This window comes from Streptomyces sp. NPDC033221 (assembly GCF_055577005.1).
This window is the reverse complement of record NZ_JBVIQN010000018.1, coordinates 57672-115342: the sequence shown is the minus strand read 5'-3', so window position 1 is coordinate 115342 and position 57671 is coordinate 57672. Positions and strand designations below refer to the sequence as shown.

The following is a 57671-nucleotide window of genomic DNA, read 5'->3' as shown; positions in this document are numbered from 1 at the left end:
GATGCCGCGCCCCGGCCTGTCATTCCCTCGGGTGAGACACGGCCCGCTCGCCCGGCAGCCGTGCCGGCCTCGGATGCACCGGCGGCAACGCCTCCTGTTCAGCGATCACTTCGCGGGCCCCGATCGCTCCCGGTCGCCGAGGGTCACGCCGTACCCACTGCGCCTCCAGCCACGGCGCCTTCCCTCTCCGGGCACGCCTCCTCCACGCCCCACCGGACGGTTCAGCGCAGCGCCACCCGCCAGGCCACGGGACCCAGCACCGGCCTCGGCGCCCCGATCTCGGCGACACCCGCACCGCCGACCGCCGCGTCCCGAGCCTCCGTGCCCCAGCCCGCCTCGCCCAGCCTCCGGCCCGGCCCTACTTCGTCGGTCTCCACCCCAGCAGACCCCACCCCACCGGCCCACGGGCTCGGCCCCGTCTCGCGCTCCGCGCTGCCAACGTCCAAGGGCCAGATCGCTCCGGCGGCCCACACACCGCGCCGTTCCCCACTGGGCGCCCCGGTCACCAGCGCCCCCACGGACGCCACCCCCCTGGCCGCATTCTCCCTCCAGGCTGACACCACTCCCCTGCCCACGCCCGCGCCCCAGGCTGACACCCCCCTGCCCGCCAAGCCCCCGGCCCGCGCCGCGGCCACGTCCCCAGCACCCACGCCCCCAGCAGCCCCACTCCCCACGCCCCCAGCCACCATAAAACTTCCAGCCATCCAACGGTCTCCGGCGGTCTCCACCACCACCCCTCACCCCCTCCCCGTCGCCTCTTTCTCAGCCCCTTCGGTACCGCCCCCGGTACGCCCCCCAGCCCCACCCGCCGCACCACCCCTCCCGCTCCCGCACACCCCCCGCCCCGTCAGCGCCATCGGCGCCCCGGCCCCCCTCCCCATCACTGTCCAGCGTGCGGGGCGATCGCGTACCGGACGGAACTCGGCCATCGGTACGCTGGCCGCCTTCTCCGCGGCCACGGTGGCGGACACGCTGCCCCGAGTCCGGCCTCCGCGCCGACCGGCCGCCCCCGTTGAGCCCCCTCCTTCGTACAGCCCACCCCAGTCCGCCCCACCTGCGTACGCCCCACCCCAGTTCGCCCCACCCGCGTACACCCCACCTGGCTACGCCCCGCCCACCGGCCCCCCTCCCGCGTACTCCGCATCTCCCGGAGCCCCGCCCTCGTACACCCCGCTGCCACCGGCGCAGCAGTCAGGGCAATGGCCCAGGCCCGCCGGTGCGGCGGAGCCGTCCGCCGTCGCGTTCGACCCGCGCGCCCTCTCCGACTTCCAGCTCGACGAACTGGTGCACCGGATCATCGGCCGCGTCACCCGGCTGATCCGTACCGAACTGCGCATGGACCGCGAGCGGATCGGCAGACTCCGCGACCCCCGCCAGTGACCGCTCCCCGCCAGTGACCGGCCGCCGGCCGACAAGCGCCCGCCGACCGACGCCGTACCTCTGACCGACCTGACAGAAAGGCCCTCCGCGATGTCCCGCCAGGACCCGGGCTCGTCCCTCTGGTTCACCCTCTCCATCGACGGCGAGAGCCTCGGTTACTTCAACGGGTGCGACGGGCTGTCGTCGCAGGTGGAGACGGAGCAGCGGCAGGAGGGCGGCAACAACGGCTTCGTCTGGCAGCTCCCGACCCGCGTCACCTTCTCCACCATCCGGCTGACCCGTCCGCTCACCCCGGACACCACCAAGGTCGCCAAGTGGATCTCCTCCGTCCAGACGGGCATCCGGCGGCCCACCGCCCAGATCACGGCGCTCCGCGCGGACGGCTCGGAGGTCGCGCGCTGGGGGCTGATCGACGTACTGCCCGTCAGCTGGCAGGGCCCGGCCCTCAATCCGGCCCATCCGGCCGTCGCCACGGAGGTCCTGGAGATCGCCCACCACGGGTTCACCGACTGAAGCCCCCGACCCAGGAACGAAGAGACGAACCCCATGCCCAGTAGCAGCAAAGGCGCCGGCAAGAGCCTGGTCCGGGCCACCCTCGCGATCCACGAGCCCCCGCTCGGCAAGGGCACCAGCCCGGGCGCCCTCAGGAAAACGTTCGACTTCGACTTCAACCCGGCGCAGCTGTCCGTCAGCCGTTCCGCCCAGTGGAAGGTGACGCCGACGATCGCCGTACGCAACGGCGCGCGGCCGGAGTTCATGGGGTCGGAGCCGCGGACGATGTCCCTGGAGATCTTTCTCGACTCCTCCGACCGGCCGACCGGCAACACGGTGCTGAAGAAGGTGGCGGCGCTGATGAAGTGCTGTGTGGTGACCGCCAGGAGCCTGGCGGCCGACCAGCCGTCGCCGCCGTGGGTGATCTTCCAGTGGGGGTCCTTCTCCACGGCCCGGTTCACCGCGTACGTCAGCTCCGTCGACGCGTCCTACACGCTGTTCGGGACCACCGGTGTGCCCATCCGTGCCACCTGCCGGATGCAGTTGCACGAGATCCCCGGCAAGACCCGGCGGCAGAACCCGACCTCGGGCGCGCTCACCGCGCAGCGGGTGCACCAGGTCGTGGCCGGTGACTCGCTCCAGTCGCTGGCCTGGCGGGAGTACGGGGACGCGGCGTCGTGGCGGGCGATCGCCGAGGCCAACAACATCGACGATCCGTCCCGGCTGCCCACGGGCATCGAACTCGTCCTGCCCGCCGCCGAGGAGGTGCGTCGCTGATGACGGGTCCCGCGACGTCCGCCGTCCTTCAGGTCTCCATCGGCGGCGAACTGCCCGACGACGCCACGGAGGCCCTGGTCGCCGGCTGGGTCGACCAGGGCGCCGGGGTTCCCGCCGCCTTCGAGCTGACCTTCCGGGACCCCTACCGGATCATGATCAGCCGGCTGGGCGCCACGTTCGGCACCCCGGTCACCATCGCGACCGTGACCGACGGCCAGGGCGCCGGTGACACGCTGCTGACCGGTGAGATCACCGGTTTCGAGGCCGATTACGACGGCACCGGCACCTTCACCGTCATCCGGGGCTACGACTTCGGGCACCGGCTCATGCGCCAGCGCCGGGTGGCGGCGTACCGGAACCAGTCCGCCTCCGACATCGCCAGGAAGCTGGCCGCGCGGGCCGGGGTGCCGATCGGCACGATCCAGTCGACGAAGACGGTGTACGAGTTCATCAGCCAGTCCAACGTCAGCGACTGGGACTTCCTGGCGCGGCTGGCCGACGAGAACGAGTCCGTCATGTCCATCGACGCGAAGGGCAGGTTCTGCTTCGTCCGGCCGAAACCGGCGTCGGGAGCGCCGTCGAAGAGCCTGGACGGCGAGGACCCCCTGGAGCTGAAGGCCGGTGTCGACATCCTGCGCCTGCGGGCCGCGGTCACCGCGGCGGATCAGGTCGGCAAGGTGGAGACGCGCGGCTGGGACGTCACGCAGAAGAAGGCACTCAGCTCCGTCTCGCCCGCCAAGGACAACCCGGGCTTCGCCATCGGCGAGACGCCCGGCGGGGCCGCGGGCCGTTTCAAGGCGGGCAAGCTGGTCGACGCCTCGGTCCCGTACGACAAGTCGGCCGAGGTGAGGTTCGCCTCCGACGCCCTCGCCGAGGACGTGACCGGGGCCTTCGCCGAGGTGGAGATCGTGGTGCTGGGCAATACGCGGCTGCGGCCCGGGGTACCGGTGATGCTCTCGGACACCGGCATGCCCTTCGAGGGCAAGTACACGGCGACCTCCGTACGGCACGTCTTCGGGGACGGGAAGCACTACGAGTCGTGGGTGACCGTCAGCGGCCGGCAGTGGCGTTCGCTGTTCGGGCTGGCCTCCGGCGGGGGCGGGACGGGCACCGGTCTCACACTGCCGAGTGTGGCCAACGCCCTGGTCACCGATGTGAACGATCCGCTCAAGCAGGGCCGTGTGCGGCTGCGGTTCCCGTGGCTGGACGACACGTACGTCAGTGACTGGACGCGGACGGTGCAGATGGGCGGCCTCGGTGGTGGCGGGGTGTTCCCGATGGACGTCAACGACGAGGTGCTGGTCGGGTTCGACCGGGGTGCCCTCGACCATCCGTTCGTGATCGGCGGGCTCTACAACGGCAAGGACAAGCCGACGGCGGTCGGTGACGTGCCGCTGCACGACACCGTACGGAAGAGGGCGAGCCGGCACACCGTCTCCGACCGGGACGGCAACCGCTTGGACCTGCTCAGCCAGCAGACCGGCCGCCGCAAGCAGGGCGTCCGGCTGGCCTCCGGCGACAAGCAGCTGACCGTCAGCCTGGACCGGACGAACACCGAGATCGTCGTGGACAGCAAGGGGTCGGTCACCATCAAGGGCAGCAGGTCGGTGTCCGTGGAGGCCGGCACCGACCTCACGCTGAGCGCCCGGCGCCGGCTGAGCCTGCAGAGCGGTGGTCTGCTCAGCATCAGGAGCGTCGGCCCGCTCAATGTCGACTCCACGGGCCTGATCAACCTCAAGTCCGCGGGACAGCTCGGGCTCACCACGGGAGGGGCCCTGAACATGACGGCCGGCGGCGTGGCGACCCTCACCGCGGGGGCCAGCGCCACGATCACCTCGGCCGCGAACCTGATCAACGGCGCCAAGACCACCGTCACCTCACCGCTCTTCTTCTCCGTCACACCACCCGTGCCGCCGATGGGGTGAGCACCGCCGTCCGGTCCCGGTCTCCGTTTCTCTGTCCAGTTCCCTGTCCGTGGAAAGCGGGTGTGTTCTGTTGGCCGAACAGTTCGTCGGCTCCGGGTGGTCGTTCCCGCTGCGTATCGGGCCGACCGGCGGTATCGCGCTGGTCAGCGGCGAGCGGGAGATCGAGGAGGCGATCCGGCTGGTCCTGGCGACCGCGCCGGGAGAGCGGCCGATGCGGCCCGAGTTCGGCTGCGCCATCCACGACCTGGTGTTCGCTCCGGTCAACGAGCAGACCGCGGGCCGCATCCAGCACGAGGTGTACCTCTCCCTGGACCGCTGGGAGCCGCGTATCGAGGTCACCGACGTAGAGGTGACCACCGGCACCGACCGCAGCGTCCTGTACATCGACATCCGCTACCAGATCCGCGGCACCAACAACCCGCGCAGCCTCGTCTTCCCCTTCTATGTCATTCCCTCCCACGAGGACGGCTCCGGCGGCGACCGCTCCGACGACGGTTCCGGCACCTCCCCCGAAAGCGACCGCTGATGTCCCTGCCTTCGCCCAACCTCGACGACCGCCGCTTCCAGCAGTTCGTCGACGACGCCAAGCGCTACATCCAGCAGCGCGCGCCGGAATGGACCGACCACAACGTCTCCGATCCGGGCGTCACCCTCGTCGAGACCGTCGCCCACATGGCCGACCAGATCGTCTACCGCCTCAACCGGGTCCCCGAGAAAAACCATCTGGCCTTCCTGGACCTCATAGGGGTCACCCTCTTCCCGCCGTCGGCGGCCCGTACGGATGTCACCTTCTGGCTGTCCGCACCCCAGGAGGAGGTCATCCCCGTGCCGGTCGGCACCGAAGTGGCCACCCTGCGCACGGAGCAGGAGGAGGCGGTGGTCTTCAGCACCGAGCGCGAACTGGCCATCGTGCCCTGCGCGATGAGCCGGCTGGTGGTGCAGCACCGGGGTGAGCCGGTGACCGACCGCACCGCCGCGCTGGCCGAAGGCGCCGACATCCGGTGCTTCGCCGAAGCCCCCGTACCCGGCGACTGCATGCTGATCGGCCTGACGGCGGCCGTACCGCACTGTGCCGTCGCCCTGGAACTCGACAGCCGGGTGGACGGTGTCGGCGTCGACCCGAGGCAGCCGCCACTGGTGTGGGAGGCGTGGACCGAGGACGGCTGGCAGGCCTGCGACATCGACCGCGACGGCACCGGCGGCCTCAACCGCGCGGGCGACGTCGTCCTGCACATCCCCGGCGGCCACGTACTGTCCCGCAACGCCGGTCACGAAGCCGGCTGGCTGCGCTGCCGGGTCACCGATCCGCTGCCCGGCCAGCCCTTCTACACCACGTCACCGACCGTACGGTCCGCCGACGCCTGCACCATCGGCGGCACCACCCGCGTCGTGCACGCCGCCACCGTGTACGACGAGGCACTCGGCGAATCCAGCGGCCTGCCCGGTCAGCGACGGCGGCTCGCCCAGGCGCCCGTCGTCGGCGACGACCCGCCGCTGCTGCTCCAGACCGCCGAACACGACGGATGGCAGGACTGGCAGGTCGTCCCGCACTTCGCCGCGTCCCGGGCGGACGACCGCCACATCACCCTCGACGCCACCACCGGCGGCATCGCCTTCGGTCCCGCCGTCCGGGAAGCCGACGGCTCGCTGCGTCAGTACGGCATGGTCGCCCCGAAGGGCGCGGTCATCCGCGCCCGCCGCTACCGCACCGGCGGCGGCCGGACCGGCAACGTCACCCGGGGTGCCGTACGGGTCCTGCGCACCTCCATCCCGTACGTCTCCGAAGTCGTCAACGGCGAGGCCGCACGCGGCGGCGTCGACGGCGAGACCGTCGAGGAGGCCAAGGTCCGGGCCCCGATCACGCTGCGCGCCCAGGAGCGCGCCGTCACCCTGCGCGACTACGAGGAACTCGCCCGCCGGGCCGCGCCCGAGACCGCCCGCATCACCTGTCTGGAAGGCCACCGGGACGAGTACGGGTCCTACGCGGTACGGGTGCTCGTCGTGCCGCAGGCCGTCCCCGACCCCGGCGGCCGGCTCCGCTTCGAGCAACTCGTCCCCGGCGACCGCCTGCTGGACCGCATCACCCGTCATCTCGACGAACGCCGCCTCATCGGCACCAGACTCGCGGTCGGCCCGCCCTACTACCAGGGGGTCACGGTCGTCGCGACCGTCCACGCCTTCCGCGGTACCGACACCGACCGGGTGCGCCGCCGGGCCCACGACGCCCTCTACCGTCATCTGGACCCGCTCACGGGTGGCGCGGACGGCCGCGGCTGGCCCTTCGGCCGCCCGGTGCAGGCCGGTGAGGTCTTCGCCATCCTGCAGCGCGTCCCCGGCGTGGAGCTGGTCGACGAGGTCGTACTGCACCCCGCCGACCCGCTGACCGGTCAGCGCGGTGACCCGACCGACCGCATCGATCTCGAACCGCCCGCCCTGGTCTTCTCCTTCGACCACCGCGTACGGGTGATCGGGGACAGCGCATGACACGATCGACGTACTCCGGAGGCCGCTCATGAGAGGCTCCGTCGACGGCCTGGGCTCCTCCGCCCCCATCGGCATGATGCTCCCGGCCGTCTTCGCCGACGACGATCTCGCGCAGCGCTTCGTCGGCGGACTCGACGACGTCCTCGCGCCGATCCTGAACGTGCTCGACTGCCTGGACACCTACTTCGACCCCGCGCTCACCCCGGTCGACTTCGCCCGGTGGCTGGGCGCCTGGGTGGGCGCCGAGACCGACGGCACCGAACCCGAGCCACGGCTGCGCGCCGCCGTGGCCGCCGCGGTCGCCCTGCACCGCGTACGGGGCACCCGGCGCGGCCTCTCGGAAGCCGTACGCCTCGCGTTCGGTGCCGAACCGGAGATCACGGAGAGCGGCGGCGCCGCCTGGAGCGCGCGTCCCCGCGGACCGTTCCCCGGCAGTGCCCGCCCCCACCTGCACGTCGTCCTCCAGCTGCCCGACCCCGCACCGGCCGACACCTACCGCCTCGACACGCTCGTGGCCGCGGCCCGTCCCGCGCACATGCCCTACACCGTCACGGTGACCACCACCGAAAGGACCTCGGACAGATGAGCACGCCGTACTGCGGTGAGTGCGGGACCCGCGCGGAGCCGGGACAGTCGTTCTGCGACGCCTGCGGAGCCGTCCTCCGCTGGGACGCTGCCGGGGGCCGTACCGGCTCCCCGGCGGCTTCCGACGCCGGTTCCGGCCGGGGCGCCGCCCGGGCGGATGTCCGCGGGTCCGGCGCGGCCCCGAGCCGCATCGATACCGCCCCACCTGTGGACGCTTCCGCCCTGAGCGGGCACCGCTCTTCGGGAACGGCCCCGGCCCCGGAGCACACCGGGGACCGCGACGGTGCCGGAACCGCCGGCGCGTCCCGGTCCGCGACCGGTGACCCGAACCTGGAGGACACCGACCCCCGCCTCCCGCTGAGCACGCCGCAGGACGGGCCCCCTCCCGGCAATTCCACGGCCGAACGCGCCCGTTCCCTCCTCGTGCCCGTCCCGGAGCACGAAGCCGCCCCCGCCGCGCCGGTCCCCTCCGTGGCCCCGGTGCTGCCCGGCCGCCCCGACACCGACCGGCCCCACGTACGCGTCCCCGGCCCCCAGGGGACGGAACACGGTCCGCCGTGCGCCTGGTGCGCCACGCCGAACCACCCGGACCGGCACTTCTGCAACCGTTGCGCGATGCCCCTCGCCGAGAGCCCCGCGGCCCCCGCGCCTGGACGTCGCCCCTGGTGGCGGCGCCTTTTCGGGCCCGGCGGCCAGGAAGCCCCCTGGGCGGGCGACCGCCCCCGCCTCCGCCGTGCCTTCGACCGCGTCGGCACCTGGGTCACCCTCGCCATCGCCGTGATGCTGGTCATCCTCGGCGTGCTGTACCTGCCCGACGGCATCGACGCCACGCGCGACCACTTCGCCAAGCGCGCACCGGTCGAGCCGGACGGGATCCGGGCCTCCCGCTCCTACCCCGGCCACGAACCGAAGCTGGCCTTCGACAAGCTCAGCAACACCTGGTGGGGTCCGGGTGTGGCGCAATCGGGCCAGGGCGAATGGGTCGAGGTGCGGTTCGCGCGCCCGGCGCGGCTCCTCGACGTCATCATCACGCCAGGTGTGTCCACCCGCGCCGACCAGCTGGAGAAGTCCGCCCTGCCGCACCGGGTCACGGCGACGATCACGGGGACGGACGGCCGGACCACGACCCGCGAACTGACCTTGGACCCGGGCGCGGGCGGGCAGCGCCGCGCCTTCCGTGTCGGCGAGGCCACCAAGGTCCGCTTCACCATCGAGTCGGCGCACGCCGCGTCCGCCGAGAAGCAGGTGGCCATCGCCGAGATCGAGCTGTTCGGCCGGTCCGGCGGGGACCAGTACTGAACCGGCCGTGGTACGTCGACGCGCCCGCCGGAGCAGGCGCGTCGACGTACCGCGCAGCCGGGAGGCCGAGGCAGTGACACACCACCGAGTCGGGAGGCCCAGGCCGTGACATACCGCGGAGCCGGCTGGTCACAGCGGCATCTCACGGAGCTGGCGGCGCGACGAGATGCCCAATTTGCGGTACACGTTGCGCAAATGTGTGTCGATGGTGCGGGGGCTGAGGAACAACATCACGCCCACCTCCCTGGACGTCGCCCCGGCAGCGACCTTCCCGGCGATGAGCCGTTCCTGCGCGGTGAGCCGGCCCAGCGGGTCCTCACCGCGCAGGCGCGGCTGTTCACCGGTGGCGCGCAGTTCCCTGGCCGCGCGCTCGGCGAAAGCGCGGGCACCGATACGCGACAGCATGTCGTGCGCCGCCCGCAGCTCATCACGGGCCTCGGCCCGCCGGTTCTCGCGGCGCAGCCACTCCCCGTACGTCAGCCGGGCGCGCGCGTGGAGCACCCGGACCCGGGTCCGGGCGAACTGCTCGATGGCCTGCCGGTACAGCGCTTCGCAGTCCTCGCCCCTCTCCAGGAGGGCCTGCGCCTGCAGCCATTCGGCGACGGCCCACGGGACGGGATGCAGACGGGCCAGCGTCCCCAGATGTTTCATGGCCGCGGCCGCCTCCTCGCCGCGCCCGGCGCGCGCGGCGGCTTCGACCAGCTCCGTATAGACGGCCCAGATCGAGTACGAGCCGGCCTGGTGCCGGCGCTGGGCGGTCAACGCGGCCTCCAGAGCCGCTTCGTAGTCGCCCAGCCCGTTGTGCAGGACCGCCCTGGCATAGTGCTCGCCGGCCGCTTCGAACGGGCGCCCGTCCCGTCCCACCAGCTCCCGCAGTTCGGCGAACCGGTCCGCGTCGCCGCGGAAGCCGGTGAGGACCAGCTCGGGCCCCAGCAGGGGCACCGTGCCTGCCGCCTCGTCGACGGCCCGGGCCTCACTGAGGCTGACGTCCGCCTCGTCGAACCGACCGACCGATACTCGGGCCACCGCCTGATACCGCAGGGCCTGCGGCAGCGAGGCGAGGGAGCCCTGCCGACGCGCCACGTCCACCTGGCGGTCCGCGATCTCCTCCATCGCCTCGTCGTCCCGCAGGTCGATGACGACCTGGCAGACCAGATTCATCCGCCACGGGCCCGACGAGCGGACGGCCGTACGGCACGCCGTCACCGCGTCGCGCATCGCGGGCACGGCCCGCTCGACGGGCAGTGTGGCCTGGTCCAGCAGAGCGTCGAGCAGCAGATCGGCCGGCCGGGCCGGCTCCCGGTGCGGCGCCCGCTCGCGGATCCGGGCGCCGAGCTCCTTGAGAAGGCCCGGATGATTGTCGTTGTACATGAACGACGCGAACGCCTCCAGGCAGGTCTCTCTCGCCTGTTCAGGGACCAACTCCGAGACGACGTCGACGAGTCTGGCGGTGGCCTGCGGGTTGTGGGAGAGCTGGTAGTCGATCCGTGCCCGCAGCAGGCGCGCCCTGGCACGGCCCTTGTCGTCCATCGGGCGCCGCTCTGCCCGGGTGACGAGGCCACGGGCCACGTCGGGCGCCCCGGCCTGCAGCCGCAGCTGTGCCGCGTCGATCAGCCGTCCGGCCTGGCGGTCGCGAGCGGGGGTCAGCTGGCCCGCTCGCTCCATGAACGCGGCGGCCGCGGCGAATCCGCCGCGCAGGCTCGCCCGGCCGGCGGACCGTTCCAGTTCCGCGGCGATCTCCTCGTCGGCGTCGATGACCGCGTGGGCCCGGTGCCACGCCTGGCGGTCGAGGTCGGTCTCCGGATCGGCCGCCTCCGCGAGAGCACCGTGCATGCTCCGGCGCTTCTCCGGAGTGGCCGACGCGTAGACCGCGGAGCGCACCAGCGGATGCCGGAAGCGCAGCAGCGGCCCCAGGACCAGAAGTCCGGCGTCCTCCGCGAGGGTCAGCTCCGCCGCGTCCAGCCCGAGGAGCCGCGCCGCGCGACGCAGCAGGTCGAGGTCGCCGACCGGCTCAGCAGCGGCGAGCACCACCAGCGCCCGTGTCGCGTCCGGCAACCGCTCGAAGCGCTGGACGAACTGCCGCTCCAACGTGTCCACCACGCTGGCCCGCAGACGCCGTGGCCCGGGGACCGCGAACGGTTCCGCGTGGTGGGCGAACTCCACCAGCGCCAACGGGTTCCCGTGGGCCTCGGCGAGTATCCGGTCGACGACATCGGCGTCCGGCCCGATATGCGTCGCCGCTCCCAGCAAGGCCCGGGCGTCCTCGTCGCCCAGACCCGCGAGGGACATCCGCGGAAGCTCGGCCAGCCCGGACGGCGGACCGACGTCACGCGCGGCGAACACCACCGCGATCCGCTCGACGGACACCCGCCGGGCGACGAACACCAGCACCCGACGCGAAGCGTCGTCGATCCACTGGGCATCGTCCACCACGCAGCAGACCGGTACGTCCTGCGCCACCTCGTGCAAAAGCCCCAGAACGGCGAGACCGACCGTCAGCGGATCGGGCGAGGCCGGTGCGCCGAGCCCGAACACCCCCTCCAGCGCCCTCCGCTGCACCGCGGGAAGCCGCCGCCGGTGTTCGAGAACCGGGGCGCACAACTGGTGCAGCGTCGAGTAGAGAAGATCGCGCTCGAACTCCGTACCGGCGGCCCGCAACACCTGAAAGCCGTCCAGGCCCCCCACCACGGCGTCGATCAGCGCCGACTTGCCGACCCCCGCCTCCCCGGCAACCACAACGGCCCCACCACGCCCGGCTGCTGCCGACGTCACCAACCGATCGATCTCACGCCGCTCCGCATGTCGGGCCACGAGCTGCACCGGAATCGTCCTCCGAGTCAACATTGCTAGAGGTTTCTCTCGATCTCATTCATAGGGAGTCAGTCCCGGGCCTCGGTCAAGCCCGGGCCCTCTGGGGGGAGGGACCGGCGGGCGCCCCGCTCACGGGGCGCACCCCACCTCTGTCCGCGGCGCGGTGCGCCGGTACAGCTCCTCAACCGGTGTCCTCCTGACTGATCTCACGTCTAGGAGACGGCAGTCACGGCCGCCAGGTTCTTGATCGGGCGCGGCATTTGGCGGCTACGCGGTCTTCCGGGTGCCCCCGGCCCCCACCCCTGTCTCCGTATCCGCCCCCGTAAGCAGGCATTACGTAATGCGTTACGTAGACCGCCTCCGAACCCCGCGAGAGGGCCCAACCCGCACGTAGCGTCGACGGGGCAAACCAAGAGCATCTCTGAGCAAGCCCAGCTCAGAGATGCTCAGAACGTGCTCGGAACATGAACGACAAGCAAGGAGACAACCATGAAGGCGTGGCGTACTCGTATCGGTGTCGGTCTCGCCGTCGGCGTTGCAGCGATCGCCGTTCCGCTGACCGCCACCACCGCTTCCGCCGCCGCACCCCCCGGCTCCGGCTGGATCCCCGCCGGCGCCGAGCGGTACCCCTCAAAGGCGGCGTGCGAGGCGAAGGAGCTCGCGGGGGCCCAGGCGAACGGGTACCACGAGGTGTGGTGTGACGACAGTGAGTCCATCATGCCGATCTACTACCGCTGACCGGTCCCCGTCCGGCGAGAACTCATCCCGCTGACGTCGCACCGAGAAAGCCCGCTGCCCCCGGTGTACAACACCGGGGGCAGCGGTATTCAGGCAATTTCAGGCGGGGCAGGCCAGGAACGACTGCGTACTGCCGCGCCGCATCGACGACTGACGCCCGCAGCCCTCCCCCGCCCCCGGCTAATTCACCCCGGCGAGGAATTCACCGAAGAGCCTGCCGGCCGCGGGAGACGTGAACTGCCGTTCCAGTTCCGCCCGGGCGACCCGGTTGCGGAACTCCCCTTCGTACGAAGCGTCACCGGCATCGTGTACGAGATCGGTTATCCACGCCGCGAATGCCTGGTAGTTCCAGACATGGCGCAGGCAGGTGTCCGAGTAGCTGTCGAGCAGACTCGCGTCACCTTCCCGCAGCTGCCGGATGACCGCACGAGCCAGAACCTCGGCATCATAGAGGGCGAGGTTGAGCCCCTTCGCACTCATCGGAGGGACGATATGTGCCGCGTCCCCGAGCAGATACAGCCTGCCGAAGCTCATGGGGCTGTACACCACACTCCGGAGAGGCACGATCCGCTTGTCGACGATCCGGCCGGACGGCACGGGAGTACAGAAACGAGCTTCCATTTCCCTCCAGATACGATCGTCAGGCCACTGCGAAGGGGTGTCGTCGACCGGACACTGGAGGTAGAGACGGCTGGCGTTCGCGCCGCGAGGGAGCATTCCGGCGAGGCCACGGGAGTGTATGGCGATGCCCAGGGGCTTCGCCGGCACTTCGGCCAGGACACTGAGCCAGGAATAACCGTACTCGCGGGAGTGGCGCGTGAGGGCATCGGCGGGGACGGACCCTCTGCTCACGCCGTGATAGCCATCGCAACCGGCGATGAAGTCGCAGGTCACGACATGCGTCAAGCCGGCGGCGCCCCGATGCCGCACACGGGGACGCTCCCCGTCGACGTCTTCCAGGGAGACATCGGCGGCCTCGAAGCGAAGGTCGCCGCCGGCCCGCAGGAAAGCATCCGTGAGGTTGCGGACGAGAATCTGCTGAGGACAGAAGATGCTGCTGTCCCGGTCGTCACCGTCCTCGTCGAACCGCATCGGAAACTCTTTCCCGTCGACCCAGAAACCGTTCCCGATCTCCGGGACCGGGTCGCCCTCCAGCACCTCCGCAAACCCCCACTCGCGGAACATACGCACCCCGCGACTGTCGATGGCCCCGGCTCGTTGCCGCTGCTCGACGTATTCCCGGCTGTGCTTCTCCAGAATGACGCACCCGATGCCGTTGCGCAGCAGGAAATTGCCGAGCGTGAGTCCGGCGACCCCGGCCCCCACCACAACGACGGCGGCGTCCTCACTCTTCTTCACCATGGTGTACCGAACTCCCTCGAAGACAGCGGTGACTGAGCACGCCGGAGTACGAACGACCGTGCCGCCCGAACGGTGCGGCGTGCCCACCACCACTGTGGAATCCGGCAGTGTCCGTCACCAACCGGCGAACGGACACCACATCCCGAAAACCCGCCAACTCGACTCTGGTCAGCACTCGGACGAACCCAGCCCCCTACGCAGACCCACTTGATAGCGGCCCGGAGTCTGGCCGACGACCTCGCTGAACGCGTCGATGAAACTCGACGGGTTGGACCACCCGCAATCCATCGCGGTCTCGGTGACGGAACGGCCGTTGGTGAGATGGATCAGGGCGTGGTGGATGCGCAGAATGGTGCGCCAGCGGTGAAAGCTCATACCCAGCTCGGCGTGGAACAGACGGCTCAGGGTGCGCTCACTCGCTCCCGCGTCGTGCCCCAACTCGGCCAGGGTCGCGCTCCGGCCGGGGTCGGCGTGCAGCAGATCGGTGACGGCACGCAGCCGGTCGTCACGAGGTTCGGGCAGATGCAGGGACTGCTCGGGGGCCTCGGCGAGCTCATCGATCATCACCGCGACCAGCCGGTCATAGGCACCGGGGCGGAACTCCCGCCGGTCAGTCAGCGCCAGAAGAGCCTCCCGCAGCAGCGGACTTACCGCGAACACGCTGGGATGCGCCACGAGCACACCGCACAAGTCGACCGGGACGGGGACCACGCGGGCATCGGTCCTGCCGTAGAACCGATGCGAGTGGGCGAAGCCGGGCGGCGTCCACGTCACCCGGTTGGCCGGGGCGACCCAGGTCCCGCGTTCGGTCGTGGTGGCCAGTGCGCCGGTGGCCGCGTACACCAGCTGGCCCTGGGGGTGCGCATGAGGGGCGATGTGGTGGCCGTGCGGAATCCAGCCCCCGCCACCAGCAGGCATCGGCTGGAGCGTTGAGGGCGATGGGGACGGTTGGCGGGTTGCCTGCATCGGGTGCCAGACTACTGCCGCGGGGCCACACCCACCATGCCCCAACCGGCACGGCAGCCGGCGGAAAGCTCCGCCCTGTCACCCAGGACGGAGCTCACCGTTGCGGACTCCCGTCACTTCCACGGGTCGGTGAACGACCGGCCCGGCACCGGCTTGGCGATGAGCGCCACGGCGATGAAGAAGTTGACCTGGCCGATCGCGAACATCAACGTGGCAAGCGCCTTGGCTTCAAAGTGCTCCGCCGCCTGCGCATACAGCTCGTCGGAGACCCTTTCCCCGTCTGCGGACGGCTGCAGCACGGCTTCCACCAGCGCCAGCGCGGCACGCTCGGCACCGGTGAAGTACGGCGAGTCCTGCCAGGACGCCACCGACGCGATCCGCTCCTCCGACTCCCCCGCCTTGCGCAAGAAGCCCGTGTGCAGAACGGTCAGGTAGGTGCTGCCCACAATCTGTCCGGCCCGCAGCTGCACCAGACTGATCGTGGCACGCGGCACCGAACCGTTGCCGGTGACCTTGAACAGCGCCGCCGACACCTCCGCCAGCTCGGGCACCAGCTGCGCGGGGTCCTCGGCCATCCGCGGACCCATCGGAACCTGTGCCGTGATCGAACGTGCTTCCATCGCCGTCTCCTTCGGGCTTTCCTGTGCTGTCACTGCCCTGACGGATCACGTCCGGGAAATGTGACCGAGGGAGGAGGATCGTTCCGCTTCGGCTTGGGCATCCATCGCCCCGCCCCACCAGGAGCGCCGTTTCGCCAGTACATCCGTACGCGACCGACACGAAGCGTCGCCCCCAGCCCCTTCGACCGCGCCGACCGCCGCAGGGGCACGGGCGGCGTGCCGGCCATGGGCATGCCCCTGCGGACCGTCTCTAGTCCATGCGAGCGGGTCGATGCGGTCGGGTCGATGCGGTCGGGAATGGGACCAGGAATGGGACCGGGAAGATGGCGCGAGCCGGAGCGCCGAGCCGGCTCTGTCTGCTCGCGTCAGCTAAAGCTGACCGACCGCAGCTTGAGGCGCTCCGAGGCGCCCCCGGTGCGTGGCCGCAGGCGGAAGGAGTCGCCCTGGCAGTCGGTGCCGGTGAAGACGGTCGCCCAGGCATCTGTACGGTTCTTCGGCGAGTGGCCGGGCTGGGGGTTCTCCTGGCCGACACCGTGGAGATTGAGGCAGCGGCCGCTGGGCGGGTTGTTGAGGAAGCCGCTGGCCTCGTCCCCCTCGACGGTCACGTAGGAGAAACGGAACTGCCCTGTCGCTGCGGAAGCCGAACCAGGAGTGGCGGCCAGGAGCACGGCGGCACCGAGCACGGCGGTGAAGACGGAGCGAAGACGCATCAGCGGGTCTCTCTGGAGGTGGGAAAGTTGCCGCGTCCACCTCTGCCCGCCCCGGCGGACGCGCACCCACGAATCACCCCCACGAGTGACGGCGAAACGTGCCTGCACCACCCCGATGGATAGCAGGCCCCTGCGCCTCAAGCTGCCGTAGCTCGGCGCTCGTCTCCATCGGATCGCAGCGGTGTGCCGTCGCTCGCTCTTGCGAGGGACGGTCAGAGGTGGCCGCAGGTAGCCGGAGGTGATCGAATCTGCGAGGCGGCAACAACACCGTGCAACCACGCAGGTGGCGCGTGGAGCGAACCCTGGGACGGCTGACGCCGAACCGCCGCCTCACCAGAGAATCCACCCCAACCTGGCGAGGGCTGCAACAGCTCACCAACGACACATCTCAGGACGAAACATCGGGAGAAAATGCCCTCTGAACTTGTTCTTCAAGATCGGACCGGGCCAGTGGCGACGTACGGCACCAAGTCGACAACCGCCCCGAGCAAATCCGTTGGCACCCGAAGCCTTCGAACGACAAGACTGCGCTGGTGAACACCCTGCCGCCGTTGCCCGACCCGCTTCCTCTGCCAGTACCGGACCCGCGTGCCCGCGACGTCGTTCTCGACTATGCGGGCATGGACGCCTTGGTGGCCGACCTGGTTCTGCCCGGCGAGGCGTCGATGTACGTCCTGAGCGCGCTGGAAACGTCCCGCGAGCTCATCCGGCACTCCTACTACCGGTACGAGTTCGCCACCGTTGCCGTCACGCATTCCCTGTTCGCCCTGGAGCACGTTCTTGTCGAGCGTCTGTCCATCAACGAACCGGTCCAGGACCTCATCGAGCGGGCCGTCGATGCAGGGCTCATCCCGGTCGAACTCGCTGCCGAGCTCGACCGCAGCCGACTACTGCGCGACAAGCTCACGCAGGGCACTGTGACAAGTGCCGCCCTCGGCCCGGTCAGGGCCATCACCATGGTGCATGCCGTCTTCGATGCTGTTTCCCTGCTCCTTCGCCCACCATCTGCGGCAGACGTGGCAGCTGTCGGCATGAGCGGAGCGCAGCCTGAAGACCGACTCGCCCGGCTGTGGGAGGAGCACCGGCGCGCCCTGTACCCGGACAGCTTCCGCGGCATTGACGTTGAGGGCGTGGAGCTGATCCTCTTGGACGCCGACGTCGCCGGCCTCGTCCGGAGAGAGCTGAACGGTGGGCTCGACGACAGTGGCATTGCCACCCTCTGGGCTTGCATCGCCGACCTCGACAAGGTCGTGACCCTGATCAACTCGGAGTACTGCGCCTCCTACTTTGCGAGACTTCGGACGATGGCCAAGCTCGCAGCAGCCCGCTACATCCCCACCGCGACCTGACACGCGGCGTCCGCAATGGGATATCCCACGACACTCGTCAGGGTCCGGCCCGCTCGCGTCCAATGATGATCCCGGGGCGTCTGACGGTTTTACCCACGTCGTAGCGCATGACGGGCTGCTGGTTCTTGGAGCCGAGCGGTCTGCCGGGGCCGGGCCGGCCGGGGATCATCAGATGTCGGCCCCGGCCGCGGCCGTAGAAACGTCCCAGGGCTCTCCTGGGGAGAATCGGCTACGTAACACGGCGCAGCGGTGAAAGGCACTGAAAGACCGATCCGTGCAGGCCAGAGAGACGGAAGGTCACGTAATCGCAGGTCAGATGGGTCCGGTAGACGACTTCATGACGTACGTACCGAGATCGTCGGCCTCGATGAATCCCGAAACGGCCCTTATTCGCGCACGGCCCGTGACATAGCGATTCCGCAGCCGACTTGCGCCCGCTTGATGACGCGTAAGGATCGGCAAGTTCAAGAAGATCGTGGGCGGCCGACAGTCACTTCCATCAGATCACGACAGGGGGCGTCGCTCGCTCTTGCGAGTCACCTTCGCCCCATGGAAGCCCCCAGCCCCAGCCCAAGGGGATCCTCTCGCGGTCGGCACAGAGCGTAACCATCCAGGGCCTGACGCCCCATCAGGAAAGTCAGCATGAGCACGACCAAAAGTGGCCAGAGATGATCGTACTCGCCTACCTGCTCCGACCCGCCACGCCTCCTGTGACCTGCAGAAAGACAGGCCACAGGAGGCGCGACCGACATCACGTCCGCCTGGGTCGGACGATCCCCCGCGTCGCCCGACCCAGGCGGCTTGTCCGGAGTTCTGGCCGCGTCGGGGCGGACATCCGGAGACCTGCTGAGTATATTGGCTCTCAGCCAGTCAACGCAGGAGTTAACAGCATGTCCCCCCGCAGCCCCTCGGTCAATGAAGAGTTGCGGCGGCGTTCCCGGGAGCGTTTGTTGCAGGCGACCGTCGAGCTGGTGGACGAGCGCGGGTATGAAGCGACGACGCTCGGGGACATCGCCTGCCGTGCCGGGTCGGCGCGTGGGCTGATTTCGTACTACTTTCCCGGGAAGCGGCAGCTGCTGCAGTCGGCCGTGCACCGGCTGATGCACCATTCGTTGCAGGCGGCGCTCGACCGTGAGCCGGTGCCGGCGGGTGCGGACGCGGGCCGGGAGCGGCTGGCGCGGGCGATCGACGCGATTCTGGGGCTGGCGCAGGAACGGCCGCTGCTGATGCGTACGCACATGGCCGGGATCCTGACGGCGGAAGGTTTCATCCAGTGTCCGGAGCAGCAGCGGCTGGCGTTCTTGCTGCGTGACACGGTGGAGCGGTACGGCACCGAGGACGCCGACACGGATTACCGGCTGTTGCGGGCGTTGCTGATGGGGTCGGTGGTGGCGGTGTTGTTGCCAGGGGCGCCGATGCCGGCCGCGCGCTTGCGAGCTGAACTGTTTCAGCGGTACGGGCTGGACTGGGAGCTGGGCACGCCGCCCAGCGAGGGGCCGGAGCCTCCGCTGGAGGGCCCGCCTCCGGTGCACGATCCACTTGCGATGGAGGACCCGCCGTCGTCGCAGGATTCGGCGCCTGTGCAGGATTTGCCGCCGTTGCAGAGCGATTCGGGGGCTGTGAAGGGGGCGTAGGGCGGGGCGGGAATCGCTCGGGCGGGTGACAGTTGATGTACGGGCGAGGTTCACCCTCGCGGCCCGCCCTTTGGCCGTTTCGGTGGGCAACCCCGGCCGCACATCTCCCGCGCTCCCCACACCGGTGCGATTCTGGAAGTACTCCGCGGGAAGGGGCCTTCCGTGCTTCGTGTCGCAGTGATCGGTTCGGGACCCAGTGGCGTCTACACCGCTCAGGCGCTGGTCGGGCAGGAAGCCGTACCGGACGTCGAGGTGTATGTGCTCGACCGGTTGCCGTGCCCGTACGGGCTGGTCCGCTACGGGGTGGCGCCCGACCACGAGAAGATCAAATCGCTGCAGCACAATCTCCGTGCGGTGCTGGAGCATCCACGCGTGCACTTCCTCGGCAACGTCGACGTGGGGGCCGGCGGCCTCGGTCCGCCGGAGCTGCGGCGCATGTTCCACGCGGTGGTGTACTGCGTGGGAGCCGCCACCGACCGTCACCTGGGCATCCCCGGTGAGGAACTGCCCGGCAGCCACTCCGCCACCGCCTTCGTCTCCTGGTACAGCGCGCACCCGGACGCGGCGGACGGCCGTTTCCCGCTCGCCGCGCGGTCGGCGGTGGTGATCGGCGTGGGCAATGTGGCGGTGGACGTGGCGCGGATCCTCGCCCGCGGGGCCGACGAGCTGGTCGGTACGGACGTGCCGCAGGCGGCGCTCGGCGCGCTGGGCGAGAGCCGGGTGGAGGACGTGTGGATGGTGGGGCGACGGGGGCCGTCGCAGGCGAAGTTCACCACCAAGGAACTGCGCGAGCTGGGTGCCCTGCCGGGCGCCGACGTGGTCGTACGGCCCGAGGAGCTGGCGCTGGACCCGGCATACGGGGACCCCGCGGGACTGCCCGCGGTGAATCGGCGCAATGTGGAGGTGCTACGCGGATGGGCTCAGGGGGAGGTCCGGGACGGGGTCCGGGGCGGGGTCCGGGACGAGGGAGTAGAGGGCGGGGAGGGGCAGGGGCGGCGGCGGATTCATCTGCGGTTCTTCCTGCGGCCGGTCGAGGTGGTCGGTGACGCGGAGTCGGGGGCACGGGGGGTGCGGTTCGAGCGGACGGTGCCGGACGGGGCGGGTGGCGTCACGGGCACCGGGCAGTACGAGGAGATCGCGGCGCAGCTGGTGTTGCGCTCGGTCGGGTACAAGGGGACCCCGCAGCCGGGCCTGCCGTTCGACGCGGCGACCGGGACGGTGCCGCACATGGAGGGGCGGGTACTGCGGGAGGGTGCGCCCTGCCCCGGCGAGTACGTGGCGGGGTGGATCAAACGGGGGCCGACCGGGGTGATCGGTACGAACCGGCCGTGCGCGAAGCAGACGGCGGCCGCGCTGCTGGCGGACGCGGACGCGTTGGCGCGCGAGCCGTTGCCGGACGATCCGGTGGCCGCGTTGCAGCGGGCCGGGCAGCGGCCGGTCCGCTGGCAGGGCTGGCTGGGCATCGAGGCCGCGGAGGCCGCGCTCGGCCGGGGACTGGGGCGGACCACCGTGAAGATCGCCGACTGGCCGGAGCTGCTGGCGGCGGCGGAGGGCGGGGATCGCTGAGCGGGCCGGCCCGGCAGCCGCAGGCGCCCCGAGCCCGCTTCCCGCTTCCCGCTTCAGTCCTTGAGACGTTCGTCCTGGAGGTCTGCCGCTTCCAGGACGCGTTCGATCAGGCCGGGGAAGAGTGCGTCCAGGTCCGCGCGGCGCAGTCCGTTCATCTTGGCCGTGCCGCGGTAGATCTGGCTGATGACGCCGTGCTCGCGCAGTACGCGGTAGTGGTGCGTACAGGTCGACTTGCTGACGGGCAGCTCGATGACCGTGCAGGACAGTTCGCCCTGGGCGGCGGCGAGAGAGCGTACGATCCGCAGCCGCATCGGGTCGGCGAGCGCGTGCAGCACGTCTTCGAGACGGATCGCCGAACGGTCCGGGTGGTCCAGGACGCGGGCACCGGGCCGGTCGGCTGATGTCGTCGTGGTGGTCGTCATGGCGCGGCTCCTGGAGTCGGCTTCGGGCGGTCGGTTCCAGCCGGGGATCATCATTGTACGAGGAACGTCGTAATTTGACATCCTCGCAGGGTGGAGGCTGTCGGCTGGGCTACCGTGCCCGCCCGTTCCGTCATCGCCGGCGGAACGTTGCGGCGCGCCCCCGGTCACTGACATGTACTCAGCCCGGCGGGGCACCCGTGGCGAAAGGGTGAACCGGCAAGTACCGGCGGGCCGCGGGAACCTCGCCGGGGACGAGTGGGGTACCTGTGGGGTACCTGGCGGGTACCTGAGGCGCTTGTGAGGCATGAGTGACGCGTGGTGCGAGGCGTGAGTGACGTACGGCGTAAGGCATGAGTGACGTGCGCGATGAGTATCGAGTGATCATGATCGCTGGACCGCGACCCGGTCGCCGGTTCGTGTCGGAGGCGCGATGAAGAACTGGACCGGTCCGTGATCGGCACATGGCGGCCCCTTCCGCGCCGGGACCGCGACGGGGACCGGAATCGGGGCCGGGGCCGGGGCCGGGGCCGAGCGTGGGCTCGCGAGCGAGAATGCGGGCCGCGCGAGTGTGCGCCCGGCCTGTCGGCGCGCGCCGGGCGGGCCCTCCTGGCGCAGTGGCACCGCGTCGCCGGGCCGACGTGGGCCGCGCTCTGCCGTCGCCGCCTGGCCGCGGTGCCGCTGACGGCGGTCTCCACGGTTCTCGTGATCATCTGTCATGCGCTCACGCTGACGGATGCCGGTGAGCGACTGGTCTGGTCGCTCGCCGGGGTACGGGCCGACGTGCCGCCCTGGCTGGTGCTGCTGCGGCTGCCGCTGTCGCTGTTCGCGCCGGCGCCGGGGCTCCCGTGGTGGGGCGCCATCGCCCAGGTGGTCGTGATCTTCGGAGTGGCCGAGTGCGTCCTCGGGACGGCGCGTACGGCGGCTGTGTCCCTGATCGCCACGGCCGCGGCGACCTTCTTCGCGCGCTTCGTGCTCACCCTCGGCCCGCACCACCCACTGGCGGTCTCCGCAGCCGAGGCGACACTGGCCGACACCGGTCCGTCCGCGGCCGTGGTCGGGCTGCTGATCTGCACGGGATGGGCCTGCCGGGCGTCGGTACTGGTCGTGGGTACGGCGCTGGCCTTCTCTCTGGAGTGCGTGGTGACCTCCACACTCTCCAGCCGCGCCCACCTGGGCAGCATCGCGGCCGGTCTGCTGTGCGCCGCGGTGGCCTGCCGGGCGCCGGCGCGCGCCGCTCCCCTGGCCGCCGCGCCTGCCACCACCGGCCGGGATGCGGCGGGCTGAGCGCAAGGCCGTACGGGCTGGGGCAGCGTTCCGCGACATCGAATCTTGAGCCCGGGCGGATTTGAATGCCGAGCCCGCGCCGTGCCGTGCCGTCCACGTTTGATCGCCGACCGGTCTTCTACCAGCCCATGTCTCGGGCTACCTCTTCTTGCGCTGCGGCGACCTCTCCCTGGGTGACTCCTGCGAGAGCTGCGCTGCACCTCCATTCGAACCCCGCCAGCAGGTCGGCGAGCGCCTGCTTCTGCGCCGGATGCGTGATCGGCACCGTGTTCAGATCGGTGCTCATCAGCCAGTCGAACAGCACAACGGCATCTGCGCGCCACAGCCTGACGTCGACAGTTGGCACGGACGAGTCATCAGCATTCATGGGGAGCATCGTGCCAGGTCAGCGTGGGCGGCAGGGCAGCCGCCCAATCTCCCGCCCCGGACGGCTAGACTCGAACGCGTGAGCGAATTGCCCCCGGATCTGCCGCGCCTCCGCACCCTGGAGACGTGGCTGCGCCTGCAGCTCGCCGCCGTCCGGGCCCGTATCCAGCACCTCGAACAGCAGGAGCGCGACCGTCCCGAACCGGTCCGGCCGCCCCGGCCCGACTGGCTGCTGGAGACCGAGCGCCTCGGGGGGCGCGACGGGCGGCCCGTGCGCGTCCATGTCGGCGGGTGTGGTCAGGCGCGGGGCCGGGCCATCAGCCGCGAGCAGGCGGTCGACGCGCTGGGGCGGGGTGTGGAGGCGTGCTACGGCTGTCGCCCGGACACCGAGCTGGGGATTCTCGGCTGAGGTCACGGCCTCCGACGGGCCCGCAGGGTGGCGACCAGTGGCACGGCCGGCTGGATGAGGATGCCGATCCGGTGGGGCACTTCCTCGGGTGTGACGTCCAGGTGGAACCGCTGGGCCAGGGTGGCCAGCAGCAGCACCGCCTCCACCTGCGCGAACCGGGCGCCGAGACAGCCGCGCGGACCGCCGCCGAACGGGAACCAGGCGTGGTCGGGGATGGCGTCCGGGGCGTCGGCGTCCCAGCGTTCGGGGCGGAACGCGGTCGGGTCGGGGAACCAGCGCGGGTCCCGGTGGGTCGTCCACTGGCTGCACCACACCGCCGTACCGGCCGGAACGCCGCTGCCGCCCAGTACGGCCCCCTCCCGGGCCACGGCGGGAATCACCCAGGACGGCGGGTAGATCCGCAGGGCTTCCTGGACGATCTGACGGGTCCAGGTGAGCTGTTCGTGATCGTCGACGGTGGGTGGGCGGCCGGCCAGGACGCGGTCCAGTTCGCCGTCCAGCCGTGCCCGCGCCTCCGGTGACCGGGACAGCAGGTACCAGGTCCAGGTCAGTGCGGTGGAGGTCGTCTCGTGACCGGCCGTCCAGAGCGTCACCGCCTCGTCGCGTACCTCCTTGGCGGACAGCGGGCGCCCGTCCTCGTCGGCGGCTTCGAGGAGCCGGGCCAGCAGGTCGTCGCCCTGGCCGTGGATACGGGCGTTGCCGTGGATACGGGCGTTGCCATGGATACGGGCGTTGCCATGGATACGGGCGTTGCCATACGTACGGTCGCCACCGTTGCCGCCCGGGCCTGCCCTCCGCGCGCTGATCAGCCGGTGCACCTCGGCGTCGATGGTGGCGACGGCGCCGAGCAGTCGCCGCCGGGAGGGCGTGCGGACCCAGTCCGGCAGGAAGATGCCGATGCCACGCAGTTCGGCGGCCATCGCCTGCTCGGCCACCGCCATCGCCTCGCTGAGCGCCCGGGTCCGGCTTCCGAGGTCGTTGCCGAACAGTGTGCGGAGCACGATGCGCTGGGTGAGGAGGCTCATCTCCCGGTGGACGTCGACGCGTTCGCCCGCGCGCCAGCCGTCGGCCGCCGTGCGGGCGGTGTCGACCATGATCCGGGCGTAGCGGCGCACCTGGCGCGGGCGGACGGCCGGCTGGACCAGGCCGCGCTTGCGGCGCCAGTCGGCGCCCGTGCTGCGGACGACGCTCTCACCGGTGATCCGCTGGAATACCCAGCCGACCTCCAGGAGGCCGTAGGCGTGCTCCCGGGAGCCGAGGAATTCGGCGATGTGCTGCGGGTGGGAGAGGAACAGGCTGCGCCGCGGGCCGAGCGACCAGGTCACGGCGTCCCCGTACTCGTCCCGCAGCCGGGCCATGAAGGCGAGGGGGTCCTTGCCGAAGGCGGGCAGGTTCCCGAGCCACGGCAGGCCGCGCGGGCCGGGGACGGGGCGGAGCGGCACGGTTGGCGTGGCACGGAGCGGGACGGGCGGCACGGGGGCGGTTCCTCCGGGCGTGGTGAGGTGGCGGGGCCCTGGCGGGTTCCTTGCGTCAGCGACGCGCAGCGGAAGCGACGGCCGGCCGGGTCACTGCCGGAGGTCCCAGATCGCGGCCTGTTGCCGCTTCACCTCGTCGATGCGGTCCGCCGGGAGGAAATTGCGGAAGAGGCCGGAGTCCTCCTCGGCGACCTTCACGAAGAGTTCGACGATCTCCTCGGGGTCCTTCTGGCTCTCCCCGGTCATCTCGCCGTAATCGTCGGCGAGGCGGACCTCGACGCCGAGATCCGTGGTGAAGTGCCCGGCGCTGAAGGATCTCTCCCGGTCGAACCAGACGCGCAGCGCGTCGCCCATCCGGTCGTTGAAACCCGTCAGGTACGGCCCCGGGTTGATGGTACACACCTGGACGCCCAGCGGCTTGAGTTCGTCGTGCATGGCCTGGGCGATCGACTCGATGGCGTACTTGGACGCGCAGTACGGACCGAGGTACGGATTGGTTGTCAGTCCCGCGATGGACGACAGCCAGACGATACGGCCGCTGCCGCGTTCCACCATTCGCCGGGCGAATCCCTGGGCCAGCGCGAGATGGCCGAACACGTTCACCTCGAAGACCCGCCGGAACAGTTCCAGCGGAATCTCGGAGAGCGGCCCCATTTCCCCGACGGCGGCGTTGTTGAACAGGACGTCCACGTCCCAGGTGTGCGCCTGGTGTCGGTGCAGCGCGTCGGTGACGTCCAGGTTCTCGACCTGGAGGCGGACGCCGCGCCGGTCCGCCGCGTCCATCAGCGCCGTCATCTGCGGGCGGTTCTCGGCCGCCGCGATGACGTGGTGCCCGCGTTCGGCGAGACGCAGCGCGGCGTCGCGGCCGAAGCCGGACCCCGCGCCGGTGATGAGAATGCGCTTGCCGGCTGCCATGGCAGCTCCTTTCCGCGGGCGATGACCGGTTTTCACGACGTTCAATCTCACCCGTTCGACGACATGCGCAGACAGTAGCCGACTGACTACCCTTTGTGCATGAACCGTGGGGGCTGCCAGGTCCACCGGTCCGAGGCGCGGACCGGTGTCCTGGTGCTGATCGCCGTGCTGATCGCCCTGTGCGGTTCGGCGCCCGCGGCCTTTGAACCGGGCGCCGGGCCTTCCGAGGTCTCCGCCGCCATGTCGGCCGAGCCGGTGGCCGATGACAGCATCGCCCAGGCTGCCGGGTCCCGGGCGCCCCGGGCAGGCCGGACCGACCGCTCCCCCACGGTGCGGGCCCTCGCCCCGTCGCTGCCGCGCCGCACCGGCCGTCTCGACCGGCTCCTCTCCCGCTGGGCCGATCTGCGGGCCGGCGTACGTGACGCCGCGGGCGACCGCGCGCGCCACACCGTCCTGCGCTGCTGACCGGGCCGCGCTCCCTTATGCACGGAGCGCTTCCGCGCCACGCAGCAGCGATCAGCAGGAGAGGTGCGTCATGTCCATCGATCCCCAACGCGCGCTGGAAGGTTATCTGCGCGCCGTGAGCTATTCCTCGTACGACGGCGAGCCGGAGTCCGCGTCGAGGACCGGGGCCGGCCCTCAGCCCGGATCCCGGGCGAAGCACGAACCCGTCCAGCACCACACCCCCACCCCCGCCTCCGAATCCACCCCGCACAAGGGCCCCGCCCCGGCTCCCGCTCCCCCCACGGAGCCAACGCCCGCCCCCGCCGGCAGGTCCGGCCTCCTGTGCCGGCTGCGGCTGCTGTCCCTGCGCCGCGGCCCGGTGACCGCCGAGGAGACGCGCCGGGCCTGAGCCGGGACGGCCGCCGAGCCGCCCCTCGCGCCGGGGCGCCCCGGCGCGAGGGCGCCGGGGCGTGCACCCTTCCGGGTGGCGGTGGCCCGTCCCGCACCGTGGGCACCGGCGATCCGGCCGCCGCTGGTGCCAGGCTGTCGGGTGCCGGTCGGCGGCCGCGCGCCGTGGCCCGGCGCGTGTGCCTCGCGGTACGTGTCGGCGTGCCCGCGTCGGTCTCCGGCGCGGGCCGGGCGGAGGTTCATGGTTGTCGAGGTGCAGCAGGGCACGCGTACGGAGAGCGTCGCGGTGCCCCGCAACACGGTGGGACGCGCGGTACGCCGCTGGCTGACCACGACCGACCACAAGGTGATCGGGAATCTCTATCTCGTCACCGCCTTCGGTTTCTTCCTGCTGGCGGGCGCGCTGGCGATGGTGATGCGGGCCGAACTGGCCCGTCCCGGTCTGCAGATCGTCGGCAACGAGCAGTACAACCAGCTCTTCACCATCCACGGCACGATCATGATGCTGCTGTTCGCGACGCCCACCTTCGCCGGGTTCGCGAACGCGGTGATGCCGCTGCAGATCGGCGCTCCCGACGTGGCCTTCCCGCGGCTGAACGCGCTGACGTACTGGCTGTTCCTCTTCGGCGGCCTGATGGTGGTCTCGGGGTTCCTCACGCCGCAGGGCGCCGCGTCGTTCGGCTGGTTCGCGTACGCGCCGCTCAACGGTGCCGTACGCAGCCCGGGCGCCGGCGGTGACCTGTGGACCATGGGTCTGGTGGTGTCCGGCCTCAGCACCACGCTGGGCGCGGTGAACTTCATCGCCACCATCATGTGTCTGCGCGCCCCGGGCATGACCATGTTCCGGATGCCGATCTTCACCTGGAACGTGCTGTTCACCTCGATCCTGGCGCTGCTGGCGTTCCCGGTGCTGACCGCCGCGCTGCTCGCCCTGGAGGCGGACCGGAAGTTCGGGGCACATGTCTACGATCCCGCCAACGGCGGGGCGGTGCTGTGGCAGCACCTGTTCTGGTTCTTCGGGCATCCGGAGGTGTACATCGTCGCGCTGCCGTTCTTCGGGGTGATCACGGAGATCGTCCCGGTGTTCAGCCGTAAGCCGGTGTTCGGGTACATCGGCATGGTGGGTGCGACCATCGCCATCACGATGCTTTCGGCGACCGTGTGGGCGCACCACATGTTCGCCACGGGTGCGGTGCTGCTGCCGTTCTTCTCCCTGATGTCATTTCTCATTGCGGCGCCGACGGGGGTGAAGTTCTTCAACTGGATCGGCACGATGTGGCGGGGCAGTGTGTCGTTCGAGACGCCGATGCTGTGGGCGGGCGGATTCCTGGTCACGTTTCTGCTCGGCGGGCTGAGCGGGGTGCTGATCGCGTCGCCGCCGCTGGATTTCCATGTCACCGACTCGTACTTCATCGTCGCGCATCTGCATTACGTGCTGTTCGGGACGGTGGTCTTCGCGATGTTCGGGGGCTTTTACTTCTGGTGGCCGAAGCTGACCGGCCGGATGCTCGACGAGCGGCTGGGGAGGATTCATTTCTGGTCGCTGTTCACCGGTTTCCAGGTGACGTTCCTGGTGCAGCACTGGCTGGGTTCGAGCGGAATGCCCCGGCGTTACGCCGACTATCTGGCCGCCGACGGGTTCACCGTGCTGAACTCGCTGTCCTCGGCCGGCGCGTTCCTGCTGGGGCTTTCCACGCTGCCGTTCCTGTACAACGTGTGGCGTACGGCGCGGTGGGCGCCGAAGGTGCTGGTGGACGATCCGTGGGGGTACGGCAGATCGCTGGAGTGGGCGACGTCCTGTCCGCCGCCCCGGCACAACTTCCACGCGCTGCCCCGGGTGCGGTCCGACTCCCCCGCTTTCGACCTGCACCACCCCGAGGTACTGCGGCTGCCCGCTCCGCAGCGCGGCGGGGGCGAACCGACTCCCGATCCGCACCGGGAGCGTCATCCGTGAAGGCCGAGGCGCTTCTCTTCGCCGGTGTGGCGGGGTTCTTCTGCGTGGCCGGTCTGGGTTACGGGCTGTGGTCGCGGGAGCCGGCCGGTACGGCGGCGCTGGCCGTCTCCTGTCTGATGGCGTTGCTCGTGTGCGGTTTCTGCACGGTCAACCACCGTAAGCGCGGGGCGCGGCCGGAGGACCGCAAGGAGGCGGAGGTGCGCGAGCGGTCGGGCGGGCTCGGGTTCTTCCCGCCGCGCAGCGGCTATCCGCCGCTGACCGGTCTGGCGGTGGCGCTGACCGCGCTGGGGGTCGTCTTCGGGCTGTGGCTGTTCGTGATCGGGGTCGGCCTGCTGGTGGCGGGGGTGGTCGGCATGGTGATGGAGTTCGCCGGGCGGTCGTGAGGGGCGTCGTACGGGAAGGGTGTCAGCTGTCGTCCGGCCCGGCCGTCCGCTCGGCGATGTGGGCCCGCTGCTCGGGGGTGACCGGCAGTTCGAGCCGGTCGCGGTGGTACCAGTCGCTCAGTGCCAGGCGTACGCGCTGCCGCCGTGCCAGGTGGGCCGTACCGGCAGGATCCGCGGGGGGCCGCAGCGGTTCGGGGAGGTCGCGCACGAGCAGCCGGTACCGGCGGTCGGCGGACAGGCCCCGGTGCCCCTCGCCGAGTCCGCCGCTCACGTCCTGCGTCACCTCGCCGGTTTCCTCGCCCTCCGCCAGCGCGTCGCGATCCTCGCTCTGCAGGGCGAGGCAGATCCGCTTGGTGAGCAGGAACGCGAGCACCGGGGCCGCCACCAGGGCGACGCGGAAGAACCAGGTCAGGGCGTTCACCGAGACGCGGAAGCCGAAGGCGGTCACGTCGTTGCCGCCGGCGGCGAGGAGCACGGCGTAGCAGACGATGCCGGCGACTCCCAGGGCCGTACGCGTGGGACGGTTCCGCGGCCGGTCGCACAGGTGGTGTTCCCGGCCGTCCCGGGTCAGCCATTGCTCGCAGAACGGATAGAGGTACAGGACGAGGAAGAACAGTCCGGGCAGGATCACCGCGGGGACCAGGACGCTCCACAGGACCGTGTGGCCCCAGAGGTCGCTCTCCCACGGCGGCATGAGGCGCAGCGCGCCTTCCAGGAAGCCGACGTACCAGTCGGGCTGCGCGTCGGTGGCGACCTGGTCGGCGCGGTACGGTCCGTACTCCCATACGGGGTTGATCTGGGCCAGCGCGCCGAGGAGCGTCAGGACGCCCGCGGTCATGAAGAACAGGCCGGCGGACTTCGCGGTGAAGTGCGGGTACATCGGGCGGCCGACGACGTTGCGGTTGGTGCGGCCGCGTTCGTTCCACTGGGTGTGCTTGAGGTGGACGACCAGGATCAGGTGTGCCGTGATCAGCGCGACCAGGATGCCCGGGACGAGCAGGATGTGCAGCCCGTACAGGCGGTTGACGAGGTCGGTGCCCGGGAACGGGCCGCCCCACAGGAAGAAGCCCAGGTACGTGCCGGCGAGCGGGATCGACATCACGATGGTGTGCGCGGTGCGCAGGCCGGTGCCGGACAGTGAGTCGTCGGGCAGCGAATAGCCGGCGAATCCTTCCAGCATCGCCAGCATGAACAGCGTCACGCCGATGATCCAGTTGACTTCCCTGGGTCGGCGGAAGGCACCGGTGAAGAAGATCCGGAGCAGATGGACGCAGAGCGCGGCGATGAAGACCAGGGCTGCCCAGTGGTGGATCTGCCGGATCAGCAGCCCGCCGCGGATGTCGAAGCTGATGCGCAGGGTCGAGGCGTACGCCTGTGACATGGGCAGCCCGGAGAGCGGGGTGTGCCGGCCGTGGTAGACGGTGTGCGCGGTCACCGGGTCGAAGAACAGGGTCAGGTACGTGCCGGTGAGGACGAGGACGAGGAAGCCGTAGAGCGCGAGTTCGCCGAGCAGGAAGGACCAGTGGTCCGGGAAGGCCTTGCGCAGCAGGGCTCTGGCGCCCTCGGCGGCCGGCAGGCGCCGGTCGAGTGCCTCGAAGCCGGTGCGTGCCGGGTCGGCGGTGCGGGGCGGCGCGGGTGCTTTCCGACGGGGGAACACCATGGGGTGCGGCCTCAGCCGTTGCCGAACGAGCCGCTCTTCCCCTCGTTGAACGGCGGCGGTTCGTCGGAGTCGCCGGGGCGCGTCCCGTACTCGCCCATGTCCTTGACCCCGGCCGCCGGTGTCGCGTCATGGCTCTCCCGGGACACCCCGTCGGTCTCCCGTGCCGACGTGCCGTTCCGGGCCGCCGTCCTCGCGTGCCGGGGCCGCGCGTGGGCGCGCGGCGGGCGGTCCTTGTTGCGTGCGCGGCGCCGGTAGCCGTACACCACGGCGCCGATGAGCAGGAGTACGACGACGATGCCCGCGATGAGGGGGCCGATGCCGATGGCCAGGTGGGAGGCGGCCGTCGGCGCTTCGACCGGCAGGGGTGCGGCCGTCAGGGGAGCATCGAGAGACATGGGGGCTGATTACCCGTTGGTCCCGCTTTGCCATCAAAGGCGCCCCCAAACGAGTGGGGGCGCCGGTGGGCACACGGCGGGGCACGGGCGGCCTGCCCGTGCCCCGCCGTCCGCGCTCTACCGCTCTCCGGCGTGTGCCGTGCGGACGGCCGCGAGGTCGATCTTGTGCATCTGGAACATCGCCTCGCTGGCCCGCTTCGCCTTCGCCGGGTCGGCGTCGGTCACCAGCTGCAGGAGTTCCTTGGGGAAGACCTGCCAGGACACGCCGTACCTGTCCTTCAGCCAGCCGCACTGGCCTTCTTCGCCGCCGTCGGTGAGCTTCTCCCAGTAATAGTCCACCTCTTCCTGGTCGGCGCAGCGGACCTGGAACGAGACGGCTTCGCTGAACGTGAACTGCGGGCCGCCGTTGAGGCCCATGAACTTCTGGCCGTTGAGGACGAACTCGACCGCCATCACCTCGCCGGGCGTCCCGGGCCCGGCCTCGTTGTAACGGGCGATGTGGCCGAGCTGGGAGTTCTTGAAGATGGACAGGTAGTAGTGGGCCGCTTCCTCGGCCCGGCCGTCGAACCACAGACAGGTCGTGAAACCGTCGATCGCCATGGTGTGCCTCCCGTCGTGTGGGCTCGTGTATACCCGTACGGCGGGGACCGCGCCATAACCAAACCGGCGTTCGAACCGGAGTGCACGGTGATTGACGGAGGTGCGCCCACGCCGCGTACACCATCGTGCCTACGGTCCGGCGCGGCCGCACCCCGTCCCCGCGGGCGTGCGCGGTGCTCTCAGTCGGTGGAGAGGGCTTCGAGGAGGTCGCCCGCCTTGGAGTCGGGCAGGGCGCGGGCGACGTCGGCCAGCGCGACCATGCCGACCAGGCGGTGGCCGTCGATCACCGGCAGGCGCCGGACCTTGTGCCGGGTCATGGTCGCGAGGATCTCCTCCGCGCCGTCGTCGGCGCCGATCGTCACGGCCTCGCCCTGGGCCAGTTCGCCGGCCTTGGTCCGTGCGGGGTCCTTGCCCTGGCCCAGGACCTTGACGACGATGTCCCGGTCCGTCAGGACGCCCTTGAGCCGGTCGTCCGTACCGCAGATCGGAACCGCTCCGACGCCGAGATCGGTGAGCTTGCGGGCCGCGTCGAGGACGCTCTCCTCGGCACCGACGCACTCGGCTCCGGGAGTCATGATGTCGCGTGCAGCAGGCATGGTTCCGCCTTTCTTCGTGAGATGTGCCGGTGCGTGACCGCGGCCGGAAAGCCGCTCGTGGGGCGTGGTGAACGCCCGGTTCCGGCCGCCAGCACACGCGTTCCCCTCTGTTCGGGTCGCTAACGTCGAATTCCGGGGATTGGGCCGGATGCCGTCCGTGCCGCGGATCAGGCCGCGGCGCGGACGCCGGTGGACGCGGCCGGGGAGACCTCGGCGCGGATCCGGGCGAGGGACCGGCTGAGCAGCCGGGACACGTGCATCTGGGACAAGCCGGTCTCGGCCGCGATGGCGCTCTGGGTCAGGTCGTCGAAGAACCGCAGGTACAGGATGCGGCGTTCGCGTTCCGGCAGGCGCGCGAGCGCGGGCTTGACCGCCTCGCGCCGGTCGATGCGCGCGAAGCCGGTCTCGGTGCTGCCCAGGGTGTCCTTGAGGGTGTGGTCGGCGCCGTCGCCGTCCGGGCCGAGGGCCGCGTCCAGGGACAGCGAGCGGTAGGTCTCCAGGGCGTCCAGGCCGAGCAGGACGTCCTCCTCGCCGAGCCCGGTGTGCCCGGCGAGCTGGGCGACGGTCGGCGAGCGGCCGTCGAGGGCGGTGCTCAGTTCCCGTACGGCCGTACGGACCTTGGTGCGTGCTTCCTGGGCGCGGCGCGGGACATGGACGTCCCAGGTGCAGTCGCGGAAGTGCTTCTTGAGTTCGCCGGTGATGGTGGGCACGGCGAAGGTCTCGAAGGCGTCGGCGCGTTCGGGGTCGAAACGGTCGACGGCCTTGACCAGGCCGAGGGCGGCGACCTGCCGCAGGTCGTCGAGGTTCTCGCCGCGGTCGCGCAGGCGGTGGGCCAGGCGGTGGGCCATCGGGAGCCAGGCGGCGATCACCCGCCGTCGGACGCCGGTCCGGCGCGCGCCGTCGGGCAGTCCGGCCAGGAGGCGGAGGTCCTCGGCGGTGTCCGGGGCGGTGTGGCGGCGCTCGCGGCGTGCGGGTGCGGTGGTGGCCATGGCGGGCCCTCCTTCAAACGCTGTGGTGCGTTCGTACGGCTCGCGAGGGCACGCGGCGGAAAGCGTCAGACGTGTGACCCCTCGCGGGTGCCTGCGTTTCCGAAGCACTGGTGCGGGTCTTCTGTCCAGGCGTTGGTGTTCCACACCTCCCGGCACCCGGTCTTCCCGCCTCCCCGCCGATCGGCACCGGGTTCCGGATGTGCGCGCGGTGGTCCGTTGCTCTACTGGGAGGGCCGGCCGCCGCGGGTCCGCGCGGCCGTCGCCGAGCTGGAGGGACGGAACGTGGCCGAGGCGTCGCCGGACAGCGGGGCGGGGCGCCCCGAGCGGGTCGGCGCGCTGGTCGTCGGCTCCGGTTTCGGCGGGTCGGTGGCGGCGTACCGGCTGGCGGAGGCGGGTCTGTCCGTCGTCGTTCTGGAGCGCGGACGGGCGTATCCGCCGGGGAGTTTTCCCCGGGCGCCGGCGGAGCTGGGGCGGGCCCTGTGGGACCCGAGTGAGGGGCTGTACGGCCTGTTCGACGTCTGGCGGTTCCGGGGCTGCGACTCCCTCGTCTCCTCCGGGCTGGGCGGCGGCTCACTCATCTACGCCAATGTGCTGCTGCGCAAGGAGCCGCACTGGTTCGTGGCACGGGAGGAACTGCCCGGTGGCGGCCATGAATCCTGGCCGCTGACCCGCGCGGACCTCGACCCGCACTATGACGCGGTCGAGTCCGTACTGCGCCCGGTCCCCTACCCGGCCGACACCGAGCCGTACGCCCGTACACCGAAGACGCGGGCGCTGCGGGAGGCGGCCGGGCGGGCGGGGCTGCCGTGGTCACCGGCGCCGCTCGCGGTCAGCTTCGCCCCTCGTCCCGGCGCGCCGCCCGGCCCGGGTCTGTCGCTCGCTGACGAGCCGTACGGCAATCTCCACGGCGTGCCGCGCGGCACCTGCGCGCTCACCGGTGAGTGCGACCTGGGCTGCAACAACGGCGCGAAGAACACTCTCGACCACACGTATCTGTCCGCCGCGCGCCACCACGGCGCCGATCTGCGGACCGGGCACCAGGCCGTGACGGTGGAGCCGTTGGAGGGCGGCGGATACCGCGTGGGATACGTCGTGCACGACATGGACGGCGCGGGACCGCCGGTACGCACCGCCGACCTGCCGCGGCGCCACATCGACTGCGGCCGGCTGGTCCTGGCGGCGGGCACGTACGGCACGGTCCACCTGCTGCTGGCCAACCGGGCGCGGCTGCCCGGCCTGGGCCCGGCGCTCGGTACCCGGTTCTGCGGCAACGGTGACCTGCTGACCTTCCTGTACGGCCGGGACGGGACACCGGTGCCGCGCCCGGACCGCGGGCCGGTGATCACCGGCGTGGTGGGCGAGGCGGACGGCGGCGCGGGGCGCGGGCACATCGTCCAGGACGGCGGATACCCCGGCTTCCTGAACTGGCTCGCGGAGGGCGTGCGGCTCGCCGGGGGCGCCGGGCGGCTGGCCGCGTTCGCCGCCGGACTGGCGCGGGATCATGTCCTCGGCTCGCCGGACAGCAACCTCTCCGGTGAGATCGCCGCCCTGCTCGGGGCCGGCAAGGGCTTCCCCGGGGTGCTGCCGCTGCTGGGCGTCGGCCGGGACGTGCCCGACGGGGTGATGGGGCTGCGGGACGGCCGGCTGGACGTCCGGTGGACCACCGCCACCAGCCGGGCGTACTACGAAGGCGTCCGCACCACGATGCGGCGGCTCGCCGACGCGATGGGCGCGGGCCACCTGGACAATCCCCTCTGGTGGTGGCGGCGGGTCGTCACCGTCCATCCGGTGGGCGGCGCGCCCCTCGGCGACCGCCCGGAGGAGGCCGTCTGCGACCCGTACGGCGAGGTGTTCGGGCACCCCCGCCTGTACGTGGCGGACGCGGCGGCGCTGCCCGGACCGGTCGGGGTGAACCCGTCGCTGACGATCGCGGCGCTGGCGGACCGGATGAGCACCCGGCTGCTGGAGAACCGGCCGTCCCGGCGCGCGCACCGCCCCGCCCCGGCACCGGCCACGGCCCTGACGTTCGCCGAGGTCATGCGCGGCGCGCTGGCCGACGGGCCGGGGCTCGTCCTGCGCCTGACCGTCACCGTCGACGACGTGGACGCCTTCATCGACTCGCCGGACCACCGGGCCGCCGTACGCGGGACGGTGGACTGCGACCCGCTGGGCGGCCGGCTGTCCGTACGGGAGGGCTGGTTCAACCTCTTCGTACCGGGCGGGCTGCCGGGGCACCGGCGGATGCTCTACCACCTCCACCTGGACGGGCCGCAGGGCCGCCCGCTGACCCTCACCGGCCGCAAGGAGATGGGTGACGACCCGGGACCCGACCTGTGGGCTGACACGACCACCCTGGCGGTCGAGCTCCACCAGGGCCGGCTCGCGCCGGGTGAGGAGCCCGCGCGGGCACCGCTCGGTACCGGTGTGGTGCGCGTGGGGCGTCTGGGCTTCGTGCGGCAGCTGGCCTCCATGCGCGCGACGGGGGCCGCTCCGCTGGCCGCGCTCGCCCGGTTCGGGGAGTTCTTCGCCGGGGAGCTGTGGGGGGTGTACGGGCAGGGGCGATAGCGCGGGCTTCCGGCGGGGGGCTCAGTGCGCGTCCAGGAAGGCCGTCAGGTGCGGGAAGACGTCGCGGGCGCTGTCCTTGCCCATGAAGACGTCCTGGTGGCCGTAGCCCGGGAAGCGGTGCAGACGGGAGACGCCGGGTGCGCGGGCCGCCAGTTCGCGCTGGCAGGCGGGGTTGGAGTCGGCCATGACGTGGTTGCGGTCGCCGGTGGTCAGCAGGAGCGGGGTGGTCAGACCGGCCGCCGCCTCCAGGTAATCGTCGGGCAGTTCGCGGTACGCCGGGTCGCCGGGCCGGTACTTGACGGCCCGGCCGGCCCGGACGATCGCCCGGATGTGCCGGTAATAGTGCAGGCCGGTGGCTCCGAACAGGTCCGCCGCACGCTCGTGGGTGACCGGTGACATCAGGGCGTGGTCGTACAGCGCGGGCCGCCCGGAACCCCACATCGCGCTCACCATGTGGCAGGAGGGCACCCGGCATTCGGGGTGGAAGAGCGACACCAGCCGGGCGATCATGCGGCCGCGGGTGAACGGGGCGTCCTGCGGCCAGGCGGGGTTGAGGTAGGGCAGGCCGAGCACGTACTCGGTCAGGCCGGGGACGACGTAGAGCTTGCAGCGGGACCACCGGGGCGGCCGCAGGACGAGGGCAGAGCTGTTGATGACCGCGCTGGTCACGCCGGTGACGAGGCCGGCGGCCAGGCTCATCGCGAAGGTCACCCCGCCCAGGCAGTGCGCGATCACGTGCAGCCGGGCCGCCGGGCCGATGTGCGCCCGGATCTCGGCGAACGCGGCGGGGAAGTCGTGCAGGGCGACGTCGTCGAGGGTGAAGCGGTGGGCGGCCAGGTCGTACGGGAAGCGGTTGCTCATCCGGTGGTCGAGGGCCCAGACGTCGGGGTAGCCGTGGTCGAGCAGGTGGGTGGTGAGGTCGTCGTGCTCGGGCATCACGAACATGTCGCTCGACGTGGTCAGACCGTGTACGAGCAGCACCGCGTCGGCCGGTGCGGGGCGGGTGGCGGGTGCGGGACCGGCGGCCGGCGCGCGGCGGTAGCGGGTCAGGGTCAGGCCCAGTCCGTCGCCGGCCGCGAACGGGTGCACGGTGACCTCGGCGTCACGGACGCCTTCGCTGGTGAACAGGGGGATGCGGCGCTGCATACGGGACCGGCCCTCCTCAGCCCCCCGCCACCCCGACAAATTGCCCGAATAGTCTCTGTAGACCAAAATATTCCATTGGGGCGACCTCCGCCGTTCACCCGCCCACCCCACCCGAACGAAACCGGCCCGCCCGATGCCCGACAGCCCTGTACCGCCCCACGGCAACCGCGCGCTCGTCGGCCGTTCAGAGGTCGTACGGCTCCTCGGCACGGAAGCGGAGCGGGCCGCGGCGGGCGAGTTCCGGCTCGTCGAACTGACCGGCGACCCGGGGGCGGGCAAGACCAGACTGCTCGGCGAGACCGCCGGCGCCGCACAGCGGCACGGGCTGACCGTGCTGCGCGGCCGGGGCACCGAGTACGAGAACGACGTCCCCCTCTCGCTGGCCGTGGACGCCCTGGACGACCAGGTGGAGAGCCGGGCCGAGCAGGTGCGCGCGGCCCTGGACGCGGAGAGCGCGCGGCTGCTCGCCGACATCTTCCCCGCCCTGTCGGCGGACCGGCCGGCCCCGGACCCCGCGGCGGCCCCGAGCACCGGCCTCAACCGCTACCGCGTGCACCGCGCCGTACGGCTCCTGCTGGAGGCCCTCGCGGACCCCGGCGGCCTCGCGGTGCTGCTGGACGATGTGCACTGGGCCGACGAGGGGTCGGTGGAGCTGCTCGCCCACCTCGCCCGGCACCCGCCGCGCGGCCCCCTCCTGCTCGCCGTCACCTACCGCACGCGCCAGGCAGGCCCCCGGCTCACCGCCGCCCTCGCCGACGCGGCGCCGGGACTGCGCACCCGTATCGAGGTCGCGCCGCTCACCCTCCGGGAGGCCGGTGAGTTCCTCGGCCCGTCCGTCGGTGCCCGGCGCCGCCGCGCGCTGTACGAGGCCAGCGGCGGCAACCCGCTGTACCTGGAGGCGCTGGCCCGCTCCGCGCCGGACGCCGCCACGCCCGCCGGGGGCGCCGCCCCGATCGACGACGGCGGGCTGCTGCCGGCCGCGGTACGCGAAGCCCTCGCCGCCGAACTGGCCGCGCTCCCCGCCGGCGCACGGCTGGCCGCCCAGGCCGCCGCCACCCTCGGGGACGAGTTCGAGCCGGGCATGGTGGCCGTCGCCGCGCCGACGACCGAGGCGGAGGCGCTGGCGGCCCTCGACGAACTGGCGCTGCGGGACGTGGTGCGCTGCGCGCCCGCCCCGGGCCGCTTCCGCTTCCGCCACCCCGTCGTCCGGCACCTCGCGTACGCCTCCTCCGGCGCGGGCTGGCGGGTCGCCGCGCACGCACGCGTGGCCGCCGCCCTGGACGAGCGCGACGCGCCCACCGTCACCCGCGCCCGGCACATCGCCCGCTCGGCACGGTTCGGGGACCTGCTGTCCGTCGGCGTGCTCGTCGAGGCGGCCCGCGCGAGCGCCTACCAGTCCCCCGCGACCGCCGCCCAGTGGCTGCGCACCGCCCTGGACCTGCTGCCCGAGAATCCAGGCGGCACGGCGGCCGGTCCCGCGCCCGACAGGCTCTCCCTGCTCGTGGAGCTGGCCCGGCTCCAGGGCGTCGGCGGGCGGCTCGTCCAGGGCCGGGACACCGCGCTGGAGGTGCTGCGGCTGCTGCCGCCGGACGCCTGGGCGCAGCGGGCCCGCGCCGCCCGGTTCTGCGCCATCCTGGAACGGCTGCTCAACCGGCAGGCGGAAGGCCGCGCCCTGCTCCGGTCGGAGCTGGGCCGGGTGCCGCCGGAGCACGCGGCGGACGCGGTCCCGCTGCACCTCCAGCTGATCGGCGACAGTCTCATCCGTGCCGATTACCCGGGCGCCGCCGAGCAGTTGGACCGGCTGACCGCCGTGCTGTCCCGGCCCGGCGGCGGCGCCGAGGCGGCCGGCGGCGCGCCCGACGACTGGGTGCCGCTGGTGACACTCCGCCTCGGCTGCACCTACGGCGCGGGTGACCTGGACACCGCGCACGAGCTGGCCGCCAAGGCCGAGCGGCTGACGGAAGAGGCCACCGACGCCGAGCTGGCGCCGTGGCTGGAGTCGCTGTCCTTCCTGTGCTGGATCGACGCGATGATGGGCCGGCTGCCGCAGGCCGCCCGCTTGGTCGAGCGGAGTCTGGCCATCGCCAACGCCACCGGCCAGAGCTATCTGTCGCCCTGGATCCTGACCGCGCAGGCGTTCACGTACGGACGGACGGGACGGCTCGCGGAGGCCGTGGACCGGGCCGAGGACGCACTGGACGCGGCGCGGCTGCTGGGCTCCGACGAGTGCGTGGCGCTGGCGCTGGCCGTCAAGTCGCTGATGGTCCGCTGGACGGGCGACTCCGCCGCCGCCCTGGCCCTCGCCGACGAGGCGATCCGGCATGCGGACGGCCGCCGGGAGTGGTGGGCGCGGCTCGGCGTCGTCGGCCGCGGGCTGGCGCTGGTGGGGCTGCAGGAGGTGGACGCGGGCGGCACGGAGGTGCTGGACGCGTGCGACGCGTTCGTCTCCCCGCTGCTGGAACGCAGCTGCCTGCTGGTGTGCTGCGAGGCGATGGCCGACGCGGAGGCCGAGCGCGGCCGGCCCGAAGCGGCGGCGGGCTGGGCGGACCGGGCCGCGGCGGTCCCCGGCGGCGGTACGGGATCGGGGCACGCGGTGCTGGCGCGGGCCCACGCGGAGCAGGAGGGCGACCCGGACGCGGCGGCACACGGCGCGGTCCGGGCGGCGGAGCTGTTCGAGGCGTCGGGCGAGCGGCTGTCCGCGGCGCGGGCCTGGCTGCGGGCCGGTACCGCGCACGCCCGCTGCGGGCAGAAGTCCGCGGCGCGTACGGAGCTGGCGCGGGCGGCGGAGGTCTTCGGCACGTGCGGAGCGCTGGGCCTGCACGCCCGGACCGTACGCGAACAGCGGCGGCTGGGCGTACGGACCGGGCGGACGGCGACGCGGGCGGACGGGCGGCTGTCGCGGCGGGAGGCGGAGGTGGCCGAGCTGGTCCGGCAGGGGTTCAGCAATCAGCGGATCGCGGAACGGCTGTTTCTGAGCCCGCGGACGGTCGAAACGCATGTGGCGCACGTCTTCGCGAAGCTCGGGGTGTCGTCGCGGGCGGCGGTGGCGGGGAAGCTGGCGGGGGTGTGGGGGCCGGAGGGCTGAGGGGCGTACGGGGGCCGGGGGGGGCGGCACGGGGGCGCCGGGCTCAGTAGCGCGCTCCTCCGTATCCGTACCGGTTCAGTAGTCGGGCCCGTGTTTTCCCCGATGTGGTGCGGGGCTGCCGGGGCGCACGGTGAGGGAGTCAACCTTTCCAGCTCCCGGAAAAGAGCCCCCGAGATGCCTGAGCTGATCGAAACCCCCACCCCGGCGGCCGCCGCCACCGAACCGGCCGTACTCACCGAACCGGCTCCCCCGGCCGCCTCCCCGACGGCCCCCGTGCTCCCGACGGCCCCCGGGGCACCGGCGACGCCGACGACCCCGGAGACCTCTCCGGCCCCGAAAGCCCCGGTGATCCCGCAGACCCCTGCCGCCCCCGAGCCCCCGGCCCTGGAACCGTTCCTGGACCCGCTGCGGATTCCGCCGGTCCTGCGGCCGGAGCCCGACCCGGAGACCGGCCGCGCGGAGCTGACCGTACGGACCCGTCCCGTCCATGTTCCGTTGCACTCGCAACTTCCCCCGTCGCTGATGTGGGCGTACGAGGGCCAGGTCCCCGGGCCGACCGTCGAGGTGCGGCGCGGCACCCGGCTGCGGGTGTCCTGGGAGAACGGGCTGAGCGGCCCGTACCCCCTGATCAAGGTGGAGACCCGGGTGCCGGCGAACACCATGCGCCCCGGGTACGACCCGGCGGCCGACACCTTCGACCGCAAGGTGGCCGCACTGCCCCCGTGGACCGTGGTGCATCTGCACGGCGCGCGGACCGGCGGTGTCAACGACGGCTGGACCGACAACGCGGTGCCGCCGGGCGAGACCCAGCTCTCCGAGTACGTCAACGACCAGGCGTCCTGCACCCTCTGGTACCACGACCACGCCATGAACATCACCGCGCTGAACGTGATGACGGGTCTGGCCGGCATGTACTGGATACGGGACGCGGAGGAGGCGGCGCTCGGCCTGCCGGACGGCGACCGTGAGATCCCGCTCGTCCTGTGCGACCGCAACGTGGACACCGACTGGAAGGGCCGCCCGACCGGCGTGCTGATGCACAAGGTCCTGCGGGACGCCCAGGACGTGCCCCGGCCGTTCTTCGGCCCGTACAACGTCGTCAACGGCGTCGTCCAGCCGCACCTGGAGGTGGCCGCGCGCTGGTACCGCTTCCGGATCGTCAACGGCTCCAACGCGCGGTTCTTCACCCTGCGCCTGTGTCACGAGGACGGCACGCCGGTCGACCCGGAACTGGTCGCCCGCGCGTTCCGCCAGATCGGTACGGACAGCGGGCTGCTGCCCGAGCCGGAGCCACTGCCGGACGGGGGCCTGACCCTGGCACCCGCCGAACGCGCCGACGTGCTGGCCGACTTCTCCGTACTGCGGGGGATGCGCGTCCACTGGGCCGACACCGCGACCAACCCGCCCGGCCCGGCGCCCGCGCCCGAGGTGCTGCAGTTCCGGATCGCGGACGAGGCGGCGGACGACCCGTTCACCCTGCCGGACCGGATCAGCCCGTCCTACGTACGGCTGAGCCACGCCACGGCCCCCGACCACGAGCACCGGTGGATCGTGCTGACCCCGCCCGCCGCGACCGGGATGCCGATGATGTGGGAGATGGAGACCGTCGAGGACGCCTCGTCGGTGGAGATCCCCAGCGACGGCGTCGTGCAGGTGCAGCGGCCGGGACAGCCCCTGCTGACGCTGCGCCGGGTCGCCGAGATGTTCAACGACACCACCACGATCATGGCGCGCGAAGGCGGCTGGGAGCAGTGGAACGTGCTGAACCTGGGCGGTCCCGTGCACCCCTTCCACATCCATCTGATCCGCTTCCAGGAGACCCGGCGGCAGAACTACGACGCCCGCGGTTTCCAGCGGCTGTACCACGGCGACGGCACGGTGCGCGGCCACGGCACCGTCACCCCCGTCATCTTCACCGGGGACCTGCCCGTCGAGGGCGCCGACCTCGGCTGGAAGGACACCGTGCGGGTCGGCGACACCAGGCCGGCGCCCGCCGGGTCCGGCCAGCTGGTGTCCGTGCTGGGGCAGTTCGACGGCGGCTCGGGCCGCTACATGTACCACTGCCACATCCTCGAACACGAGGACGAGTCGATGATGCGCCCGTTCACGGTCATGCCCGGCCCGGTGATGGACATGCACCCCGGAATGCACGGCGGCGGCCACGGGGGCCCAGGGGGCCATGGGGGTCACGGAGGTCACTCGTCATGACGTACCCGCCCGCCACTCCACAGGACACCGCCCGCACCGCACCGAAGGAGCGAACCACCATGACCACCCCGACAGCCGTCCCGGACACCCCACGCCTCCGTCACCGCGACGGACGCCGGGTCCGTCCCACCGGCGGCCAGACCCGCGTCCTCCCCGTGGAGAGCCCGGCGCAGCTGTGCGAGCGGCTGCCGCTGGCCTACCACGCCGCGCACACCGTCATGACCGCCCGGCACGACGCCGTACGGGTCCTCGACGGCCGGGACGACCGGCTGCTCGTCATCGTCGGGCCGTGCTCCGTGCACGACCGGGCGGCCGCCCTCGACTACGCGTCCCGGCTGCGGGACGCGGCGGCCGGACTGGCGGACGACCTGCTCGTCGTGATGCGGGTCTACGTCGAGAAACCGCGCTCCTGCCTCGGCTGGCCCGGCCTGGTCGGCGACCCCGGCCTGGACGGCGGCGCCGACCTCGGCCGCGGCCTGGCCGAGGCCCGGTCCCTGATGCTCGACATCGCCGAGTCGGGACTGCCGGTGGGCTGCGAATGGGTCAACCCGGCCACCCCGGCGTACCTGTCCGACGTCGTCGCCTGGGGCTCCGTCGGAGCCCGGACAGCGGCCAGCCAGGTGCACCGTGACCTGGCCAGCGGCCTGCCGATGCCGGTCGGCGTCAAGAACGGCACGGACGGCTCGGTCCAGGTCGCGGTCGACGGCGTACGGGCCGCGGCCGCACCGCACACCTTCCTCGGCGTCTCCGGCGCCGGACCGGTGGCCCTGCTGCGCACCAGCGGCAACCGGGACTGCCACGTCGTCCTGCGCGGCGGCACCGACGGCCCCAACTACGGTGCGGCACACGTCCGCCGGGCCGCGGACCTGCTCGCCGGTGCCGGGCTGCCGGTCCGAGTCGTCGTGGACGCCAGCCACGGCAACAGCGGCAAGCAGCACGAGCGGCAGCACGCGGTCGTCGAGGACCTCGCGGTACGGATCGCCGACGGCGACACCACCGTACGCGGCGTGCTCCTGGAGAGCTTCCTCGTGCCCGGCCGCCAGGACGCCGGCGCCGGCCGTCAGCTGGTCTTCGGACAGAGCGTCACCGACGCGTGCATCGGCTGGAGCGACACCGCCCGGCTGCTGCGGGAACTGGCCGGCGCGGCACGCGCCCGCCGCCGCACCTCCTGCACCCGCCCCCGCCGGGCGGCGGCCGCCCCCGGTTCCGCCCCGCTCCCGGAAAGGACCTGACCGTGTTCACCCCACTCCGCTACCCCAGTACCGACCGCCGCCCGCCGGACGGCTGTGCCACCGCCGGCCGGTCCCCGGACCGGCCGGCCCCGCGGCCCTTCGACCTCGGTGACGTCGCCCGGTTCGGCAGTCCGCTGACCCGGATGCTGCTCGCCAGCGACGGGCTGACCACCACCCTGCTGGAGTCCGCGCTCGCCACGCCCCTGCGGCTGCGCGTCCTGCACCAGGGCACCGCGCCCGCCGCCGCGCAGGACGCGCTGACCCGCCGCTGTCTGAGCCTGGGCCGGGACGAACAGGTCCTGGTGCGCCGCTCCGCGCTGGCCGACGCCGCGCTCACCCCCGTCTCGCTCAACACCGTGGTCGGGCTGGTCCCCGACGACCCGGCGCTGGCCGCGTGCCTCACCAGCGGCCGTACGCCGATCGGTTACGGGCTGCGGGCCGCCGGGGCGATGCGCACCCGGCGGCTGGTGGAGGTCGGCGTGGCCGGGTGGGAACACGACGGCCGGGTCCGGCCCGCCGTGTTCAAGTCGTACGTGGTGCTCGACGGTGACCGGCCCTGGCTGTTCATCCGCGAGCTGTTCAACCCGCGTCTGGTGCCCGCCGATCCGGAGAGCTCCGGGCGCGACGGCCCGGAGCCGGTCCGGCCACCGCCGGTCGTCGTGCCGTCACCACCCACGCGGGATCGGCTCCTGGGCCGCCCGCGTCCGCTCACCGAGGAGATCGGGCGCGCCGGGCCCGCCGTACCGGATCCGCATCCGGCGCTGGCCCCGACGGTGGGCGGTGAAGCGTTCCTCCTGCACCTCGGGCGCCATGCGACCGGAGCGCTGACGACAGCGGCGTCCGCGCTGGTCCACCACGTGGCCGGCGTCCCCGTCACCGTCGTGACCGGCGGGCATGCCCCGCCGGCCGTGCTGCCACGGGAGGCGCGCCGGGTCGCCGAGGAGTACCGGGCGGCTGCCCGCCCGCACACCTGGCTGGGCGACTTCCCGCAGCTGATGGCGTTCCTCGACACCTGCCCGCCGGCCATCGCCGGCCAGGTCCGGTGGACGGCCGACGGCGACCGTGTGCCGCCGCCCGGCGCCGTGGCCGGGCTGTGCCCCCGGCCGGGCTGTCATCCCCGAGCGGTCGCCGCGCGGTGTGCGGCGCTCAACGCGGGCCGGGTGCCCGGCCGGCTGCTACTGGCCGTACGGCTCGCCCCGGAGCGGATCGTGGCCGAGCTGCCCGCGCTGATCGAGGCCGTGGCCTCCACCGGCACCCCGGTGACGTGGGTCTGCGCACCCCGGCCCGGCGGGGCCACGGCGGCGGCCGAGATCGACACGTTCTTCGACACCCACTACTCGGTGGGCAGCCGTCCCGGCGGTCTGCTGCTCGACGAGAGCGGCCGCACCCCGGCCGAGGTGCTGCGGACGGTCCATGCCGCCGCGTCCGCCTGGCAGCCGACGCCCTGACCCGCCCTCCCTGCCCAACTCCCTTACTCCGTACGAAAGCGAGCCTCTCATGTCGTACCGACAGCGCCCCGACATCGCCCTCATCGACGAACAGGGGTCCCTCACCCGCCAGGCGCTGCGCGCCACGGTCACCGGCCGGGCCGCCGAACTCACCGCGGCGGGCCTGCGCCCCGGCGACCGGGCCCTGCTCTGCCGCCCCAACGGCCGCCACTGGGTCGTCGATTACCTCGCGCTGGCGGAGCTGGGCGCGGTGAGCGTTCCGCTGAACGCCGCGTCCGCGCCGGACGAGATCGACCACGCGGCCGGCGACAGCGCCGCCGCCCTCCTCCTCACCTCCGAGGAACCCGGCCGCCCGCCACCGGGCCCGCCCCGCTCCCCCGCCGTCGACCTCGCCGGCATCGCGACCATCGCCTACACCTCCGGCACGACCGGACGCCCCAAGGGAGCGCTCCAGTCCCGGTGCGCGGTACGGCTCGGCGGGGAGAACATCGCCCGGCGCCTCGCGCTGGGGCCCGGCGACACGGTGCTCAGCCCGCTGCCACTGGCCCACACGTACGGCACCAACGTGCTGAACGCCGCACTGTCCGCGGGGGCCACTCTCGTCCTCCTCACCCGCTTCACCGAGGAGACGGTCGCCGAGGCGCTGCGCCGCCACCGCCCCACCGTGCTGGCCGGGGTGCCGACGATGTACCGGCGGCTGCTGGCCCGCGCGGGGCTGCCGCTGGAGTCGGTGCGCTGTTCGCTCTCCGCGGGCCAGCCCGCCGGCGCACAGCTCGCCGGCGCCTGGCAGGAGCGGTCCGGCGCCGTCTTCGCCGAAGGCTGGGGCATGACCGAACTGGCCGGCCTGGCCTCGCTCACCCCCGCTGACGACCCGCGGCACCCGGGCACCGCGGGCCCGCCCGTGCCGGACGCCGCGGTCCGTACAGGCGAGGACGGGGAACTGCTGGTCCGCGCGCCCTTCGTCACCCCCGGCTATCTGGGCGCCCCCGAGGTCACCGCACGGGTCCTGACACCCGGCGGGGAACTGCGCACCGGGGACGTCGGGCGGGTGACGGACGACGGCGGCGTCACCGTCCTGGACCGCCTCAAGGACGTGATCCTGTGCGGCGGTTACACGGTCTACCCGGCCGAGGTGGAACGGGTGATCGCCAATCATCCGGCCGTGGCCGCGGTCGCCGTCACCGCCATGCCGGACGCCGTGCGGGGCGAGTCCCCGCAGGCCTGGATCGCCACCGTGGCGGGCCGGCCGGCCGACGAGGCGGCGATCCTCGCCCACTGCCGGGCGCAACTGGCCCCGTACAAGATTCCCCGCCGTACGACGTTCCTGCCCGAACTCCCCACCACCGCGGGCGGCAAGGTCGCGCGCGGCCGGCTGCCCCGTTAGGAGACCGTCATGGACACCACCGCGACACCGCACGTCCTCGTCGTGGGCGCGGGCCCGGTCGGGCTGGCCACCGCCCTGCTGCTGCGCGCCCACGGACTGCCCGTCACCGTCCTGGAGGCGGCGGCGGAGCACGCGCCCCGGCCCGGCAGCCGGGCGATCTTCCTGCACCGGCAGTCGCTGGCCACGCTCGCCGCCGCCGACCCGGCGCTGGGCAGGGACCTGGTCGGCAACGGGCTGGTCTGGGGCGCGAGACGCACCTCCTTCGCGGGCCGGGAGGTCCACCGCCGTACGTACACCCCGCCCCCGGCGGACCGCGCGCCGTTCTCCAGCCTCCCGCAGCCGGTCATGGAGGAACTGCTGCGCGCTGCCTGCCACCGGGCCGGGGCGGTCATCCACTGGGAGACGCCGGTCACCGGTCTCGCCGCCGGCCCGGACGGCGTACGGGTGCGCACTGCGGAGGCCGAGCACCGTGCCGCGTACGCCGTCGGCTGTGACGGGGCCAGATCCGCCGTGCGCCAAGCCATTGGGGTACGGCTGCACGGGCCCCGCTCACCGCACGCGTTCCTCGTGCTCGACGTCGCCGACGACCCCGGGCACCCGCTGCCGCACGAGCGGGCGTTCCACTACCTCGATCCGCGCATGGCCGGGCGCAATGTGCTGACCGTGCCGTTCCGCGGCGGGCTGCGCGTGGATGTGCAGTGCCGGCCGGACGACGACCCGGAGGCGCTCGCCGGGGCCGCGGCGGACTGGCTGCCCGGTCTGCTGCCGGACGGCCACGCCTGCGCCGTCACCTGGTCCTCGCATTACCGCTTCCAGCAGGCGGTCGCCGACGCCCTCACCGACCCGCACGGCCGGGTGCTGCTCGCCGGGGAGGCCGGGCATCTCTTCGCCCCCTTCGGCGCGCGGGGCCTGAACTCGGGCGTCGCCGACGCCGCGGCGGCCGCGGCCGCCCTGGTCACCGGCGATGTGGCCGGTTTCGCGACCGACCGGCACCGGGCCGCGCTGCTCAACCGCCGGGCGGCCGGGCGCGCCCTGGCGCACCTCACCGCCCGCACCCCCTGGCAGCGCGCCACCCAGCGCCTGGCGGCCGCCGCGGCTCCCCGGTACGGCCGCGCCGGGCGCTGGCTGGACTCCGCCCCGTACGGCCCGCGTGACGCCGGCATTCCCGGGAGCCGCTACTGAGGACGAGCCGCTGCCGAGACCCGCATCGCACCTTCCTCTCGCGTCCGACGCGGACCATACGTCTCGCCTTTTCCTCACCGGCCTCATATGACCCAGTGGTCACCACTGCTCCCGAACCACCCTTCGCACGCACCCGGTTGCTGCATCCTGGTCCTTCACGACGGTGACCACGAGGGGGCACGGCACGGTGCAGTCCCGACGTGATCTGATGATCCGGGAGTTCGTCGGCCAACGGCTCGTCCGGGCCCGCGGCGAGCACACCCGGTACCCGGCCCTGCTGCTGCTCGGACCCCGCGGCAGCGGCAAGACCGCGCTGGCGGGGCGGCTGGAGAACTGGGGCCGCCGGGCACCGCTGGCCGCCCTGGACCTCGCGGCGCTCGACGACGGGGTGCACCACCCCGTCGACGTCCTGGCCCGTATCGCCTTCCAGCTCAACGCCCGCCGGCCGGACTTCCCGCCGCTCGCCCTGCCGTCCTTCGCCGTCCTGCTGATGGCGCTGTCCGCCGAGGCCGACCCGGAGAGCAGGGACGCCGCGCTGGGCCAGATGCGCGAGGCGCTGCGGACGGGCCGGGCGGAGGACCACTCCCTGGCGGTGCTGCGGGAACTGGTGGCGTCGGTCGGCGTGCCGATGGGGCTGCCCGGCTGGTCGGCGGCGGTCGTACCGCTGATACAGGGGTGGCAGCGGGCCCGGGTGTGGTGGGGCGTGCACCGGCGGGTGGGCCGGGTACCGCGCGGCGGCTCCCGGCCCCAGGTCCCGGCGGACGCCCTCGTCGAGCTGAACCAGCACTTCCGGCACGGCACGGCGGCCCAGCGGGAGCGCGCCGAGTCGGTGCTGCTCCAGGCGTTCCTCGCCGACCTCCAGGGTGCGTACACCCGGCACGGCGGCGACCGCGCCCGCACCCTGCGCTGCCTGGTGCTGCTGGACAACGCCGACAGTGAACTGGGGGACACCTTCCTCCGGGCCCTGGTCGAGGCGCGGGCCGCCGGGCCGGAACGGCCGGAGCAGCCGGACCCGCTGGTCGTCGTGGCGAGCGCACGCCGCGCGCCGGACGTGCTGCGGCAGCTGGAGCAGGGCCCCCGGCAGCTCGGCGGCTATCTGTCGTGCTGGCAGCCGCCGGAGCGGGAGGACGGGCCGGAGCTGTTCGTGCCGCGGGTGGTGGCCCGGCCCGGCGGCGGTGCCAGGCTGGAGGTGGCGCAGTTGCGTCCGTTGGACCGGGCCGAGGTGCGGGAGCAGGCCGCTCCGTACGCGAAGCGGATGCCGCGGGCCGCGCTGGCGGGCATCACGCACCCGGTGGCCTGGCTGGGCCGTACGGTTCACGAGCTGACGCGCGGCCACCCGGCCGCGACCGGCACGGTGCTGGACGCGCTGGAGGACTTCGCGCCGGAGGTGCCGTGCGGAAGGCGGCTGCGCATGGTGCTGGCGCCCGAAGGGCCGCACTCCGTCGCGGACGAACTGCTGGAACTGCTGCTCCAGGATCTGCCGCGGGAGCTGGTCGACGGGGCTCTGCCCCGCGCGGCCGCCGCCGTCACCCTCGGGCAGGCCGCGAGCGCCACCGACCTGTGGCGGCAGGCCGAGGCTCCGCCGCGGCTGCTGCGCGGGCTGGCCCACGACGACCGGCACGCCGAGCGGGTCACCTTCGACGGGCAGCCGCACAGCACCCTCCCGGGCATGGTGCGCACCCTGCTGCTGGGCCGGCTGTCGCTGGCTCCGGCGTCCGCCACCGACGCTTCCGCCACGCCGTGGGACCGTACGCACGAAATCCTGCGGTACGCGGCGGAGTCGGGACGCGTCGGCGCCTACCACCGGCTGGCGGGCGGTGACGTCCAGGGGGCCGTGGCCTACCTGCATGCCCGCTTCCTCGACGTGTGCGGGGGCGGCAGCTCGGCGCAGGCGTGGTGCGAGGAGCTGTCCTGGATCCAGCGCGCGCCGCGCCGCTGGGAGGGGGACGCGCTGGGCCGCTCCGCGGGCGCGGAGTTCCAGCACCGGCTCGCGCGGGCGCAGAGCCCGCCCGAGCGGCTGATGGTCACCCGTCTGCTGGTCGCCGGGTGGATCACCACCCACCCGGCGTCCGATACCTATGCGTCGCTGTGGTCCGACCCGTTGGGCGATCCGGCGGCCGAGCTGTATCCGAAGATCGTCGACGCACTGCAGACCCTGAGTGGCCGGCTGAGCGACGAGACGGACCACGACGTGCTGTGGCAGCGGGCGGCCGGCTACGAGAGGAAGCCTTGGTGACCGTCGGATGAGTGGCGAGGACCAGCTCGCGGCCCCGCGGCCGCAGCCCCGCAAGTGGCTGCGGGCCGCCGTCGCGGTGGCGGTGGCGGGGGCCCTGGGGGTGGGCGGGTACTGGGTGTACGACAGGGCGTTCGAGCGGTGTGCCGACGGGGTGCGCGAGCAGGGGCCGCGGAACGAGTGCGTGGGTGTCACCGACGGCTCGTACGTGTTCGATGCCTCGCTGCGGGACATCTCCCGGCAGATCCTCGCCGAGAACCGGCGGGTGGCGCGGTCCGGCAGGCCCTGGGTGTCGGTGGCCTACCTCCAGCCGATGACACCGGGCGTCGGCGACAAGGGGCGCGACAGCATACGGCGGGAGCTGGAGGGCGCCTACCTCGCGCAGCGGGAGCTGAACGACCCGCGGCGCGGCGGGCGCGGCGACTCGCCGCAGATCAAGCTGCTGCTGGCGAACAGCGGCGCCGGGTCGCAGCAGTGGGAGCCGCTGGTGGACCAGCTCAAGGAGATGAAGGACGGCGATCAGCACCTGGTCGCCGTGGCGGGCCTCGGGCAGAGCCGCCGGACGACCCAGCAGGCGATCGACGCCCTGCGGGCGGCCAGGATTCCCCTGATGGGCTCGACCGTGACCGCGGACGCCATCAACCAGCCGGGGCAGACCGGATTCTGGCGGGTGGCGGCGACCAACTCCGCCCAGGCGTCGGCCGCGGTCCGCCATCTGCGCGCCTTGCAGGACCGTCCCGGTCGGCAGCGCCCGTACCGCGTGACGACCATCTCGGACCGCAGTGAGCAGGACATCTACAGCACCTCCCTGTACCGGGGCTTCACCGCGGCCGCCGCGCGGCACGGCCTGAAGGTCACCGACCTCGGGCTGGCCTACAGCGCGGACGATCCCGCCACCGCCAACGCCTTCTCCGCCCTCGCCGACCGCGTGTGCTCCGACCGGCCGGACGCCGTGTACTTCGCGGGCCGGGGGCGTGATCTGCGGATCTTCATCGAGGCGATGGCCGCGACCGGCCGGCGCTGCCCGACCACGGTGGTCACCGCGGACGACGCGGTGGGCGTCTTCGACGTGCCGGAAAGCTACGAGTCGCGCCAGGCGTTCCGGAAGGTGTGGGAGCTCAGCCGCGTCACGGTGCACCACACCGTACTGGCCCATCCCGACCAGTGGGCGAACGCCTATCCCGGCGCCGACAATCCGCTGCCGCAGTTCCGCGACGCCTACCGGAAGGACATCCGTCGTACGGACGACGAACTGGCCGACGGGCAGGCCATGATGGGCCACGACGCGCTGTTCACCCTCGGTGTGGCCATCCGTGACGGCGCGGGGCGGCAGGGCAGCAGTCCGGTCACCACCGGCAGCACCCGCCAGATGCTGTTGCAGATCAGTGGCAGCAAGCCGGTGTACGGCGTGAGCGGACCGATCCGGTTCGACGATCACGGCGATCCGGAGGGCAAGCCGCTCGCGCTGGTCGAGCTGAAGCCGGACGGTTCGTATGCCTTCCGCAAGGTGGTGTGGCCGTAGGGCAGGCCCGCAAAACTGCCCGCGGTTGCGCCGTTCATGCTGTCTGTACGGTCTGCGGGGCGGCTGCCCTGGCGCGCAGGCTCGCGCCGTAGCGGCGTAGCAGCAGGACGGCGGTGGTGGCGAGGCCGGTGAGGAGGCCGAGCCAGATGCCGAGTGTGTGCAGCCCGGCGGCGTAACCCAGGAGCCAGGCGGCGGGCAGGCCCACCGCCCAGTAGCCGATGAGGGTGATGCGGAAGCCGCCTTTGGTGTCGTCGAGGCCGCGCAGGAGGCCGACGCCGATGTTCTGGGCGCAGTCGAAGAACTGCAGGACCATGACGACCAGCAGCAGGTGGGAGGCGATGGAGACGGCTTCGGCGTCCCGGCCCCCGCCGGTGTCGAAGAACGGGCCGAGGACCAGTCCGGGCAGCGTGACGTAGACGACCGCGACGACGGCCATGACGGCGCCCGCACAGGCCAGTGCGGTGTTCTTGATGCGCAGCGCGGTATCGGTACGGCCGAGGGCCAGTTCGCGGCTGACGTTGATGGATGCCGCGTGCGAGAGGCCGACGGCAACTTGGAAGACGATGTAGACGAGCTGGTTGACGGCGGTGTGCGCGGCCAGCGCGGCGCTGCCGAACGAGCCGGCCATCAGGGCCGTGACGGAGAAGAACCCGGCCTCCGACCCGTAGGTCGCGGCGATCGGCACACCGAGCCGGACGAGACGGCCGGCCGCGGCACGGTGGGCCCTGGCGATGTTCAGGCTGAGGTGCGGCCCGAGCACCCGGTCGCGCTTCGCGGCGGCGTACAGCGCCACGAAGGAGAGGAAGTACACGAGCGTGGTGGCCACCCCCACGCCGGGCAGGCCCAGTTCGGGCAGCCCCCAGGTGCCGTGGATCAGGCCCCAGTTGAGGGCCGCGTTGACGACGACGGAGACGACGGTGATACGCAGCAGCGCCTGCGGCCGCCGCATCCCCACGGTGAACTGGCGGACGGCCTGGAACCACAGGCACGGCAGCAGGCCCGGCGCGAGGGCGAGCAGCATCGTCCGCGCCCGGCCGACGACGTCCGCCTCCTGGCCGAGCAAGCTGAGCGCCTGGCCGATGAGCAGCATCAGGACGGCGCCCGCCAGTCCGGCGAGGGTCGCCACGGCCAGGCCGGCGCGGACGATCGTACGGGTCTCGCCGTCCTCCTCCCCAGGCTCCGGTTGCTCCCGGGCCGTCTCCGCGCGCGCCGCGGCGGCGGCGATCCCGTTGCCGACGGAGGTGACGAGGCCGACGCCCATGGTGCGCAGCTGGTTGAAGATGACGATGGCCAGGCCGCCGGCGGCGAGGTCGGTGGTGCCGAGCAGGCCCATCATGACGGTGTCGGTGGTCGTCAGGGCGACCTGCGCGAGCTGGGTCAGGACGAGCGGGACGGCGAGGGCGGCCAGGGCGCGGCTGTCGCGGAGGAGCGTGGTGGGCTGCATGGGCGGGCTCATATCCTGCGGAGTTTGGTGAGCGTTTCGTCGACTTCGCGTTCCAGGCCGCGGTCGAGGAGCGCGCGGGCGTGCATCCAGTCGTCGTTGAAGACGGTGTCCAGGTACTTCTCGCCGCCGTCGTTGACCAGAGCGACCATAGTGGTGCCGGGCCGGGCGGCGGGGAGCCGGTTCAGGGCCTCGTGGACGACGCCGCCGGCGGAGCCGCCGATGAGCAGTCCGGTGGCGCGGGCGACGGCCCGGGCGGTGGCGAAGGCCTCGGCGTCGCCGACCTTCACGCCGTCGTCGATCAGGCCGAAGTCGACGAGCGCGCCGATCTCGGCACCTTCGGGGGTGCCGGTGCCGGACTGGTAGTAGTCGTGGGCGGGGCCGCCGAAGGCGATGGAGCCCTTGGGTTCGACGCCGACCGTGCGGCAGCCGGGGACCAGGGTGCGCAGTTCGCGGGTGGTGCCGCAGAGGGCGCCGCCGGTGCCCACCGCGCCGATCAGGATGTCGATCCGCCCGCCGAGGGCCTGGTGGAGCTCGTGGGCGACGGGGAAGTAACCGACGCCGTTGCTGGGGTTGTTGTGCTGTTCGGTGAAGACGGTGTTGTCCTGCCCGCGGGCCAGTTCCCCGGCCAGTTCCTCGCGGGCGGCGGTGGCCAGTTCGCCGGTGCCGTCGTCCGGGGCGTAGACGAGCCGGGTGCCCAGGGCCGTCATGGCGCGCAGTTTGTCGGTGCAGGCGTGGTGGTCGACGACGGCGGTGAAGGTGTAGCCGCGTTCGGCGGCGATGACCGCCAGGCCCAGGCCGGTGTTGCCGGAGGTGGATTCGACGATGCGGCCGCCGGGCCGCAGTGCGCCGCGCGCCTCGGCGTCCAGGACCATCTGGCGGGCCATCCGGATCTTGGCGGTGCCGGTCGGGTTGAACATCTCCAGTTTGAGGAGCAGGCGGCTGCCCGTATCGGTGCGGCACAGCTCGAACAGCGGGGTGCAGCCGATGAGGTCGGAGATGCGGGAGACCACGGCGGGGCGCGTGGGGGCCTGGTTCACTGGGCGGCTCCTGGGCAGCGAAGGGCTGGTCACATGGGTCGTGCGGAGGCCGATGGCCGGGTGCCCGCCTCAGCGGGCGGGGCGCCGGTCGAGGCGCCAGCGGGGCCGGGTGCCCAGGCGGTCCACGACGACCTTGGGCGGCAGCGGCAGGTCGTGGAACGGGGACTCGTTCGAATCCATCTGGTATCCGGCGGTGTTCGGGTAGACCAGCAGGTCGCCGACGCGGGGCCGGGCGGGCAACGGGACCTTGCGCCAGGTGAGGAGGTCGGACTCCAGGCAGGTCGCGCCGCCGACGCACGCCGGGTGCACCGTCTCGCCCCGGGCCCGCCCGTCCGGGGTGACCAGGTACGGATCGGGCAGGTACTCGCTGTTGAACCACTGCTCGGAGAGGCTGAGGCTGGTGCCGTCGACCGTCAGGATCCGGTAGCCGTCGCGTTCCTTGACGCCCTGGACGCGGAAGACGGACGCGCCGGCGCCGTCGAGCAGGGCCCGGCCGGGCTCCGCCATCAGCAGCGTGCCGGTCTGCCTGAGCCGTTCGGCCAGGCTGGTGCGGCCGCCCACGGGGACGGTGTCCAGGATGGCGAGCAGGGCGTCGGCTCCGGCGACGGGCGAGTGGTACGGGTAGAAGCTGTCGGCCTCGAACGTCTTGTGCGCGTGGTAGTGCGCGGGGCGCTGCGCGGCGAGGAACGCCTGCCAGTGGTGCGCGCTGCTGTAGTCGACGGCGAAGCCGCCGCCGATGCTGATCCGGTCGGCCCGCAGTCCCAGTTCCCGCGCGCGCAGGCAGCGGCCGACGAGGTCCGCGGCGAGGTCGGCGCGTGGCCGGACGGCGTATCCGGACAGGTGGAAGCTGAAGCCCTCCATCCGTACGGCACCCTCGGCGCGTACGCACCGGTCCAGCGCGGTGTCCAGTTCGGCGGCCGTCATCCCGAAGCGGCTGTGCGGCTGCCCGGGAGGCAGGCGGCGCAGCAGCAGGCGGGCCGGGCGGGCGGTGCCGGTCAGGGCGAGCGTGATGAGCAGGTCGAGTTCGTCGAGGGCGTCGACCGCGACCAGGCAGCCCTGAAGGGCGGCCAGCCGGAGCAGTTCGTCGCTCTTGGCCGGTCCGGTGACGACGATGTGCTCGCCGCGTACGCCGTGTCCGAGGGTTTCGCGCAGCTCCGGGGCGCTCGCCACGTCCACGCCCGCGCCGTGGGCGGCGCAGCGCTCCGCCCAGACGGCGGCCTTGTTGGCCTTCTTCGCGTAGTACACGCGCCCCGCCACCCCGGCGTCGTGGAGTGCGGTGCGGAAGGCGGTGAGGTTGGTGTCGAAGCGGTGCGGGAGCAGGAAGTGGAACGGGCCGTCGAAGGCGTAGGACAGTTCGTGCAGCAGGCCGCTGTCCAGGAGCCGGTCGGTGTCGGGGTCGGGGTGGGCGGGCAGCGTCGGTGTGCCGGCGGGGTGCGGACCGGTCACCGCCACAGCGCCACCCGCGTTCCCAGCCCCTGGTCGAGGGCGAGTTGGGCGAAGCGGTGGCCGAGGGCGATGTCGGTGACGACGAGCCCGCTGTTGTAGGCGAAGATGCGTTCCTGCGCGCTGCCGCGGCCGGTGGCGGTACCGGCCAGCACGGCCGGGAACTCCGCGTCCACGGCGGGGAAGCGGCCGTGTTCGTCGGCCATGTCGGTGCCGGTGACCTTCATCTGCGCCTCGCTGGTGGCCACGACCCGGTCGGCGCGGTGCAGGGTGGACGGTGCCAGGCCGTGCCCCACGAGGACGGACAGCGCGCCGGGCCGGAGCCAGTCGGCCTCGACGGCCGCCGCGGTGTGGCCGCCCGCGGCCGCCACGAGCACGTCGGCGTCGCCCGCAGCGGCCCGCAGGCCGGTGACCAGCTCCACGTCCCGGTCCGGGAAGTGGGCGCGCAGCTCTTCGCGTACCGCCGCGATGCCGTCGGGATGACTGCCGTACAGCATCAGGCGTTCCAGGCCGGGCAGCGTCGTCAGCAGGAACGGGAGGGCCAGGCGCCCTTGGGTGCCGGTGCCGATGACCAGGGCGCTGCGGGCGCCGGGCGGGGCGCATTCGCGGGCGAGCAGGGCGGAGACGGCCGGGGTGCGCAGCGCGCCGACGCGGCCGCAGTCCAGCATCGCGACCGGCAGGCCGGTGGTGTCGTCGTAGAGCGTCAGCGTGGTGTAGTAGTGCTGGTCACCGCGGTCCTTGTGCAGGCCGTGTTTGTACGAGGTCTTGACGGCGACGACGTCGCGGGAGCCGTCCCGGCCGAGCATCGCGTACGCGACGGAGTGCCCGTCGGCGGGTTTGACGGTGAGCTTGCGCGGGTTGTCGGAGCCGCCCGCCGCAAGGGTGCGGTAGGCGCCTTCGACGGTGGCCACGACGTCGGCGAGGGCGATGCCGAGGCCGGCCAGGTCGCTGGTGGACAGGATGCGCAGGGTCCGGTCGTCGGCGGGTATGCAGGGGGTGTCGGCGGCCACGGTGCTGTCGGTCATGTCCGTCCTCAAGGAGATGCGGGCTGTCATCCGGCGTGGGCTTCGATGACGGCCTGACCGTAACCGTGCTCCGATTCCTCGGCCAGGGGGCGTGAACGGCGCGTGGGGACACGGACGGAAGCACGCTTGAGCCAGCGGTCGGTGCCGTCGTAGCGGGCCCGGAAGGGGACCCGGCCGTGTACCACCAGGTCGTTGTCGACGACGAGCACCTCGCCCGGTTCGAGGCACACGGCGCCCGAGACGCGGGTGAGTTCGTCCGCGAGGCGTCCGTAGGCGGCGCGGTGGTCGGGGGGCGCGTCGCCGAGGGGCGTGTAGGCGGGGTCGAAGCGCAGTGTCAGGCCGTCGTCGGACCGGAAGAGGGTGGGGACCGCGGGCGGCGGGCCGGCGTGGAAGTGCTGGGCCTCGGTGTACGCGTCGTCGGGCAGGATCGGCAGCAGCGGGCGGCTCAGCAACGCGATGTCGGCCTCGTCGAGCCGTACGTTGCGGATGCCGGCGGCGGTGGTGGCGATGCGGTCGTGGTTGCGCATGCAGCTGAGCATGAGCAGGTGGGCGCGGCCGGGGTGGAAGGCGTCCTCGGTGTGCGGGCTGAGCAGCACGGTGCTGCTGGCGCCGGTCTGTTCGGTCTCGCGGCCGGGGGCGGGGACGATGTTGTGCACGAAGCGGCCGTCCTGCTGGCCTTCCCAGGCGATGGGGGTGCCCATGGCGGTGGCGAGCAGCAGCAGGACGATGTCGTGTACGGCGCCACTGCCGCCGGCAGTGGCCCAGCCGGCCGGGGTGGGGCCCAGTCCGGCGTCGTCGACGTGCAGTCCGCGCAGGACGAACAGGCCGTCGTCGGTGTCGGCCGGACGCAGCTGCCGGCGGATCGTGCGGGGCAGTGCGGCGGCGGACTCCGCGATCCGGTCGAGGAGTCGGGGTGCGGCCGCGGAGGTGCCGGCCGCGGCGAGGATCTGCTCGGCGGTGCGGCGGAGTTCGGTGGCGTCGGCGGGGTCGAGCTGGCGGACGGGTGCGGCTCCCGTGGTCATGTCGAGGCAGTCCGTTTCCGTTGAGGGTGGGAATCGGGTCCGGGGTGCGACGCCGCGCGGGCAGGGCGCGGCGCGCTCGACAGTCCGGGCAGGGGGCGGTCATGACTGCCGCTCCGTGTCCGGGGTCCAGCGGACAGTAACGACGCTACCGATCGGACTTAGGTTAGGCAAACCTCACTTTACTTTGTCGCACATGCCCGGCTTCACTCAACTCGCTCCCGTAAAAGCCCAGTTGACACCGGCGCACGGAAGCACTCGGCACCGAGAACCCTTGCGGACCCGGTTCTCATTAGGGTAGGCAACCCTAAGTGACCGACCGAACAGAGCGAGGCAGCGTGGACTTCAACAGGCGGCAAGTGCTGTGGTTCGGCGGGAGCTTGGGCGCGGCCGCCCTCCTCTCGGCGTGCGGCGGCGGCAACGACGCGGCACCCGCCGGCGGCGGCTCCCCCCGGCAGGGCGGCACCCTGCGCATCGGCGCCCTGGGCCGCACCTCGGCGATCACCCGCGACCCGCACGGCACCCAGGGCAACGAGAGCGACTACCTCGTCATCGCCCTCGTGTACGACACGCTGACGGCGCCGGGCGACCGGGACAACACCGTCGGCCGCCTCGCCTCCGCCTTCACCCCCTCGAAGAACCTCAAGACCTGGCGCTTCACCCTCGCCGAGGGCGCCGCCTTCCACGACGGGACCCCCGT

49 protein-coding genes (1 of these 49 only partly in view) are annotated in these 57671 nt (G+C 72.5%); 28 read left to right on the top strand and 21 right to left on the bottom strand.

The genetic code is table 11. The features are described 5' to 3' along the window. Positions 1-221 precede the first annotated feature (221 nt). Entirely contained in the window at positions 222-446 is a 225-nt protein-coding gene (locus tag ACZ53K_RS23550; RefSeq protein ID WP_468839939.1) for a hypothetical protein, read from the bottom strand. A 514-nt stretch (positions 447-960) separates the two neighbouring features. On the opposite strand from ACZ53K_RS23550, the gene ACZ53K_RS23545 reads away from it, so the two are divergent. The 8 genes from ACZ53K_RS23545 (at position 961) to ACZ53K_RS23510 (ending at position 8942) form a co-directional block, all read left to right on the top strand. After that, positions 961-1380, top strand: coding sequence for a hypothetical protein (locus tag ACZ53K_RS23545; protein ID WP_468839937.1), 420 nt, complete (start codon positions 961-963; stop codon positions 1378-1380). A 90-nt stretch (positions 1381-1470) separates the two neighbouring features. Continuing rightward, on the top strand, positions 1471-1893 hold the full coding sequence (locus ACZ53K_RS23540) for a phage tail protein (protein WP_468839934.1): 423 nt from the start codon (positions 1471-1473) through the stop codon (positions 1891-1893). A 33-nt stretch (positions 1894-1926) separates the two neighbouring features. After that, positions 1927-2649: a CIS tube protein gene (locus tag ACZ53K_RS23535; RefSeq protein WP_468839931.1), complete on the top strand. Its 723-nt coding sequence runs from the start codon at positions 1927-1929 to the stop codon at positions 2647-2649. Next, positions 2649-4574: a VgrG-related protein gene (locus tag ACZ53K_RS23530; RefSeq protein ID WP_468839928.1), complete on the top strand. Its 1926-nt coding sequence runs from the start codon at positions 2649-2651 to the stop codon at positions 4572-4574. The genes ACZ53K_RS23535 and ACZ53K_RS23530 overlap by 1 nt, the downstream gene beginning before the upstream one ends. 70 nt (positions 4575-4644) lie before the next feature. After that, on the top strand, positions 4645-5100 hold the full coding sequence (locus ACZ53K_RS23525; RefSeq protein WP_468839925.1) for a GPW/gp25 family protein: 456 nt from the start codon (positions 4645-4647) through the stop codon (positions 5098-5100). Beyond that, the gene (locus ACZ53K_RS23520; RefSeq protein WP_468839922.1) at positions 5100-7058 is read left to right on the top strand and encodes a putative baseplate assembly protein; all 1959 of its coding nucleotides are present in this window, start codon (positions 5100-5102) and stop codon (positions 7056-7058) included. Before ACZ53K_RS23525 ends, ACZ53K_RS23520 begins: the two co-directional genes overlap by 1 nt. A 28-nt stretch (positions 7059-7086) precedes the next feature. Continuing rightward, the gene (locus tag ACZ53K_RS23515) at positions 7087-7644 is read left to right on the top strand and encodes a phage tail protein (RefSeq protein WP_468839919.1); all 558 of its coding nucleotides are present in this window, start codon (positions 7087-7089) and stop codon (positions 7642-7644) included. Continuing rightward, positions 7641-8942, top strand: a complete 1302-nt coding sequence (locus ACZ53K_RS23510; RefSeq protein WP_468839916.1) for a zinc ribbon domain-containing protein — start codon at positions 7641-7643, stop codon at positions 8940-8942. The genes ACZ53K_RS23515 and ACZ53K_RS23510 overlap by 4 nt, the downstream gene beginning before the upstream one ends. Before the next feature lie 129 nt (positions 8943-9071). Here the strand turns inward: ACZ53K_RS23510 and ACZ53K_RS23505 are convergent, their stop codons facing one another. Beyond that, positions 9072-11786 (bottom strand): helix-turn-helix transcriptional regulator, encoded by a 2715-nt coding sequence (locus tag ACZ53K_RS23505; protein ID WP_468839913.1) that lies wholly within the window; start codon positions 11784-11786, stop codon positions 9072-9074. 456 nt (positions 11787-12242) lie between these two features. On the opposite strand from ACZ53K_RS23505, the gene ACZ53K_RS23500 reads away from it, so the two are divergent. Then, the gene (locus ACZ53K_RS23500; protein ID WP_468839910.1) at positions 12243-12491 is read left to right on the top strand and encodes a hypothetical protein; all 249 of its coding nucleotides are present in this window, start codon (positions 12243-12245) and stop codon (positions 12489-12491) included. A 180-nt stretch (positions 12492-12671) separates the two neighbouring features. Here the strand turns inward: ACZ53K_RS23500 and ACZ53K_RS23495 are convergent, their stop codons facing one another. The 4 genes from ACZ53K_RS23495 to ACZ53K_RS23480 form a co-directional block, all read right to left on the bottom strand. Next, positions 12672-13853, bottom strand: a complete 1182-nt coding sequence (locus tag ACZ53K_RS23495; protein ID WP_468839908.1) for a 4-hydroxybenzoate 3-monooxygenase — start codon at positions 13851-13853, stop codon at positions 12672-12674. A gap of 168 nt (positions 13854-14021) precedes the next feature. Then, positions 14022-14771 carry a helix-turn-helix domain-containing protein gene (locus ACZ53K_RS23490; protein ID WP_468839905.1) on the bottom strand — a complete coding sequence of 250 codons (750 nt, stop codon included), beginning with the start codon at positions 14769-14771 and terminating at the stop codon, positions 14022-14024. A gap of 161 nt (positions 14772-14932) precedes the next feature. After that, positions 14933-15439, bottom strand: a complete 507-nt coding sequence (locus tag ACZ53K_RS23485; protein ID WP_468839902.1) for a carboxymuconolactone decarboxylase family protein — start codon at positions 15437-15439, stop codon at positions 14933-14935. 365 nt (positions 15440-15804) lie between these two features. Further along, positions 15805-16149 carry a hypothetical protein gene (locus ACZ53K_RS23480; protein ID WP_468839900.1) on the bottom strand — a complete coding sequence of 115 codons (345 nt, stop codon included), beginning with the start codon at positions 16147-16149 and terminating at the stop codon, positions 15805-15807. Between the two features lie 533 nt (positions 16150-16682). Here ACZ53K_RS23480 and ACZ53K_RS23475 point away from each other — a divergent pair. The 3 genes from ACZ53K_RS23475 (at position 16683) to ACZ53K_RS23465 (ending at position 20698) form a co-directional block, all read left to right on the top strand. Continuing rightward, a complete protein-coding gene (locus ACZ53K_RS23475; protein WP_468839898.1) occupies positions 16683-17498 on the top strand; it encodes a hypothetical protein in 816 nt (271 codons plus the stop codon). A gap of 890 nt (positions 17499-18388) precedes the next feature. Then, the gene (locus tag ACZ53K_RS23470) at positions 18389-19132 is read left to right on the top strand and encodes a TetR/AcrR family transcriptional regulator (protein WP_468839895.1); all 744 of its coding nucleotides are present in this window, start codon (positions 18389-18391) and stop codon (positions 19130-19132) included. Between the two features lie 162 nt (positions 19133-19294). After that, entirely contained in the window at positions 19295-20698 is a 1404-nt protein-coding gene (locus tag ACZ53K_RS23465) for an FAD-dependent oxidoreductase (protein ID WP_468839892.1), read from the top strand. A gap of 53 nt (positions 20699-20751) precedes the next feature. Here ACZ53K_RS23465 and ACZ53K_RS23460 read toward each other — a convergent pair whose 3' ends face one another. Continuing rightward, positions 20752-21120 (bottom strand): ArsR/SmtB family transcription factor, encoded by a 369-nt coding sequence (locus ACZ53K_RS23460; protein WP_468839890.1) that lies wholly within the window; start codon positions 21118-21120, stop codon positions 20752-20754. A 672-nt stretch (positions 21121-21792) separates the two neighbouring features. Here ACZ53K_RS23460 and ACZ53K_RS23455 point away from each other — a divergent pair. Continuing rightward, the gene (locus ACZ53K_RS23455) at positions 21793-22404 is read left to right on the top strand and encodes a hypothetical protein (protein WP_468839887.1); all 612 of its coding nucleotides are present in this window, start codon (positions 21793-21795) and stop codon (positions 22402-22404) included. A gap of 118 nt (positions 22405-22522) precedes the next feature. Here ACZ53K_RS23455 and ACZ53K_RS23450 read toward each other — a convergent pair whose 3' ends face one another. Beyond that, entirely contained in the window at positions 22523-22771 is a 249-nt protein-coding gene (locus ACZ53K_RS23450) for a hypothetical protein (protein ID WP_468839884.1), read from the bottom strand. Between the two features lie 78 nt (positions 22772-22849). Between ACZ53K_RS23450 and ACZ53K_RS23445 the strand changes: the two genes are divergently transcribed. Then, on the top strand, positions 22850-23179 hold the full coding sequence (locus ACZ53K_RS23445; RefSeq protein WP_468839881.1) for a DUF6233 domain-containing protein: 330 nt from the start codon (positions 22850-22852) through the stop codon (positions 23177-23179). 2 nt (positions 23180-23181) lie between these two features. Here the strand turns inward: ACZ53K_RS23445 and ACZ53K_RS23440 are convergent, their stop codons facing one another. Together ACZ53K_RS23440 and ACZ53K_RS23435 are read right to left on the bottom strand one after the other, a co-directional pair. Further along, positions 23182-24621: a cytochrome P450 gene (locus tag ACZ53K_RS23440; protein WP_468839879.1), complete on the bottom strand. Its 1440-nt coding sequence runs from the start codon at positions 24619-24621 to the stop codon at positions 23182-23184. A 123-nt stretch (positions 24622-24744) separates the two neighbouring features. Continuing rightward, positions 24745-25569 (bottom strand): SDR family oxidoreductase, encoded by an 825-nt coding sequence (locus ACZ53K_RS23435; RefSeq protein ID WP_468839876.1) that lies wholly within the window; start codon positions 25567-25569, stop codon positions 24745-24747. A gap of 99 nt (positions 25570-25668) precedes the next feature. Here ACZ53K_RS23435 and ACZ53K_RS23430 point away from each other — a divergent pair, with 99 nt between their 5' ends. From ACZ53K_RS23430 to ctaF, 4 genes are all read left to right on the top strand, one after another. Beyond that, complete coding sequence (locus tag ACZ53K_RS23430; protein WP_468839873.1) at positions 25669-26034, top strand: hypothetical protein; 366 nt, start codon at positions 25669-25671, stop codon at positions 26032-26034. Between the two features lie 70 nt (positions 26035-26104). After that, positions 26105-26422 (top strand): hypothetical protein, encoded by a 318-nt coding sequence (locus ACZ53K_RS23425; protein ID WP_468839870.1) that lies wholly within the window; start codon positions 26105-26107, stop codon positions 26420-26422. 240 nt (positions 26423-26662) lie between these two features. Further along, positions 26663-28375, top strand: a complete 1713-nt coding sequence (ctaD, locus tag ACZ53K_RS23420; RefSeq protein WP_468839868.1) for an aa3-type cytochrome oxidase subunit I — start codon at positions 26663-26665, stop codon at positions 28373-28375. Continuing rightward, a complete protein-coding gene (gene ctaF / locus ACZ53K_RS23415) occupies positions 28372-28758 on the top strand; it encodes an aa3-type cytochrome oxidase subunit IV (RefSeq protein WP_468839865.1) in 387 nt (128 codons plus the stop codon). Before ctaD ends, ctaF begins: the two co-directional genes overlap by 4 nt. 22 nt (positions 28759-28780) lie before the next feature. Here the strand turns inward: ctaF and qcrB are convergent, their stop codons facing one another. From qcrB to ACZ53K_RS23390, 5 genes are all read right to left on the bottom strand, one after another. Further along, positions 28781-30418 carry a cytochrome bc1 complex cytochrome b subunit gene (gene qcrB / locus ACZ53K_RS23410; RefSeq protein WP_468839863.1) on the bottom strand — a complete coding sequence of 546 codons (1638 nt, stop codon included), beginning with the start codon at positions 30416-30418 and terminating at the stop codon, positions 28781-28783. 11 nt (positions 30419-30429) lie between these two features. Then, the gene (locus ACZ53K_RS23405) at positions 30430-30813 is read right to left on the bottom strand and encodes a DUF6479 family protein (protein ID WP_468839861.1); all 384 of its coding nucleotides are present in this window, start codon (positions 30811-30813) and stop codon (positions 30430-30432) included. A 117-nt stretch (positions 30814-30930) separates the two neighbouring features. Continuing rightward, on the bottom strand, positions 30931-31413 hold the full coding sequence (locus ACZ53K_RS23400; RefSeq protein WP_468839858.1) for a VOC family protein: 483 nt from the start codon (positions 31411-31413) through the stop codon (positions 30931-30933). A 179-nt stretch (positions 31414-31592) separates the two neighbouring features. Next, positions 31593-32009, bottom strand: coding sequence for a CBS domain-containing protein (locus ACZ53K_RS23395; RefSeq protein ID WP_468839855.1), 417 nt, complete (start codon positions 32007-32009; stop codon positions 31593-31595). Positions 32010-32176: 167 nt separating this feature from the next. Then, the gene (locus ACZ53K_RS23390; RefSeq protein ID WP_468839852.1) at positions 32177-32998 is read right to left on the bottom strand and encodes a SigB/SigF/SigG family RNA polymerase sigma factor; all 822 of its coding nucleotides are present in this window, start codon (positions 32996-32998) and stop codon (positions 32177-32179) included. 216 nt (positions 32999-33214) lie between these two features. On the opposite strand from ACZ53K_RS23390, the gene ACZ53K_RS23385 reads away from it, so the two are divergent. Then, entirely contained in the window at positions 33215-35563 is a 2349-nt protein-coding gene (locus ACZ53K_RS23385; RefSeq protein WP_468839849.1) for a GMC oxidoreductase, read from the top strand. 21 nt (positions 35564-35584) lie between these two features. On the opposite strand, the gene ACZ53K_RS23380 is transcribed toward ACZ53K_RS23385, so the two are convergent. Continuing rightward, on the bottom strand, positions 35585-36709 hold the full coding sequence (locus ACZ53K_RS23380) for an alpha/beta hydrolase (RefSeq protein WP_468839847.1): 1125 nt from the start codon (positions 36707-36709) through the stop codon (positions 35585-35587). A 133-nt stretch (positions 36710-36842) separates the two neighbouring features. On the opposite strand from ACZ53K_RS23380, the gene ACZ53K_RS23375 reads away from it, so the two are divergent. The 8 genes from ACZ53K_RS23375 to ACZ53K_RS23340 all read left to right on the top strand — a co-directional run bounded on the left by ACZ53K_RS23375 (position 36843) and on the right by ACZ53K_RS23340 (position 51003). Then, the gene (locus tag ACZ53K_RS23375) at positions 36843-39794 is read left to right on the top strand and encodes a helix-turn-helix transcriptional regulator (RefSeq protein ID WP_468839845.1); all 2952 of its coding nucleotides are present in this window, start codon (positions 36843-36845) and stop codon (positions 39792-39794) included. Positions 39795-39968: 174 nt separating this feature from the next. After that, positions 39969-42002, top strand: a complete 2034-nt coding sequence (locus tag ACZ53K_RS23370; protein WP_468839842.1) for a multicopper oxidase family protein — start codon at positions 39969-39971, stop codon at positions 42000-42002. A 59-nt stretch (positions 42003-42061) separates the two neighbouring features. Further along, entirely contained in the window at positions 42062-43234 is a 1173-nt protein-coding gene (locus ACZ53K_RS23365; RefSeq protein ID WP_468839840.1) for a 3-deoxy-7-phosphoheptulonate synthase, read from the top strand. 2 nt (positions 43235-43236) lie between these two features. Further along, on the top strand, positions 43237-44682 hold the full coding sequence (locus tag ACZ53K_RS23360) for a 3-deoxy-7-phosphoheptulonate synthase (RefSeq protein WP_468839837.1): 1446 nt from the start codon (positions 43237-43239) through the stop codon (positions 44680-44682). A gap of 49 nt (positions 44683-44731) precedes the next feature. Next, the gene (locus ACZ53K_RS23355) at positions 44732-46066 is read left to right on the top strand and encodes a class I adenylate-forming enzyme family protein (RefSeq protein WP_468839834.1); all 1335 of its coding nucleotides are present in this window, start codon (positions 44732-44734) and stop codon (positions 46064-46066) included. A 9-nt stretch (positions 46067-46075) separates the two neighbouring features. Then, on the top strand, positions 46076-47248 hold the full coding sequence (locus ACZ53K_RS23350) for an FAD-dependent monooxygenase (protein WP_468839831.1): 1173 nt from the start codon (positions 46076-46078) through the stop codon (positions 47246-47248). A gap of 187 nt (positions 47249-47435) precedes the next feature. Beyond that, positions 47436-49484, top strand: a complete 2049-nt coding sequence (locus ACZ53K_RS23345; RefSeq protein ID WP_468839829.1) for an ATP-binding protein — start codon at positions 47436-47438, stop codon at positions 49482-49484. A 7-nt stretch (positions 49485-49491) separates the two neighbouring features. Beyond that, positions 49492-51003 carry an ABC transporter substrate-binding protein gene (locus ACZ53K_RS23340; RefSeq protein ID WP_468839826.1) on the top strand — a complete coding sequence of 504 codons (1512 nt, stop codon included), beginning with the start codon at positions 49492-49494 and terminating at the stop codon, positions 51001-51003. A 34-nt stretch (positions 51004-51037) separates the two neighbouring features. Here ACZ53K_RS23340 and ACZ53K_RS23335 read toward each other — a convergent pair whose 3' ends face one another. The 5 genes from ACZ53K_RS23335 to ACZ53K_RS23315 form a co-directional block, all read right to left on the bottom strand. Beyond that, positions 51038-52447 carry an MATE family efflux transporter gene (locus ACZ53K_RS23335; RefSeq protein ID WP_468839823.1) on the bottom strand — a complete coding sequence of 470 codons (1410 nt, stop codon included), beginning with the start codon at positions 52445-52447 and terminating at the stop codon, positions 51038-51040. Positions 52448-52455: 8 nt separating this feature from the next. Beyond that, complete coding sequence (locus ACZ53K_RS23330) at positions 52456-53484, bottom strand: cysteine synthase family protein (protein ID WP_468839820.1); 1029 nt, start codon at positions 53482-53484, stop codon at positions 52456-52458. Positions 53485-53553: 69 nt separating this feature from the next. After that, positions 53554-54936, bottom strand: a complete 1383-nt coding sequence (locus ACZ53K_RS23325; RefSeq protein ID WP_468839818.1) for a type III PLP-dependent enzyme domain-containing protein — start codon at positions 54934-54936, stop codon at positions 53554-53556. After that, positions 54927-55952, bottom strand: a complete 1026-nt coding sequence (locus ACZ53K_RS23320) for an ornithine cyclodeaminase family protein (protein ID WP_468839815.1) — start codon at positions 55950-55952, stop codon at positions 54927-54929. Before ACZ53K_RS23320 ends, ACZ53K_RS23325 begins: the two co-directional genes overlap by 10 nt. A 26-nt stretch (positions 55953-55978) precedes the next feature. Further along, a complete protein-coding gene (locus ACZ53K_RS23315; RefSeq protein ID WP_468839812.1) occupies positions 55979-56974 on the bottom strand; it encodes a TauD/TfdA family dioxygenase in 996 nt (331 codons plus the stop codon). Between the two features lie 335 nt (positions 56975-57309). On the opposite strand from ACZ53K_RS23315, the gene ACZ53K_RS23310 reads away from it, so the two are divergent. Next, positions 57310-57671, top strand: partial view of an ABC transporter substrate-binding protein gene (locus ACZ53K_RS23310; protein WP_468840065.1) — the start only. Its footprint extends 1180 nt past the window's final position; only the first 362 of its 1542 coding nucleotides appear in the window; the start codon lies at positions 57310-57312; the stop codon falls past the right edge of the window.

Coding starts and splice junctions, on each gene's coding strand:
- ACZ53K_RS23540 (WP_468839934.1), top strand. CDS start 1,471: ATGTCCCGCCAGGACCCGGGCTCGTCCCTCTGGTTCACCCTCTCCATC.
- ACZ53K_RS23535 (WP_468839931.1), top strand. CDS start 1,927: ATGCCCAGTAGCAGCAAAGGCGCCGGCAAGAGCCTGGTCCGGGCCACC.
- ACZ53K_RS23530 (WP_468839928.1), top strand. CDS start 2,649: ATGACGGGTCCCGCGACGTCCGCCGTCCTTCAGGTCTCCATCGGCGGC.
- ACZ53K_RS23520 (WP_468839922.1), top strand. CDS start 5,100: ATGTCCCTGCCTTCGCCCAACCTCGACGACCGCCGCTTCCAGCAGTTC.
- ACZ53K_RS23515 (WP_468839919.1), top strand. CDS start 7,087: ATGAGAGGCTCCGTCGACGGCCTGGGCTCCTCCGCCCCCATCGGCATG.
- ACZ53K_RS23510 (WP_468839916.1), top strand. CDS start 7,641: ATGAGCACGCCGTACTGCGGTGAGTGCGGGACCCGCGCGGAGCCGGGA.
- ACZ53K_RS23505 (WP_468839913.1), bottom strand. CDS start 11,786: ATGTTGACTCGGAGGACGATTCCGGTGCAGCTCGTGGCCCGACATGCG.
- ACZ53K_RS23500 (WP_468839910.1), top strand. CDS start 12,243: ATGAAGGCGTGGCGTACTCGTATCGGTGTCGGTCTCGCCGTCGGCGTT.
- ACZ53K_RS23495 (WP_468839908.1), bottom strand. CDS start 13,853: ATGGTGAAGAAGAGTGAGGACGCCGCCGTCGTTGTGGTGGGGGCCGGG.
- ACZ53K_RS23490 (WP_468839905.1), bottom strand. CDS start 14,771: ATGCCTGCTGGTGGCGGGGGCTGGATTCCGCACGGCCACCACATCGCC.
- ACZ53K_RS23485 (WP_468839902.1), bottom strand. CDS start 15,439: ATGGAAGCACGTTCGATCACGGCACAGGTTCCGATGGGTCCGCGGATG.
- ACZ53K_RS23480 (WP_468839900.1), bottom strand. CDS start 16,149: ATGCGTCTTCGCTCCGTCTTCACCGCCGTGCTCGGTGCCGCCGTGCTC.
- ACZ53K_RS23470 (WP_468839895.1), top strand. CDS start 18,389: ATGTCCCCCCGCAGCCCCTCGGTCAATGAAGAGTTGCGGCGGCGTTCC.
- ACZ53K_RS23460 (WP_468839890.1), bottom strand. CDS start 21,120: ATGACGACCACCACGACGACATCAGCCGACCGGCCCGGTGCCCGCGTC.
- ACZ53K_RS23450 (WP_468839884.1), bottom strand. CDS start 22,771: ATGAATGCTGATGACTCGTCCGTGCCAACTGTCGACGTCAGGCTGTGG.
- ACZ53K_RS23435 (WP_468839876.1), bottom strand. CDS start 25,569: ATGGCAGCCGGCAAGCGCATTCTCATCACCGGCGCGGGGTCCGGCTTC.
- ACZ53K_RS23430 (WP_468839873.1), top strand. CDS start 25,669: ATGAACCGTGGGGGCTGCCAGGTCCACCGGTCCGAGGCGCGGACCGGT.
- ACZ53K_RS23425 (WP_468839870.1), top strand. CDS start 26,105: ATGTCCATCGATCCCCAACGCGCGCTGGAAGGTTATCTGCGCGCCGTG.
- ctaD (WP_468839868.1), top strand. CDS start 26,663: ATGGTTGTCGAGGTGCAGCAGGGCACGCGTACGGAGAGCGTCGCGGTG.
- qcrB (WP_468839863.1), bottom strand. CDS start 30,418: ATGGTGTTCCCCCGTCGGAAAGCACCCGCGCCGCCCCGCACCGCCGAC.
- ACZ53K_RS23405 (WP_468839861.1), bottom strand. CDS start 30,813: ATGTCTCTCGATGCTCCCCTGACGGCCGCACCCCTGCCGGTCGAAGCG.
- ACZ53K_RS23400 (WP_468839858.1), bottom strand. CDS start 31,413: ATGGCGATCGACGGTTTCACGACCTGTCTGTGGTTCGACGGCCGGGCC.
- ACZ53K_RS23395 (WP_468839855.1), bottom strand. CDS start 32,009: ATGCCTGCTGCACGCGACATCATGACTCCCGGAGCCGAGTGCGTCGGT.
- ACZ53K_RS23390 (WP_468839852.1), bottom strand. CDS start 32,998: ATGGCCACCACCGCACCCGCACGCCGCGAGCGCCGCCACACCGCCCCG.
- ACZ53K_RS23380 (WP_468839847.1), bottom strand. CDS start 36,709: ATGCAGCGCCGCATCCCCCTGTTCACCAGCGAAGGCGTCCGTGACGCC.
- ACZ53K_RS23375 (WP_468839845.1), top strand. CDS start 36,843: ATGCCCGACAGCCCTGTACCGCCCCACGGCAACCGCGCGCTCGTCGGC.
- ACZ53K_RS23370 (WP_468839842.1), top strand. CDS start 39,969: ATGCCTGAGCTGATCGAAACCCCCACCCCGGCGGCCGCCGCCACCGAA.
- ACZ53K_RS23365 (WP_468839840.1), top strand. CDS start 42,062: ATGACCACCCCGACAGCCGTCCCGGACACCCCACGCCTCCGTCACCGC.
- ACZ53K_RS23355 (WP_468839834.1), top strand. CDS start 44,732: ATGTCGTACCGACAGCGCCCCGACATCGCCCTCATCGACGAACAGGGG.
- ACZ53K_RS23350 (WP_468839831.1), top strand. CDS start 46,076: ATGGACACCACCGCGACACCGCACGTCCTCGTCGTGGGCGCGGGCCCG.
- ACZ53K_RS23340 (WP_468839826.1), top strand. CDS start 49,492: ATGAGTGGCGAGGACCAGCTCGCGGCCCCGCGGCCGCAGCCCCGCAAG.
- ACZ53K_RS23335 (WP_468839823.1), bottom strand. CDS start 52,447: ATGCAGCCCACCACGCTCCTCCGCGACAGCCGCGCCCTGGCCGCCCTC.
- ACZ53K_RS23320 (WP_468839815.1), bottom strand. CDS start 55,952: ATGACCGACAGCACCGTGGCCGCCGACACCCCCTGCATACCCGCCGAC.
- ACZ53K_RS23315 (WP_468839812.1), bottom strand. CDS start 56,974: ATGACCACGGGAGCCGCACCCGTCCGCCAGCTCGACCCCGCCGACGCC.